The organism is Streptomyces sp. NPDC050548, from assembly GCF_044457385.1.
Lineage (GTDB): Bacteria > Actinomycetota > Actinomycetes > Streptomycetales > Streptomycetaceae > Streptomyces.
Genome location: NZ_JBITGV010000003.1, coordinates 1 through 57,671, shown reverse-complemented (window position 1 = coordinate 57,671; position 57,671 = coordinate 1). Strand labels below are relative to the sequence as shown.

Here is a 57,671-nt window from a genome sequence, read left to right as displayed (position 1 = left end):
GGCCGTCCGGCACGCCCTGCCAGGTCTGGATGGGGGCGAGCTGGGGGCGGCCGACCTCGACGATGTCGTCGTCGCGGACCCCGACGTCGGCGATGGCGTAGCGGTCGCGGCCCGCGCGGCCGGCGGTCCACACCTCGTCGTAGACCTTGCTGAACGGGTTGACGCTGGCCAGCTTGTCGCTGTCGCCGTGGCCGATGAAGACGTGCTTCATGGTGGGGACGCGCAGCAGGTGGATGTTCTTGCCGACGTTGGCCGCGTAGAGCGCGACGCGCACGCTGGAGAGGTCCATGTTCATCAGGTGCACGCCGCCGGGGACGCAGATGACGGGGACCTTGGTGGGGGCGAGGTTCTGCAGTATGACGCGCTCGCGGAGCAGGACCAGGGGCTGGGACTCCAGCTGCTCCATGGTCTCCAGCCACATGTTGACCTGGTACGCGGAGTCCTTGGAGCCGGAGAAGCAGAGCACCGTCTGCGGCTGGTACTCGTGCAGCCAGTCGTCGACGGCTTCGAGGATGACCTCGGCGGTCGGCGGGATCTTCGTGCCCCTTATGTACGGCAGGAGCGCGGCGACGTAGAGGGTGCCCAGGAACAGGGTGACGCCGATGCCGATGAAGGCGGCGACGGCAGAGTCCAGCTGTGCGGAGATCAGCAGGCCGACGACGGCGAACAGGTCGAGGTGGAGCATCTTCTCGGCGGAGCGCTCCAGCAGGCCGAACGGCGGGGCGTCCGGGATGTTGATGCGTGAGCCGAGGTCGACGTTGCGGGTGGCGACCGGCATCCGGCGGCGGTTGCGGATCAGCGTGACGACCGCGCCGTGCGGGGCCTGAAGGCCGTAGAACGCGATGAAGCAGGCGATCGCGCCGTAGAAGATCAGGTGGTCCGAGAGGTCCATGCGGGCCAGCAGCAGGATCAGCAGGAGCTGGCGGATCAGGAAGCGGATCGAGAGGCCCGCCCTGACCTTGCTGAGGCGGTTGACCAGGTAGCTGGCCTGCCGGTGCAGATAGTGGTCGGCGACGTACGTCACGACGGCCGCGGCCGCGAAGGCCGGGACACTCGGGATGAGCGCGGCCAGCATGAGCGCGGGGAATCCCAGCATCATGAGGACGGCCGCGGCGAGCTCGGCCGCGCTGCCCACCCGGGCAACACGGATGGCGGTGGAAATCACTGATAAACCTGCTCTTGGGGGTTTTGAGTAATTTACCGGGAACTCAGAGGCAGGCTTAATTAAACGCCGTCCTGGACGTCCAGCACCGAGGCGAGGGCGGCCTCGAAGCCGGAGGCCCTGGCCGCACCGGCCGTCGGGTCCTGCTGGCGGACGTCGATGACATGGCCGGTCAGCTCGGACAGCAGCACGTCGAGCGAGGCACGGGCCACGGCCTCGGAGGAGAGCAGGGTGCCCGCGGCCTCCTGGCCGAAGGCCTTGGTGCGCATCGGCGTGGCGGTGCGCTCCGGGTTGACGCAGTTGACGCGGATGCCGTCGCCGGCCCACTCGTCCGACAGTGCCTGGGTGAGGTTCACCATGGCGGCCTTGGTCGAGGAGTAGAGGCTGTACTCGGCGCGGCCGCGGGTGTAGCTGCTGGAGGTGTAGAGCAGCAGCTGGCCCTTGGTCTCGGCCAGGTACTTGTACGCGGAACGGGCGATCTGCACCGGCGCCAGGTAGTTGACCTTCAGCGCTTCCTCGATGGTCGCGTTGTCCGTCTCGGCCAGCTTGCCGATGCGCAGCACGCCCGCGGTGTTGATGACGTAGTCGATGCGCCCGGTCTCGGCGTAGGCCTTGGACAGCGCGTCGTCGACCTCCTCCGGGTTCTCGACGTGCGTGCCGGTGGTGGAGCGGCCGAGCGCGTAGACCGTGGCGCCGTAGCCCTGGGCCAGCTCGGCGATGTCCTTGCCGATGCCGTACGAGCCGCCGAAGACGACCAGCGTCCTGCCGGTGAGCAGCTCGCGGTAGGCGGCCTCGTCGACCTGCTCGGGGGCGGCCGTGGAGGCGAGCTGGAAGAGCTTGTCGGCGATGAAGACGTCGACGGGCTGGGTGACCTTCATGTTGTACTCGTCGCCCGCGACGACGTGGATCGGCACGTCCGGCAGGTACTTCAGTACGACGGAGCAGTCGTCCGTGGCCTGGAAGTTCGGGTCCCCGGCGGCGACCTCGTAGGCGCGGCGGATCGTGGACAGCTTGAACGCCTGGGGCGTCTGGCCGCGGCGCAGCCGGGAGCGGTCGGGGATCTCGGTGATGAACTCGCCGTCGTCGCCGTGCGTGCGGGTCACGATGATGGTGTCCGCGGACGGGATGGCCACGTCGACGGCCTGGAAGCGCTCCAGGGCGATCACGCAGTCGTCGATCACGCGCTGCGAGAGCAGGGGGCGCACGGCGTCGTGGAAGAGGACGTTGGCGTCCTCGCCCTCGGCCAGGCCCTCACCGAGGGCGGCGATGGCGCGCTCGGTGGTCTCGTTGCGCGTGGAGCCGCCCTCGATGATCTTGGTGACCTTCTGGAAACCGGCCTTGGCGACGATCTTCTCGACGTCCGGGACGTAACCAGGCGCCATCAGCACGATGATGTCGTCGATCGAGTCGGCCTTCTCGAAGGTGGTCAGGGTGTGCTCGATGACTGCCTTGCCGGCGATCTTCAGCAGCTGCTTGGGGATCGAGAGACCCACGCGCTGGCCGGTACCGCCGGCCAGGATCACTGCGGTGGTGCGGGGCTTGGCTATGTGCGACACAGGCGACCTTGACCTACCTCGGGACAACGGGGGAACTGGCAAATGGTCCCACTCACGGTAACCGCAGTGCAAGGCGAGTGACCTCCGCCGCATAGGTGAGCGACACCTGTCATTCATCTTGCACTGCTGGTGACCGCGCGACGACACCTCTCAGCGGCGCCGGAGCTTCTTCAGACAACGGTGACCGAGAACTCGTACGAGTTCCTTCGACGACGTCTGGTGAACCGTCCGCGACTTCGCCGCGGCGGTGTGCCGCACCGGCGCGGCGGCCACCGCCGCGAGCGCCCCGTACAGCGCCTGCGCGGCCACCTCGGGCGCGATCCGCGGCGCCGCGGGCACCTGCTCCGAAGCCTTCGGTACGGCCGACAGAAGGGCGGTGTCGCCGACGATCCGGACGCCCGTGGCGGCGATGGTGCCGGCCATCTCGGCGCCGATGGAGCCCGCCGCCTCTACAGCCCACCGGGGCGTCGTGATCTTCACGTCCTGCGGGGTCGGGCTGCACGAATTCTTCATATGCATGACCGCGCCGTTGCGCACCAGCTTGGAATACAGCTCGTCGGGGAGCCCATTGCCGCGGAATTCCACATTGAGTTTTCGCAGCATTTCGGTCTCGGCCAGGGTGAGAGAGCGGTTGGCCGCGTCCGGAACCGGCCGCAGCAGATTCGCGGGCAGTCCGAGCAGCGCCTCGAAGGTGCGCAGCAGCCCGTCGCGGTCACTGTCGTCGACCACGACGACGGTGACCCGCTCGGGGCCCACGGCCCGGGTCCAGCGCTCCACCAGCCGGTCGTGCCGGTGCCGCCGCCAGAAGCTGGGGTTGGGCTGCTCGTAGGGCGCCTTGCGGAGCATGTGCTCCAGCCAGTTGTCGTAGCCCATGCGCAGGCCGTTCTGCACGTACTGCTGCCACTGCGAGGGCATGATCTTGGCCAGCGGGCGCAGGGTGATCAGGATGTGCACGCGCTCGCCGCCGAGCTGCTCCACGATCCGGGCGATCGTCTCGTCGTCCTCGGCGTCGGCGAAGAACTCGCTGCTGATCACCGACGTGCGGTCACCGGTGGCGCGCACGGCGTCGAGGAGGCGGGTCCAGTGCTTGTCGGTGGGCACGGCGTCGCCCATCATCGCGGGCCGGGCGCAGGCGGCGAGGGCCGCTTCCATCGGGTGTCTGCTGTGCGCGGGGAAGTCGACGCCGTGCTCGGGCATCGCGTCCTTCGCGGCGAACAGCGCGCCCTGGATGGCGGTGGTCCCGGTCTTGTGCGGGCCGATGTGCAGCAGCCGGGTCCCGGAGGGCAGCGCTTCCTTAATACAGTCCGTCTCCATGGTTAATGGAAGGTAAGAGTTGTTCCTGAGTTTGACCTGAGAGGAGCCTGGGACACAGATGAGTCCCAGGCTCCGGTCACACAGGGTTCACGAAACTCAGACCACCTGGACCCCGGGATCGCCCGCCTCGACGCGCAGGGAGGCATAGGTGCTCGGCGTGGCTGTCGGCTTCAGCACGGTGTCCACGACCCGCACCTTCGCGTCGATGCCGTCCCGCCGGATGTCGAAGAGGTGGTAGCCGCGGTGGGCGTCGATCACCTTCCAGTGCGGGTTGTCCGCCATCAGCGGGTCCCACTGGGCGTGGAAGGCGGCCTGGTCCTGGTCGCCGTTGCTGGAGATGGACGTGCCGACGAACTCGGCGCCGACGACGGCGGAGCCGGGATCGGCGAAGTCCTCCTTGAGGTCGCTGATCATCGTGAGGTGCCGGTCGCCGCTGAGCACCACCGGGTTGCGGACGCTCTTGAAGTCCTCCAGCAGGGCGTTGCGTTCGGCCTGGTAGCCGTCCCAGGCGTCGTAGAACCACTGCTTGCCCGCGCCGAGCAGGATGTCCGTCTCGGCCATCATGATCTGCGAGGCGACGACGTTCCAGCGGGCGGGCGAGTGGCGCAGCCCCTTCAGCAGCCACGCCTTCTGCTCGGCGCCCATCATCGTCATCGACGGGTCCTCGGCACCGGCCTGCGTGGTGGCCTGGTCGCTGCGGAACTGCCGGGTGTCGAGGACGTTGAGCCGCATCAGCCGGCCGAACTCCAGGCGCCGGTACATCTGGATGTGCGGCCCGTCCGGCACGGCGCTCGCGCGCACCGGCATGTGCTCGTAGTACGCCTGGAAGGCCGCCGTCAGCCGCGCCACGAACGCGTCGTGCGACTGCTGGGCGGGGTCCTGCGGGATCTCCCCCGCCCAGTCGTTGTCCACCTCGTGGTCGTCGAAGGTCACCACCCATGGGGTGTTGGCATGCATCGCCAGCAGATCCGGGTCGCTGCGGTACTGCGCGTACCGGTTGCGGTACTGGACCAGGCTGTACGGCTCCCCGGTCCCCTCGTGCCGTCGCGGCCCGGCGTTCGACGGCGCCGACTCGTAGATGTAGTCGCCGACGAAGAGCACGAAGTCGGGATCCTGCGCCAGCATGTCGGCGTACGGCGTGAAGTAGCCGTTCTGCCAGTTCTGGCAGGAGGCGAGCGCGACGCGCAGCCGGCCGCGGGAGCTGTCCGGGTGCGGGGCGGTGCGGGTGCGGCCGGTGGCCGAGAGCTGACCGTCGGCACGGAAGCGGTACCAGTAGTCACGGCCCGGGCGCAGCCCCCGTACATCCACGTGAACGCTGTGCCCGTACTCGGGCAGCGCCTGCGCGACACCCCGGCGCACGCGCTTTCTGAAACGGTCGTCCTCCGCGATCTCCCACTCCACCGGGACCACCTGGTCCGGCATCCCGCCGCCGTTCAGCGGGTCCGGGGCGAGCCGCGTCCACAGCACGATGCCGTCGGGCAGCGGGTCGCCGGAGGAGATGCCGAGGCTGAACACACCGTCGGGCAGCGGGGTTTCGGCTGCCCGGGCGGAGGTCGGCAGCCACAACTGGGCGGAGGCGGCGGCCCCGAGCACCGCCGCGCCGGCCGCGAGAAAACGTCGTCGATCGGGTGATACGGCTCCGGTCATCGTGAACTCCCTTGCGACGTTGGCCTCTTGGGTCACTTGGAAGCTCACCGTGCGAGAAATCCCGCCCGTTGAACAGTAAGTATCGCGTCCATGACAAATGAGCACACAGCAAGAGACCCGTTGCTCCGAGAGCAACGGGTCTCAGCCAGTTTGGGTTACGCCGGGCAAACGATCTTCACCCGTCCACTCAGAAGGGCTTGAACTCCTCGAACTCCTGCGCCGCCTCGTCCCGTTCGGCCTGCTTGTCCCGACGGCGCTGCGTCGCGGGCCGCGGCTCGTCGAGCCGGTGGTCCTCGCCGCGCCGGCCCAGCATCTCCGCGCCGGCCATGACGGTCGGCTCCCAGTCGAAGACGACCGCGTTGTCCTCGGGACCGATCGCGACGCCGTCGCCGGAACGGGCGCCCGCCTTCATCAACGAGGCCTCCACACCGAGGCGGTTGAGCCGGTCGGCGAGATAGCCGACGGCCTCGTCGTTGTTGAAGTCGGTCTGGCGGACCCAGCGTTCGGGCTTCTCGCCACGCACGCGGAAGAGGCTGTCCTCCTCCTGTACGACGGTGAAGCCGCTGTCGTCGACCGCCTTCGGGCGGATGACGATCCGGGTCGCCTCCTCCTGAGGCTTCGCGGCCCGCGACGCGGCGACGAACTCCGCGATGGCGAAGGACAGTTCACGCAGTCCCGTGTGGGCGACGGCCGACACCTCGAACACGCGGTAGCCGCGCGCCTCCAGGTCCGGCCGCACCATCTCGGCGAGGTCCTTGCCGTCCGGTACGTCGATCTTGTTCAGGACGACCATGCGCGGCCGGTTGCCGAGGCCGCCGTACTGCTTCAGCTCCTCCTCGATCATGTCGAGGTCGGAGATCGGATCGCGCTCGGACTCCAGCGTCGCGGTGTCCAGGACGTGCACGAGGACGCTGCACCGCTCGACGTGGCGCAGGAACTCAAGGCCGAGGCCCTTGCCCTGGCTGGCGCCGGGGATGAGACCGGGCACGTCGGCGATCGTGTAGACCGTCTCGCCGGCCGTCACCACGCCCAGGTTCGGGACCAGAGTCGTGAAGGGGTAGTCGGCGATCTTCGGCTTGGCCGCGCTCAGCACGGAGATCAGCGAGGACTTGCCGGCGCTCGGGTAGCCCACGAGAGCCACGTCGGCGACCGTCTTCAGCTCCAGGACGATGTCCTGGAGGTCGCCGGGGACGCCGAGCAGCGCGAAGCCGGGGGCCTTGCGGCGGGCGCTCGCGAGAGCCGCGTTGCCGAGGCCGCCCCGGCCGCCCTGCGCGGCGATGTACGAGGTGCCGTGGCCGACCAGGTCGGCGAGCACGTTGCCCGCGCCGTCGAGCACGACCGTGCCGTCCGGCACCGGCAGGACCAGGTCCTGGCCGTCCTTGCCGGAGCGGTTGCCGCCCTCGCCGGGCTTGCCGTTGGTGGCCTTGCGGTGCGGGGAGTGGTGGTAGTCCAGCAGCGTGGTCACGGACTGGTCGACGATGAGGATGACGTCACCGCCCCTTCCGCCGTTGCCGCCGTCCGGGCCGCCGAGCGGCTTGAACTTCTCACGGTGGACGGAGGCACAGCCGTGGCCTCCGTTACCCGCGGCGACATGCAGCTCGACGCGGTCCACGAAGGTGGTCATGGGATGTGCCTCCAGTTACGTACAACAGTGTTTCCAGGTCAACACGCGAAAGGCGGACCCGCTTCCCGGAAGGGAAGTGAGGTCCGCCTCGCGAAAGCTTCCGATCGGTTACCTGATGCTTCAGGCGACCGGAACGATGTTCACGACCTTGCGGCCACGGTGCGTACCGAACTCCACCGCACCGGCGTTCAGCGCGAACAGCGTGTCGTCGCCGCCACGGCCGACGCCCGCACCGGGGTGGAAGTGGGTGCCGCGCTGGCGGACCAGGATCTCACCCGCGTTGACGACCTGACCGCCGAAGCGCTTCACGCCGAGCCGCTGGGCATTGGAGTCGCGACCGTTCCGGGTGGACGATGCGCCCTTCTTGTGTGCCATCTCTCCTCAGTCCCTTACTTCGCAGCCGCGGGGATCTCAGTGACCTTGATCGCCGTGTACTGCTGGCGGTGGCCCTGACGACGGCGGTAACCGGTCTTGTTCTTGTAGCGAAGGATGTCGATCTTGACGCCCTTGTGGTGGTCCACGACCTCGGCCTGGACCTTGATGCCGGCCAGGACCCACGGGTCGCTGGTCACAGCGTCGCCGTCGACAACGAGCAGGGTCGAGAGCTCGACCGTGTCGCCAACCTTGGCAGTGGAAATCTTGTCAACCTCAACGATGTCGCCGACAGCAACCTTGTGCTGGCGACCACCGCTGCGCACGATGGCGTACACGCTGATCTCACTCTCTAGCTCAGGGACGGCACCCCCGCAGTCCAGCCGCCCTGCAGAGCAGACGGCCTCTCCCGGTGGAACACACCCGGGAGGAAGAGGTTTACGGGGATGTGGCGTGTCACCAGTGGACACGCCGACAGTCAAGGTTACGGGGCCGCGGCCGAACGGGTCAAACCGGGCCCGTGGGGAGTGCGACCGGTCACACGGACCGGCCGCACCCGCCCGGGGTTCAGCCCTCGTCGGTGGAGGCGGTGACGGAGGACGGGCTCGCCTGCTCCGCCGCCGCGGTCTTCTTCGACGTGGTCTTGGCGGCCTTCTTGGCCGTCGTCTTCTTCGCGGCCGTCTTCTTGGCCGCGGTCTTGGTGGCCGCCGCCTTCTTGGCGACCGCCTTCTTCGCCGGGGCCTTCTTGGCGGCCTTGCGCGCGGCCGTCTTCTTGGCCGGAGCCTCGGCCTCGGCTTCCGCTTCCACGGCGGCCGGGGCCTCCTCCGCCGTCACGGCCGACGGTACGACCACGACGGCCGCCTCCTCGGACGCGGTGGGCGCGGTGGCCTTGCGCACGGCACGACGCCGCGGGCGGGCCGGAGCCGCGCTCTCGGCGGGTGCCTCGGGCTGCTCGACCGAGGCCGGAGCAGGGGCGGGCGCCTCGACGACGACCGGCGCGGGGGCCTCGGTGACCGTCACGACGGCGGCCTCCTCGGACCCGGCCGGAGACCCGGCGGGCGCGGTCGCCTTACGGGTCGCACGACGGCGCGTACGGCCCTTGGGCGCGGCGTCGTCGGCAACCTCGGCAGCCTCGGCGACGGGGGCTTCGGCAGCCACCGGAGCCTCGACCACCGGGTCCTCGACGGCGACGGGCTCGGCCTGCGCGACGGCGACCGGTTCGGCCTCCTCGCGCACTTCGCGCACCTCGCGCGGCTGCCGCGACTCACGGGACTCCGCCCTCGGCGCACCGGCCGGAGCCGAAGCCCGCCGGCTCGTCCGGCGCCGCGAACGACCGCCACGGGTGGCCGCGGCCTCCGCCTCGGCGGCGCTGCTGTACAGGTCCTCGTCGGGCCGGAAAGTGTCCATCAGCGGCTTCGCCGCGGGGGTCTCGGCGAACGGCACCGGCATCGCGACCTCGGCCGCCACCTCCGCCTCGGTCTCGACCTCGTCGGACTCGTGGTCGTGCTCGTGCGTCTCGTGACCGTCGTGCGTGTCGTGGACGTCGGCACCGCTGCCGTCGCCACCACGCCCGCGCCGCTTGCGCTTGCCGCCGCCACCGACCGAGGTCGGCTGCTCCATGTGCACGATGACACCGCGGCCGTTGCAGTGGACGCAGGTCTCGGAGAAGGACTCAAGGAGGCCCTGTCCGACGCGCTTGCGGGTCATCTGCACGAGGCCGAGCGAGGTGACCTCGGCGACCTGGTGCTTCGTACGGTCGCGGCCCAGGCACTCCAGGAGCCGCCGCAGGACGAGGTCCCGGTTGGACTCCAGCACCATGTCGATGAAGTCGATGACGACGATGCCGCCCAGGTCGCGCAGCCGCAGCTGGCGCACGATCTCCTCGGCCGCCTCCAGGTTGTTCCTGGTCACGGTCTCTTCGAGGTTGCCGCCCTGACCGGTGAACTTGCCGGTGTTGACGTCGATCACGATCATCGCTTCGGTCTTGTCGATGACCAGCGAACCGCCGCTGGGCAGCCAGACCTTGCGGTCCAGCGCCTTCATCAGCTGCTCGTCGATGCGGTACGTCGCGAAGACGTCGACCTCGGACGTCCACTTGGACAGCCGGTCGGCGAGGTCGGGGGCGACGTGCGAGACATAGCCGTGGATGGTGTCCCACGCCTCGTCACCGCTGACGATGACCTTGGTGAAGTCCTCGTTGAAGATGTCGCGCACGACGCGGACGGTCATGTCCGGCTCGCCGTACAGCAGCGTCGGGGCGTTCGAGCTGCCGCCGCTCTTCGACTTCTTCTGGATGTCCTCCCACTGCGCCTGCAGCCGCTCGACGTCGCGGCTCAGCTCGTCCTCGCTCGCGCCCTCGGCGGCGGTGCGCACGATGACGCCCGCGTCCTCGGGGACGATCTTCTTGAGGATGGTCTTCAGTCGGGCCCGCTCGGTGTCGGGCAGCTTGCGGCTGATGCCGGTCATCGAGCCCTCGGGGACGTACACGAGGTAGCGCCCGGGGAGGGAGACCTGGCTGGTCAGACGGGCACCCTTGTGTCCGATGGGGTCCTTGGTGACCTGCACGAGGACCGACTGGCCGGACTTCAGGGCGGACTCGATGCGGCGCGGCCCGTTGGCCATGCCGAGCGCCTCGAAGTTGACCTCACCGGCGTACAGGACGGCGTTGCGCCCCTTGCCGATGTCGATGAACGCGGCCTCCATGGAGGGCAGCACGTTCTGGACCTTGCCCAGGTAGACGTTGCCGACGTACGAGGTCGACTGCTCCTTGTTGACGTAGTGCTCGACGAGCACGCCGTCCTCCAGGACGCCGATCTGCGTGCGCTCACCGCTCTGCCGCACGACCATCACACGCTCGACGGCCTCACGGCGGGCGAGGAACTCCGCCTCGGTGATGATCGGGACGCGCCGGCGCCCCTGCTCGCGGCCTTCGCGGCGGCGCTGCTTCTTGGCCTCAAGACGCGTCGAGCCCTTGATGGACTGCACCTCGTCGCTCGGGTGCTCGTCCTTCTTGGCGCGCGGCTCGCGGACCTTGACGACGGTGCGCTCGGGGTCGTCCGAGGACGAGACCGACTCGCTCTCGCCACCCGAGTCACCGGCGCGACGACGCCGACGGCGCCGGCGACGGCTGCTGCTGGACCCGGAACCGCCCTGGTCCTCGTCCGCCTCCTCGGCGTCCTCCTCGACCTGCTCGGCGGTGTCCTCGGCGTCTTCGGCGGCCTGCTCGGCGGCGTACTCCTCGCCGTCCTCGGACTCGTCCTCACCGGTGGCGGACTCGCCACGGCGACGACGTCGGCCACCGCGGCGACGGCGGCGGCGCGAACCGGTCTCCTCGGTCTCGTCACCCTCGGCGGCCTCGTCGGCCTCCTCCGGCTCTTCCTCGGCGACGACGGGCTCGGCGACGGCGGCGACGACGGGCTCGGCCTCGAAGGCGGCACCCCGGCGACGGCGCCGACGACGGCCGCCGGTCTCTTCCTCGACGACTTCCACGGCCACGGGCTCGGCGACGACGACCGCTTCCTCGTCGTCCTCCACGGCCTCGGCAGCGGCGGCGGCAGCCCGCTCCGGCGTCTGGAACATCGGCTCGGTGAAGACGGGCGCGCGGAACACGGCCACGGCGGGCCGCGCGGGCCGGCGCGGCCCCTCGTCCTCTTCGGCGGCGTTGCCGTTCTTGGGCGCGGGCGCGGAGAACCCGCCGGCCGCGGTCCGTACGACCCGGCGCCGACGACGCGGCCCGGAGTCCTCGGCGGGAGCGTCGGCAGTGGTGTTCGGCTCCGCGGCGTCCGCGGCGGTCTCGTCGTTCACAGGGGCCTCCTCGCCCACGGGCGTCCCGGCAGGCGCGGACACACGGCGCGTGGCGCGACGACGGCTCCTGCGCGGCGCGGCATCCTCGTCGGACGCAGCGGGCGCGGCACCTTCGGTCACTTCAGTCACTTCGGTCACGACGGCGGCGGCAGCAGGAGCTGCGGTCGCTTCAGCCGCTTCAGCGTTCTCGTCGGCCTCGGCCGCCTGCGGCGCACCGGCGGGCGCGGAGGCGCGCCGGGTCGCACGACGGCGCGTACGCCCCGCGGGCGCCGCCTCTTCCGCCGGGGCTTCGACAGCCACGGCTTCCTCGACGACGGCCGGAGCGGCCTGCTCCTCCGCCTGCTCCACCACAACCTCGGGAGCAACGGCCTCGGGCGCGGTCACCTTGCGGGTGGCCCGACGGCGGGTGCGGCGCGGAGCCGCGTCCTCGTCGGACACGACAGGCGCAGCGTCTTCCGCCACGGTGGTCTCTTCGAGTGCGGTGGCGGCAACAGCCGGCACCACGATCTCGGCCGCCTCGGGCACCGCACTCGCCTCGGGCGCGGACACCCGGCGGGTCGCACGACGACGCGTACGCCCGGCGGGCGCGGCCTCTTCTGCGACGACGGGCGCCTCGGGGGTCACCTCGGTGACCTCGACGACGCTCTCGTCGGTGTCGTTCTTCTCGTCGCTCACCTCGGCCGGTATGGCCGGAGCGCTGCTTTCGACCGCGCCCTCGGGGGCGGTCGGCGGTCCCGCCGGGCGAGACGCGGCGCGGCGCCTGCGGCGCGGCGGCAGCGTGTCGCTGGGGGTGTTCGGTTCGGAACCCTCGATGGGTTCGGTCGGTTCGAGCATGCGGGCGTTTCTCCCGTCAGGCTCCCGGGCGCCGCGCCTGGTCCGGCTCGGATGCCGGTGACGTCCGCGGCTCGCGCGTTGCGCGGTGCCGCCGTCCGGGGCGCGGGCGCCGCACGGGAGCTTTCTGTGTCCTGTCTCGCCGGTTCCGTACGCCCAGTTGCGGACGGCCTGGCGAAAGTCTTGTGGTCGGTGCGCTGCCCGACCCAGGTGGCTCCCGAGTCCGAGGGCGGCGCTACGACGTCCGTCCTACGCGGAACCTTCCCTACGCCGGCGCCTTCGCGGCGGCAGCTTCGGCGACCGTGGGATTCCCGGTCACTGCTGCCTCGCGGTCGGGCGCGAGCGGGTCGGTCACCGTGCCGGTCTCTTCATCGAACAGCCCCTGCGCCAGCCTGGTCACCGCTGCGGCGACCGGCGGCGCCAGGTCGGCCACGGCGCGAAGACCGGACAGGACGTCGTCGGGTCGAACGGCAGGCGTCACGTGCCGAACAACCAGCCGCAGTATCGCACAGGCCTGGTCGGTAGGCCTATCAGCCTGTGGACCGATCGTCTCAGAAGAGGCTTCGAGGCTTGCCACGGCGGAGCGGGCGTCGAAGGTGCGCATGCCGTTCTTGGCCATGCGCTGGACCTCGACGGTCTCGGCCGCGTTGAACGCCGCCACCGCGCGCTCGGCGTCCTCGGGAGCCACCCCGTCGAGCCGCAGCTCCCACACGGAAGCCGTGAGCCGGTCGGCGAGCCCGGAGGTCCGGGCCTCGACCGCGTCGACGATGTCGAGCCCGACGGGCATCGACTCGTCGAGCAGCTCGCGCAGCTTGTCGGGGTCGCGCTCGGCGGTGAGCGCGATCTCCAGGTATTCCGCCTCACTGCCCGTGCCGGTGGGTGCGGCATTGGCGTACGACACCTTCGGGTGCGGTGTGAACCCGGCCGAGTACGCCATCGGCACCTCGGCGCGGCGCAGCGCACGCTCGAAGGCGCGCTGGAAGTCTCGGTGGCTGGTGAACCGGAGGCGGCCGCGCTTGGTGTAGCGCAGTCGGATGCGCTGCACCGCGGGTGCGGGCGGCGGGCCTTCGGGCTGTCGCTTGCCCAGTGTCCTAGTCCTTCGTGAGAACGGTCGTACTTCTACCAAGAGTACGTGTCTCGTCGCCCATCGGTTCCCGTCGCTCCACCGGCTGCGGCTGCCCAGGCTCGCCGAAGACCATCCGTCGGAAGTCGGCGCGCGCCTGCCGGGCGGACTCGCGCGCGGCGGTCAGCGCCTGCCGGGTGACCCGGCCCACGGCGCGCGCGGCCTCGGCGGCGGGCCGCAGCACCAGGTCCCGTACGACGTGTCCGACCGGGGTGAGAACCGTCCGGTACACCCAGCTCACCGGCGCCACGAAGATCCACCGGAAGAGGGTCCCCAGTGCCCGTCCCACGGCGAGCGAGATGTGCCCGGCGATCCGCCAGGCGTGCCCGAGCGCGTCCCAGACCTCTCGTCCCACGACGGCGAGGACCCGTCCGACCGGTGCCAGGACCCAGCGCCAGAGCGCGATCGCGGGCAGGACGAGCAGGATCCGGGCCGTCCAGTACAGGACGACACCGACACCGGTACCGACGGCCCTCGCCAGCCACATCAGCCCCCGCCCGCACCAGGCGACGGCGCGCCCGACCGGGGCGAGCACCCAGGCGTAGAGCCACCCGGCGGGTACGACGAGCAGATACCGCCCGAGCCAGGCCAGGCCGGCGGCCACCCCGTTGACGACCCACACGCACGCGTGCCCGACGGGAGTGAGCACGCGCGCGTACACCCACGCCAGGCCGTTCCCGATCCGCCGGGCGCTCCAGCCGAGGGCGTGCCCGACCGGGGTCAGCACATAGCGGTACAGCCAGACCAGGGGCACCAGGACGAGCACGTTCAGGAGCCATCCGACCGCCTTGGCGCCGGGTACGACGACGTACCGCCACAGCGCGACCGACGGCCACACGAACAACGCCCGCCCCACCGGTCGCAGCACGGTCCGCCACAGGAACCGTCCGCCGACCACCAGCGCGTCCCACACCACCCGCACCGGCACGACCAGCACGAGCACGACGATCCGCACGGGAACACGGATCGCGACGGCGAGACACCCCTCGGGCGGCTGCGGCGCGGGCTGCGCGGCCGGTTTCTCGAACTTCACAGGGACGTCCATATCAGTCAGGACGCCTCAACACCCCATACGGATGCGGTACGGCGCCCTCCTCATCGCCCCTCAACGCCTGCGCGGGTCACGGGTACGAGTCCGCCCTGGAGACATGGGTGTGCAGCAGCCGGGGCGAGGAGGCGAAGCCGCGTCGGGCGTACGCCGGGATCGCCCGGGGAGAGGAGTGGACGGTGACGCGTTCGAGGCCGAGTTCACGGGCACGGCTCAACACCGTCTCCACGAGCCGCCCACCGACACCGCTGTCCCGTTCGCCGGGGATCACGTACACGCACTGCAGATCACCGGAGGCCCGGCGCAGGACGTGCGGACTCGGTACCCGCTGGACCACGGCCAGCCAGGCCATCCCGATGACCGCACCGTCCCGTACGACCACCATGCACCGATGCGAACCGGCGTTCTCCTCAGCCCAGTCGACGAAGTGGCGCACGAACTCCTCGCGGGTGGTGACGGGTTGGCCTCCGCCCTCCAGAATCCACTGCCACCGCAGCCCTGCGACGGCGTCCAGCTCGGCGGGTTCGGCAGGGCGGATCCTGAAGTCGTCCACCCGTGCATTGTGCGGCAGTTCAGCGGCCGTCGGCAGGGGGCGTCAACAGCGCGTCGACGATCTCCCGCAGGGGCGCGGCCAGTTGACCGGCGGTCGCGTCACGCAGGGGCCGCAGACCTACGGCGGACCGTACGACGGCGACGCCGACGCCCAGCGCGACCAGGAGCTGCGCCCGCAGCAGCCGTTCGTCGTCGTCCTCCCCCGCCGGTCCCCCGCCGGACGCCGCGAGGATCTGGCGGCCGAACTCGTCGAGGGCCTTGCGGCGCAGCGCGTCCACGCGTTCGTCGCCGGAGCCGCGCAGCAGCATCAGCACGGGGTGTTCGCCGAACTCCGGCCAGGCACCGGCGGAGAGTTGGTGACTGAGTGCCTCGGCGAGAGCTTCCCGGTCCTGCGGGAAGTGCTCGTCCCGCCCCAGAAACCGCGGAGTCGACGCCAGGGCCGCCTTGAACAGCCCTTCCTTCGAGTCGAAGTACCGCTTGATGAGCGCCAGGTTGACCCCGACGTCGGCGGCCACGTCCCGCAGTGTCGTGCGGTCGTACCCGAGTCGGGTGAACCGGCTGCTCGCGGCCTCCAGGAGCGCCTGCCGGGTCGCCGCCGCGTCCCGCCGCCGGGGTCCGTCGGCCTCACTCGTCTCCACCGGCAGCCTCCTCGACAGGTCAAGTAATCACTCGTTGACATGACTACAGGGCATGGTTACGTTAAGCAAGTAATCACGTGATGACTTAGCCCGCCCTGTTCAGGCGTGCCTCCTCGTCCTGCCTTCCCGTCCGAAAGGACAACGGTGTCCAAGCAAGCCCTCCTCGTCATGGACGTCCAGCGCGTCATCGTCGACCGCTACCCCGACCCGGCCTATCTGCCGCGCCTGCGCAAGGCGATCGACACGGCCCGCGCGGACGGCGTCCCCGTGATCTACGTGACCGTCGGATTCCGCCCCGGCGCCCCGGAGGTCAGCGCCCGCAACAAGATGTTCGGCAGGCTCGCGGGCGTCCAGCTGCCGGCCGCCGCCGCCCAGGCCAACGAGATCCACCCGGACGTGGCCCCCGAACCCGGCGACATCCTCGTCACCAAGCGCCGCGTCAGCGCGTTCGCCGGCAGCGACCTCGACATGGTGCTGCGGGCGAACGACATCGACCACCTGGTCCTGACGGGCATCGCCACCAGCGGTGTCGTCCTGTCGACGCTCCGCCAGGCGTCCGATCTGGACTTCACGCTCACCGTCCTGTCCGACGGCTGCCTCGACAACGACCCCGAGGTGCACCGGGTCCTCACGGAGAAGGTGTTCCCGATGCAGGCGGACGTCACGACGGTGGCCGAGTGGGGCGCCGCGCACTGAACTCCCTATATTGATCCCCTACTTGATGCCGGTGCTCGATGCGCCGGAGTCAACGTCCGTGCGATCCGGGGGGATTGAGCGCTCGTGCGACCAGACAGAACACTCGGGGCGGCAGTGGCCGCCGCCCTTTGCGCCGTAGCCGTACTGTTGCTCGGCGGCTGCGGGACGCGGGTGGCCGGTGCCGCGGACAGCACGGGCGACCCGGCGCCGACCGGGTCGCTGCCCTGGACCCTGTCGCAGCCCTTCAAGGTCACCGCGGCCCAACTCGCCGCCGACCGGCGGACGTTGACCCTGACCGCCCAGGTGCCCGACGGCAAGAAACCGTGCGTACGAGCGCTCAAGGCCGCACTCACCGCCACCTCGCAGCAGAACATGTGGGTCCAGATCACCTTCACCTCACCGTCCGGGGACAAGCGCTCCGGCTGCACCGGGGAACGTACGGTCTCGACTCACATACGACTGCCCGAATCCCTGGGCAGCCGACAGCTGATCGTCGACAACGACACCCAGTTCACCGCCGACGGCGCCAAGTCGCCCGCACTGCGGCTGTGCGGGGAACTCGGCTGTCACCCGGCGCCCACCGGCTGCACCGTCCGCTCCTACGAGCAGGCGATGATCGCGGCCGACGCTCCCGAGCACAGCTACCGCGACGCGGAACACTGCGACGGCAAGTGGCTGGTCATCGACTTCTCCTGGCGTACGGGCCCGGTCTGCGGCGACACGACCGCGACCCCCTCCGGCTGCACGTCCCATCTGGGCGACCGCGTGTTCTTCCGCGCCGAGCCCGCAGGCTGGAAGACGATCACGGCGAGCTCGGCCGGAGGCTGCAAGGTGGTACAACGCGTGGAGCCCAAGTTCCCCACGGCGCTGTGCGCGACCCTGGCCCCGCTCTCCGCTTCACTGCACCCGAGCTACCCGCCGCAGTCACCTTCCGCGACCGCGACCACCCCGTAGAAGTAGCGGGTGCCTATTTCTTCCTCCCCTTGGCCGCCTTGCCGGCCCGGGAGACCTTCGGCCTGCGTGCGGGGATCGCGGCGAGGTGCGGGACGGAGAACTCCCGGTTGGCCAGGGTCTGTTGACGGACGGAGGCGGGCAGGTCCGGCAGGGACAGGAGTCTGTCGCACGCCTCGACGGAGGCCGCGAACTCGCCCACCCAGTAGGCGGTGATCGAGAACTCGAAGAGGAGCCCCCATCGGTACACCCAGGGCTGGGTGAAGAGCAGATCGTCCGGTTCCGGCCTGCCGACGACATCGACGAGCAGGGCGTACGCGGTGCGGTGGCGGCCCGCGAGGCGCAGGCGGGACGCCAACTCGTAGCAGGCTTCCAGCCGTTGGGGGCGTCCGTCCCACGCCCGGGAGAACGCGTCCATCGCCCCCGGCCAGTCGTCGGTCCGCTCCGCCCTGAGGAGTCCGGCCTCCAGGAGCGAGCAGTAGACCTCCTCGCCCCAGCCGCCCATCCCGGCGCGACGCTCGTAGAGGGCGATCGCCTCCTCCGCGTGCCCGAGGTCGCGTTCGGTGTTGGCCAGATAGAAGACGGTGCGCGGGTTGTCGGGGTCGCGGTCCAGCTCGCGCCGCAGCAGGCGCGCGTCCCGCTCGAACTTGTCGCTGCGGCACCCGCCGTCGGCCCGGTCCTCGATGACGAGGGCGCTCAGGTTCTCTTGGTCATCGGGCTCGTCGGTGCACGGGTACTCGTGCGTAACCCCCTCGTAGCGCCACAGCCAGTCGCCCCGCATCAGATGCTTGAACCGGTGCTGGGTGCCGGGGCCGTCGTAACGCAGCATGTACGAACCCGCGGTCAGCCGGGGCAGCGGGGCGTCCTGCCGCAGGACGTGGTCGGCGTCGAGGGTGAGCAGATAGTCGGCCCTGCCGCGGGCGAGCCGGATGTTCCGGGTGCGGTTGTGCCCGAAGTCGACCCAGGGTTCCTCGTGGAGTTCGCCCGGAACACCGTCCAGCACCTTGCGGATCAGGTCCTGCGTGCCGTCCGTGGAGCCGGTGTCGGAGATCACCCAGTAGTCGATGAGAGGGCGAACGGCCTCCAGACAGCGCTCGATCACGAGCGACTCGTTCTTGACGATCATGCACAGGCAGAGGGTCTGCTGCTCCACGGCCTCACCCGTCCCGGACGCTGACGTCCCGTCGGAAACTCGCGCGCCACAGTGACACGCGCCCACTCCACGACCGTCCATCCACGCGGAGGACCGCGCCCGAGAGCCCCCGAACAGCGGCGGCTTGGCCCGGACGGATGATCGCAGGTAAAAAATGCCCCATCAGCACGCACCGATTAGTCCGATACGACGACAAATGGGCGCGTTCCGGGCGACTACAGGGGTCACCCCGGTTCGCCCGGGTCAAGCTCGCACTCGGATTCGGGAGATCACCCGAACCGGTCGAGCAAGGAGCATGTGGATGAGTCCTGAGTTCCGAACATCGCCGCTCGGGCCGCTGGCCCGGAACAGGTTCAGGAAGGCGGGCATGGTGGCCTCGCTCGCGCTGGCCCTGGCGGCCGGGGCGGCCAGTCCGGCCACCGCGGCGGCACGGAGCATGACCGAACAGGCCAGGGTGGCGGCCGGCAACGGCGGCGGCGACTGCAAGCCGCACCACCATCACAAGTCCGAGGCCACCGAGGCCGGCGGCAAGGGCCACTGCAAGGGCCCGACCGGCCCGACCGGCCCCGCCGGCCCGAAGGGCGACAAGGGCGACCAAGGACCCGCCGGACCGGTCGGACCCCAAGGACCCGCAGGACCCGCCGGAGGTCCCGCAGGACCTGTCGGACCCCAAGGACCCGCAGGACCTGCCGGCCCGAAGGGCGACAAGGGCGACAAGGGCGACCAAGGACCCGCCGGGCCTCAGGGTGCCACCGGCCCCTGCGTCGAGATCGACGGGTTCCAGGACCAGCAGGTCTACGAGGTCCGCGGAGCGGTGAGCGGGAACAACACCTACGCGGGCATCCGCGACGTCCGCCCCAACAGGAACCACACCATGCGGTGGACCGACCTCAGCAACCTGGCGGGATATCCGAAGACCGCCGCGACCGGCACCGCCTGCGGCGTGTCCGTCAACGAGCACAGCCAGGGCACCCAGGATCTGGCAGGCATCAAGTTCGACGTCATCACGACCACCGGTCTGGTCTTCGAGACGATCTGCACAGAGAGCCACTCCACGAACACCTTGGCCAGCCTGAGCTGCCCCGGCCCGTGGAATCCGCTCAACTCACCCGAAGCGGGAAACAGCAACAACTGACCGTTCAGCACGCGCTGGGCCCGGCCGCGTCGAAGGATGCGGCCGGGCCAGCCGCGCTCACGGGCCCTCGCGGCAGCGCCTACCGCCCCTCAGCGCCCCCGCTCCTCCCCCACCGCCACCTCATAAGCCCGCAGGGTGTCCATAAAAAGCCGTCGCTCCGCCGGAGTCAGCGGACCCAGCACTCGGCGCCAGGCCGCCGCGCCCGGGGCGAGCCACGCGGCGATCGCGTCGTGCCGTTCGGCCGCGACGGCGACGATCCGGCGCCGCCGGTCGGACGGGTCCTCACGCCGGTCCAGGATGCCCTTCTCGCTCAGATCGCCGACCATCAGGCTGACCGTGGTGGGCGCCACCCCCAGTAGCGCGGCCAGCTCGTTGACGGTCATGGGCCCGTCGAACAACAGGCAGGACAGCAGGGAGAGATGGCGGGGCGCCAACGACTCCGCCTGCAGTCCCTCGGGCAGCGGAACGCGCTTCACCCGGCTCGCCATCCGCGGCATGAGCAACAACAGTTCACGCACCACGGCGTCCACGTCACCACCCGCCCCGGCCTCTTCTCGCGCGGATCCAGCCATCACGCACCCCTCAGCATTTACCTTTGACAGCAAAAATGCTTTGCTAACAAAGACACCCGTCGTCGATCCGCCCTCCACCCAGGCCCGGGCCCGAACGGAGATTCCACCATGCCCCACTTCACCGTGCACATCAGCGAGGCCGTACTGGACGGACGGGCCGAGGAGGGGTTGATCCAGGGACTCACGGAGGCGGTCGGCTCCGTCTACGGCGAACGGTTCAAGCACCTGGTCGCCGTGGACCTCATCGGCATCCCCCGACACCGGCGCGGCATCGGCGGAAAACCGACCGACCAAGCCGCCCCGAACATCACCTTGAGCCTGCGCGAGGCCGCCTACCGGCACCCCGGCGTGCCGGACGCACCGGCACGGCTCGTCTCCGCGATCACCGAAGCGGTCGTAGACGTACTCGGCGAACAGATCCGCCAGCAGGTGACGGTCGGCCTCACGGCCACGCCCGAAGGACGCTCCGGAGTCGGCGGGCGGGTCGCCTGACCCGGTCCCGCACAACCTTGCCCGTGGGGCCGATCTGGATGGACGTGTCCATCTGCGGACACAAACCGACGGAGCCACATCCATCACACATGTGCGGTGGATTCACACATGTGCGGTGGATATGGACCGAATGGCCCTGAGACTGCCGCAGTCGGCCCACTGCACAGGCCGACCGTCACCTCCTGCGACCCCCGGGATCGGCGCACGCTGGCAGCATGACCGGCAATCAGATACCCCCAGGCAACGGGTCATGGCACCCGAAAGGCTTCATGATCCTCACTCCGTCGCACATCGAAGTCACGGTCGGAGAAGAGTTCGCCTCGTCCGTGACCGTGTGGCCCGCCGGGCCGCAGCACATCGTGAGCGCCTCCGCACCCGCCGGATCGGACCTGCGGGTCGAGGTGAAAGGCCACAAGGTGACGGTCACCGGGCGTCTTGGGCGCGCGGGCGAGAAACACGCCGTCCAGGTGACCGTGCGGACCGGGCCGGACATCGCCCGCGACACCCTGACCATCGAGGCCGCCGACGTTCACCGGCCGGCGGCGGGGTCCGCCCCCTCCGCTACTTGTTGACCACGGTCAGCGGCAGCAGCTTCTTGCCGGTCGGACCCACCTGAATCTGGGTGTCCATGGCCGGACACACCCCACAGTCGAAGCAAGGCGTCCACCGGCAGTCCTCGACCTCTGTCTCGTCGAGGGCGTCCTGCCAGTCCTCCCAGAGCCAGTCCTTGTCGAGGCCCGAGTCGAGGTGGTCCCAGGGGAGGACCTCCTCGTAGGTCTTCTCGCGGGTGGTGTACCAGTCGACGTCCACGCCGAACGCCGGCAGCGTCTTCTCGGCGCAGCGCATCCAGCGCTCGTAGGAGAAGTGCTCGCGCCAGCCGTCGAAGCGGCCGCCGTCCTCGTAGACCGCGCGGATGACCGCGCCGATGCGTCGGTCGCCGCGGGAGAGGAGGCCCTCGACGATGCCGGGCTTGCCGTCGTGGTAGCGGAAGCCGATCGAGCGGCCGTACTTCTTGTCGCCGCGGATCTTGTCCCGGAGCTTCGTCAGGCGGGCGTCCGTCTCCTCCGCCGAGAGCTGCGGGGCCCACTGGAAGGGGGTGTGGGGCTTGGGGACGAAGCCGCCGATCGAGACCGTGCAGCGGATGTCGTTCTGGCCGGAGACCTTGCGGCCCTCGGCGATCACGTTCATCGCCATGTCCGCGATCTGGAGGACGTCCTCGTCGGTCTCGGTCGGGAGGCCGCACATGAAGTACAGCTTCACCTGGCGCCAGCCGTTGCCGTACGCCGTCGAGACCGTGCGGATGAGGTCCTCCTCCGAGACCATCTTGTTGATGACCTTGCGGAGGCGTTCCGAGCCGCCTTCGGGGGCGAAGGTGAGGCCCGAGCGGCGGCCGTTGCGCGTGAGTTCGTTGGCCAGGTCGACGTTGAAGGCGTCCACGCGGGTCGACGGGAGGGACAGGCCGATCTTGTCCTCCGTGTACCGGTCCGCCAGGCCCTTCGCGATGTCGCCGATCTCCGAGTGGTCCGCGGAGGACAGGGAGAGGAGGCCGACCTCCTCGAAGCCCGTCGCCTTCAGGCCCTTCTCGACCATCTCGCCGATGCCCGTGATCGAGCGTTCACGGACCGGGCGGGTGATCATGCCCGCCTGGCAGAAGCGGCAGCCGCGCGTGCAGCCACGGAAGATCTCCACCGACATCCGCTCATGGACCGTCTCCGCGAGGGGGACGAGAGGCTGCTTGGGATACGGCCATTCGTCCAGGTCCATCACCGTGTGCTTCGAAACCCGCCACGGGACACCGCTCTTGTTGGGGACCACGCGCGCGATGCGGGCGTCCGGCAGGTACTCGACGTCGTAGAACGCGGGGATGTAGACCGAGCCCGTCTTCGCCAGGCGGAAGAGGACTTCCTCGCGCCCGCCCGGGCGGCCCTCCGCCTTCCAGGTGCGGACGATCTTCGTCATGTCGAGGACGGCCTGTTCGCCGTCGCCGATGATCACCGCGTCGACGAAGTCGGCGATCGGCTCGGGGTTGAAGGCCGCGTGGCCGCCCGCCAGCACGATCGGGTCGTCCAGCGTGCGGTCCTTGGACTCCAGCGGGATGCCCGCCAGGTCCAGGGCCGTCAGCATGTTCGTGTAGCCGAGTTCGGTGGAGAAGGAGAGGCCGAACACGTCGAAAGCGCCGACCGGGCGGTGGCTGTCGACCGTGAACTGCGGGACGCGGTGCTCCCGCATCAGCGCCTCCAGGTCGGGCCACACGCTGTACGTGCGCTCGGCGAGGACGCCCTCCTGCTCGTTCAGGACCTCGTAGAGGATCATGACGCCCTGGTTGGGCAGGCCGACCTCGTACGCGTCCGGGTACATCAGCGCCCAGCGGACGTCGCACGACTCCCACGGCTTGACCGTGGAGTTGAGCTCGCCTCCGACGTACTGGATCGGCTTCTGCACATGCGGGAGCAGGGCTTCGAGCTGCGGAAACACGGACTCTGCGGCCGCAGCGACTTCGGCAGGCATCTCGCGAACCTTCGTGAGCGGTACTGAACGGACGGGTGACCATCCAGACTAACGCGAATCCGGGACGTCCCCCGTACGGCTCAGACCGGCACCCCGGTCCCGATCTCCTCCCACATCCCCGGCAACGCGGCCTCCACGGCCGCCGCCCGCTGCTCCTCCCGCCCGTACAGCACGCCGTACGTGAACGAGCTCTCCCCCGCCGCGTGCGCCACCGCGGACAGCTCGCGCAGGGTCTCGCGGACCATGACGCTGTCCTGGTGCTCGCCGAGCAGGCTGGTGAGGGACTTCATGGACTTGGCCAGCCCGCGGGCCGGGGCACCGAGCGCGGGGCTCGCCGCCTCCGCCGCGTACCGGGTGCGCTTGGCCTTCTTGCGGGCCTCGTGCAGCGCGAGGTCGCGGTCCGCGCCAGGCGGGGCCCCGATCGCCTCCTCGACGAGCGCCGAGACCTTCTCGAAGTCCTTGCGTACGGCCTTGCCGATCACCTTCTCCGGTGTGCCGGCCGCGTCCGGCAGCACGGGCGGTTCGGCCACCAGCGCGTCGAGGGTGTCGAGCAGCGCGAGATACCGCTTGGAGTCCAGGACGCCGATCAGCCGGCGGCGCGAACCGCCGCGCCGGGCGTTGGCCCAGGTCCGCATCCGGGTGCGGATCGGGCCGGAGACGAGCGCGCGGGGCAGTTCGGCGAGGACCGCCGTCAGCCGTTCGGTCATCACCTCACGGTCCCGGTCCACGCCCAACTCGCCTGCCAGCCACTTCAGTTCCTCGCCGACCGGGTCGGTGACCGTGCGGTCGAGGACCTTGCCGTACGAGCGGAGCGTGCTGCGCAGCCGGCGGGTGGCGACCCGCATGCGGTGCACGGAGTCGTAGGCGTCCTGCCGTACGGCGGGGTCGAGTTCGAGGATCGCGTCGCGCTGCTCACGGACGTAGGCGAGGACGTGGTCGCCGGCGGTCTGCGGCTCCCCGATCACCTGCGGCGCCTTGCGCTTCTTGGGCTTCTTGGGCGCGGTCTCCGCCAGCGCCCGCGCCAGCTTCGACGCGGACGACGACGGTCGTACGCCCGCCTTGCGCAACCGTTTCTCCACCTTGTCGAGGAAAGCCGGGTCGCCGTCGTCCGCCAGCTCGACCTCGATCTCGGTCCACTGCGCGGTGCCACCGCCGTCGGCGAGGCGTTCGGCGTGTACGGCGTCCACGCTGACCTCGGCGAGCAGCGTGCCGTCCGCGTCCACGAGGTGGCGTACGTCCCGGTCGGAGCGGAGCCGGACCACGGGCAGCAGCTCGGCCTCGCGGACCCGGGAGCGGACCAGGCCGGCGAGGGTGCGCGGCACGGTGTCGGAGAGCGGCTCGCGGATCTCGTCGCGGACCCCGGGCGCGACCGGCACCTTCAGGTGCCAGCCCGCGTCCGAACCGCCGGTGCGGCGGCGCAGCGTCATCGAGGCCTTGGCCAGGCGCTCGTCGGCCGTGTCGTAGTAGACGGCGTCCAGGTTCGCGACGCCCTTGTCGATGACGGCCCGGACACCGGCGACGCCGGTCAGGTCGGGCAGACCACTGTCGTCGGACTCGTACTTACGCTCGATCTCGCGCTTTGTGTCCGCCATGAACTGAATCTAGTTGCTGACGGGCCGGGATGGCAGGGGGCGTCCCAAATGAACCCCGGGGAAACCCGAGCGAACCCGCAGGTAGCGCCCACGCGAAGGCGGGGGGCTACGCGGACATGGGGCGCTGGACCCGGATCGACTGGAGCAGGCCCACCGCGATCCACACCGCGAACATCGATGTGCCGCCGTAGGACACGAAGGGCAGCGGCAGGCCGGTGACAGGCATGATGCCGAGGGTCATGCCGACGTTCTCGAAGGACTGGAAGGCGAACCAGGCGACGATTCCGGCGGCGACGATCGTGCCGTACAGCTCGGTCGAGTCGCGGGCGATGCGGCAGGCGCGCCACAGGACCACGCCCAGGAGGACGAGGATCAGGCCCGCGCCGACGAACCCCAGCTCCTCGCCCGCGACCGTGAAGACGAAGTCTGTTTGTTGTTCGGGGACGAATTGCCCGGTCGTCTGCGAGCCGTGGAAGAGGCCCGCGCCGGTGAGGCCGCCGGAGCCGATCGCGATGCGGGCCTGGTTGGTGTTGTAGCCGACGCCCGCCGGGTCGAGGCTCGGGTTGGCGAAGGCGGCGAAGCGGGCGATCTGGTACTCGTCCAGGATGTGCAGCTGCCACACCGCGATCGCGCCGATCGCGCCCGCGCCGAGCAGGCCGAAGATCCAGCGGTTGGAGGCACCGGAGGCCAGCAGCACACCGAGCACGATGATGACCATGACCATGACCGACCCGAGGTCGGGCATCAGCATGACGATCATCATCGGGACGGAGGCCAGGCCCAGGGCCTGGAGGACCGTGCGGTGGTCGGGGTAGGGCTTGTCGCCCGCGTCGACCCGTGCGGCCAGCACCATCGCCATGCCCAGGATGATCGTGATCTTCACGAACTCCGAGGGCTGGAGCGAGAAGCCGCCGCCGAGCACGATCCAGGAGTGCGCGCCGTTGACCGTGGAGCCGAGCGGGGTGAGCACCAGCAGGATGCCGAACACCGAGGCGCCGTAGAGGAACGGGACGACGACGCGCAGGGTGCGGTGGCCGACCCAGATGACGGCGATCATCAGGGCGATGCCGATGCCGGTGTTCATCAGGTGCCGGATCAGGAAGTAGTACTCGTCGCCCTGGTTGATCTCGGTGCGGTTGCGGGTCGCCGAGAAGACCAGCACCGAGCCGATCAGGGACAGGCCGATCGCGGACAGCAGTATCGGCCAGTCCAGCCGGCGGGCCAGCGAGTCACGGGCGAAGACCCGGGTCCAGCCGGCCCGCTCGGGGCCGTATCCGGAGACGGAGAAGCTGTTGCCGGTCATGTGAGCATCCTCCGGCTTCCCCTTCTGCGCGGGCGCCTGCGGGTGTTGCTGTTGGTGGAAGGTGAGGGCGAGGTGGCGGGCGGCTGGGTGTCGTCCGTGGCCGTGACCCCGCCCTGGGTCGCCTTCTCCTGCTGCTTCTCCAGCTCCTTGGCCGGGTCGGCGGTGATCTTCGGGGAGGCGATCGTGCCGTCGGCGCGGACCTTGGGGAGGCTGGTCTGCGGGGTGGGCAGCAGCGCCTTCTTCTTGTCGATGGAGCCGTCGGCCTGGACGCCGTACATCGCGTTGTAGATGTTGCGCACGGCCTCACCGGAGGCGCCCGAACCGGTACCGGCCTGGGCGATCGTCATGACGACCGTGTAGTCCTTGGAATACGTGGCGAGCCACGAGGTGGTCTGCTTGCCGTAGACCTCGGCGGTACCCGTCTTGGCGTGCAGCTCGATCTTGTCCTGCGGCCAGCCCTGGAACTTCCAGGCGGCGGTACCGCTGGTGACCACGCCCGCGAGCGCCTTGTCCATGCCCTTGAGGGTGGCCTTGCTGACCGGCAGCTTGGCCTTGACCTTGGGCTTGATCTCGGTGACGGTCTTGCCGTCGGCGCTGACGATCGCCTTGCCGATGGTCGGGACGTACTCGGTGCCGCCGTTGGCGAGGGCGCCGTAGATCATGGCCTCCTGGATCGGCGTGACGAGGGTGTCGCCCTGGCCGATGGAGTAGTTGATCGAGTCGCCCTCGCGCATCTTGTTGCCTTCGAGGCAGTTCTCGTAGGCGATCTTCTCGACGTACGTGCCGTCCTTCTTGCCGGTCTTGCACCAGTAGGCCTTGTTGGCCTCGTAGGTCTCCTGCTTCCACTTGCGGTCCGGGATGCGGCCGGTGACCTCGTTCGGGAGGTCGACGCCGGTGGTCTTGCCGAGGCCGAACTGGTGGGCCGCCTTGTAGAAGTAGTCCTTCGGCTGGCCCTTCTTCGGGTTGATGCCGCCGTCCTTCTTCCACTGGGCGTCGGCGAGACCGTAGAAGACGGTGTCGCAGGAGACCTCAAGGGCGCGGCCCAGCGAGATGGGGCCGAAGTTCTCGCCCTCGAAGTTCTTGAAGACCTGACCGCCCACCGAGTACGAACTCGTGCAGGGGTAGCCGCCGTCCCACTCGTAGCCGGCCTCGACCGCGGCGGCCGTGGAGACCACCTTGAACGTCGAACCGGGCGCCGACTGACCCTGTATGGCCCGATTCAGCAGCGGGTAGTCGGAGTTCTTGCCGGTGAGCTTCTTGTAGTCCTTGGCGGAGATGCCGCCGACCCAGACGTTCGGGTCGTACGTCGGCGCGGACGCCATGGCGACGATCCGGCCGGTCTTGGCCTCCATCACGACCACGGCGCCGGAGTCGGCCTTGTAGTTCTCGCCGGTGATCTTGTCGAACTGCTGGCGGGCACCCTTCATCGCCTTGTCGAGCTGGTACTCGGCGACCCGCTGCACGCGGGCGTCGATGCTCGTGACGAGGTTCGAACCGGGCTCCGGGGCATCGGACTTGGCCTTGCCGATCACGCGCCCGAGGTTGTCGACCTCGTAGCGGGTGACGCCCGCCTTGCCGCGCAGCTCCTTGTCGTACTGGCGCTCAAGACCCGAGCGGCCGACCTGGTCGGAGCGCAGATACGGCGAGTCGGAGTCCTTGGCCTGGGTGATCTCGTCGTCGGTGACCGGCGAGAGATAGCCGAGGACCTGGGCCGCGTTGGCGTCGCCGGGGGCCGCGTAACGGCGGACTGCCTCGGGCTCGGCGGTGATGCCGGGGAAGTCCTCGGCGCGCTCGCGGATCTGCAGGGCCTGCTTGGCGGTGGCCTCGTCGGTGATCGGGATCGGCTGGTACGGCGAGCCGTTCCAGCACGGCTGCGGGGTCTTCGCGTCGCACAGCCGGACCTTCTGGATGACGTCCTCGGGCTTCAGACCCAGCACGCCGGCCAGCTTGGTGAGGACGGCCTTGCCGTCGTCGGCCTGCTTCAGCAGGTCGGTGCGGGAGGCGGAGACCACGAGCCGGGTCTCGTTGTCCGCGAGGGGCACACCGCGCGCGTCCAGTATCGAACCGCGCACCGCGGGCTCGACGACCTGCTGCACATGGTTGCCGGACGCTTCCTTCTGGTACGCGGAGCCCTCCCGGATCTGCAGGTACCAGAGGCGCCCGCCGAGGGTGCCGAGGAGGGAGAGGACAAGGATCTGGATGACGACGAGCCTGATCTGAACCCGTGGAGTCCGTCCGGTCTCCGGGATGTTGGTCATTGGTGCTGCCTCCCCCTCTCGATGTGTGTATGAGTCATATACGACGGACCTGTGTGGCCGTACGCCAACTCCCGTGCCGCCAACTCCCGGGCCCTCAAAGCCGCTTGACCCCCTTGATACGTCCCGCCCGGGCCACCCGCGCGCGAGCCGTCTTCAGCTTCAGGCCACCGCGCTGGCCGCCGATCTTCAGGCCGGTGCCCGAGGAGAGCCAGCCCGAGGAGATGTCGGCCGACTTGGCGGCGTTCGTCTCCGCGAGCGGGTCGTTGTCGGCGCGGCGGGCCAGCGCCATGACGCCGGGGACGATGAACGGGGCGAGCAGCAGGTCGTACAGGGCGGCCGTGAACAGCAGGCTGGGCAGGCCGACATGGCGGGCGGCGGTGTCGCCGACGAGGGCGCCGACACCGGCGTAGAGGAGGGTGGAGCCGATCGCGGCGGCGACCACGACGGCCATCGGGCCGGTCGCCGACTTGAGGCGGCCGTTCTCCGGCTTCGCGAGGCCCGCGAGGTAGCCGATCACGCAGAGCACGAGCGCGTAGCGGCCGGCCGCGTGGTCGGCGGGCGGGGCGAGGTCGGCGAGGAGGCCGGCGCCGAAGCCGATGAGGGCGCCGGTGACATGGCCGTAGACCATGGCGAGGCCGAGGACCGTGAGGAGGAGCAGGTCGGGGACGGCGCCCGGGAGGTGGAGGCGGGCGAGGACGCTCACCTGGATCACCATGGCGACGACGACCAGCGGCACGGAGAGCAGGATCCGGTTGACACGCATGGGGAAGGGCTCCTACTGCTGTTGCTGGCCGTCGACCGGCGCGTTCGCGGACGGGGTGACCGTGACGGTCACCGTCGGGATCGGGGTCGGCTTGGGCTTCGCCGGCAGGACCGTGTCGCGCGGGTCCTTCTTCGGGGCCTCCACGACCACGCCGACGATGTCGAGCTTGGTGAAGTTGACGTACGGCGTGACGTAGAGCGTGCGGGTCAGGCCGCCGCCGGAGGGGTCGACGCGGGAGACGACACCGACCGGGACACCGGGCACGAACGGCTTGTCGGCCTGCGAGCCGAAGGTGACAAGCCGGTCGCCCTTCTTCACCTCCGCCTTGCCGTTGAGGAGTTCGACGCGCAGCGGGCCGTCGCCCTCGCCGGAGGCGAAGCCGAGTTCGTCGTTGCCCTCCATGCGGGTACCGACGGTGAAGTCGGGGTCGTTGGCGAGGAGCACGGTCGAGGCGTCCGGGCCGACGGTCGTGACGCGGCCGACCAGTCCGTCGCCGTTGAGGACGGTCATGTCGCGCTTGATGCCGTCGTTGGCGCCGACGTCGATGGTGATCGTCCAGGAGAAGCTCTGCGCGGCTCCTATGGCGATGACCTGGGCGCCCTTGATGCCGTACTGGCCCTCGCCGGCCACCTTCATCATCTTGTCGAGCTGGTTGAGGCGGCTGCGGTTGCGGTCGTCGCTGCCGAGCTTCGCCTTGAGGGCCGCGTTCTCCTTCTCCAGGAGCGCGAGCCGGTCGTGCCGCTCACCGGAGTCGCGGACCGCGGAGATCGCGTCGCCGACCGGGTTCACGGCGGACGACACGCCGTTCTCGATCGGGCCGAACACGGTGGCCGCGGCCCGGCGGGCACCCTCGACCGGCGAATCCTGCCCTCCCCGGATGTCCACCGTGATCAACGCGAACGCGACGGCGATCAGCAGCACCAGGAGCAGCCGGCTCTCTCGTGTGTCCCTCACGTGCGGCGGCCGTGCCTTCCTCATAGAAATGTGCAGAGGTTCAGGTATGCAGATGTGCAGGTGTGTACGAGGGCCCGTCAGATGTGAACGAAGGCCTATGACGGAGCCTATGCCTCCGTATCAACGATCCGCCGCACGAGAAGAGATCATCCCGTACGGCGGAATCGAAGCGTTACGTCATCTGCGCGGCTGGGCGTCCAGAACCTGCTGGAGCGCCTCGAACTCCTCGACGCATTTGCCGGAGCCGAGCGCCACGCTGTCCAGCGGGTCCTCGGCGATGTGGATCGGCATTCCGGTCTCCCGGCGCAGCCGCTCGTCGAGACCCTTCAGCAGGGCCCCACCGCCCGTCAGAACGATTCCGCGGTCCATGATGTCCCCGGACAGCTCCGGCGGGCACTTGTCGAGGGTCGTCTTCACCGCGTCGACGATCGCGTTGACGGGCTCTTCGATCGCCTTGCGGACTTCGCCGGCGGAGATGACCACGGTCTTGGGCAGACCGGAAACGAGGTCCCGGCCGCGGATTTCGGTGTGCTGGTCGTCGTCGAGGTCGTACGCGGAACCGATCGTGATCTTGATCTGCTCAGCCGTCCGCTCACCCAGAAGGAGCGAGTACTCCTTCTTGATGTGCTGGATGATCGCGTTGTCCAACTCGTCGCCCGCGACGCGGATGGACTGGGCGGTGACGATGCCACCGAGCGAGATGACCGCGACCTCCGTGGTGCCGCCGCCGATGTCCACCACCATGTTGCCCGTCGCCTCGTGGACCGGCAGGCCGGAACCGATGGCCGCGGCCATGGGCTCCTCGATGATGTGCACCTGACGCGCCCCGGCCTGGGACGACGCCTCGATGACGGCACGGCGCTCGACGCCCGTGATGCCCGAGGGCACACAGACGACGACACGGGGGCGGGCCAGATAGCGCCGCTTGTGGATCTTCAGGATGAAGTAGCGGAGCATGCGCTCGGTGATCTCGAAGTCGGCGATGACACCGTCCTTCAGCGGACGTACGGCAACGATGTTGCCGGGCGTGCGCCCGATCATCTTCTTGGCTTCGGAGCCGACCGCGAGAATGCCACCGGTGTTGGTGTTGATGGCGACGACGGACGGCTCGTTGAGTACGATCCCGCGACCCCTGACGTACACCAGCGTGTTGGCGGTCCCGAGGTCGACAGCCATGTCACGGCCGATGAACGACATTGAGTTCCCCATCAGGATTCGTCTGGCCTTCCCGGGAGCTTTTGAGGGCTTTTCAGGTCGGCGAAGTGGGTGCTGTGACGTGAAGGCTTCCATCGTAGACGCGCCATCACGAACACTGCGCGAGGGTCTTCGCCATTGTCAGCATGTGAGGCGCCGCCTCGCTTCTGGAGACGGCCCAACGGGGGCACTCGTTCCCCCGATCGGCACGCATATGCCAAGAGACGGCCGGAAAATCGCGGCCGTCCCTGGTCAGGCATGTGGGTTACTGATGGAGATTCAGGAACGCCCCGGGAAGAAGATCTTCACCTCGCGCTCGGCGGACTCCGCCGAGTCCGAGGCGTGGATCAGGTTCTCCCGCACGATCACACCGAAGTCCCCGCGGATCGAGCCCGGCGCGGCGGCGATCGGGTCGGTCGGACCGGCCAGCGCGCGCACGCCCTCGATCACCCGCTCGCCCTCGACGATCAGGGCCACGACCGGACCGGAGGCCATGAACTCCACCAGCGGCGCGTAGAAGGGCTTGCCCTTGTGCTCGCCGTAGTGCTGCTCCAGGGTGTCCTGGTCCAGGGTGCGCAGCTCCAGCGCGGTGATCTGCCAGCCGTCCTTGCGCTCGATGCGGCTGATGATCTCGCCGGTCAGGCCACGACGAACGGCGTCGGGCTTGAGCAGGACGAGGGTGCGCTGGGTCACGACGGGACTCCTTCTGATCATGATGGTGCGGGTCGGCTCATGGTCGTGTCACGGTCGTCTCACGACAAGGCCGAGGCTACAGGGCGTGTCCATGCGGCCATTACGCAGCGTCAGGTGTAGGGGAGTCATGCCGCGCCGGGAGCGGAGTCGGCCTGCGCGGCCTGCGCCGCGAACCGCGCCTTCGCCTCGTCGATCTTCCGGCCGTAGTGCACCGACGCCCACCACAGGGCCGCGAAGATCACCCCGAGGAAGAACATCGACGGCACCACGAAGCCCGCCGCGATCAGCGCGATCTGCAGCGCCCAGCCGAGCGCGATGCCGGCCGGCCGGGTCACCACGCCGCACAGCGCGACCGACAGGAACATCGCGATCCCGCACACCGTCCACACCGTGGACGTGGTCAGATCCGGGTCCTTCATGGCGACCAGACCGGCGAACCCGATCACGAAGAACTCGCCGAGCAACGTCGAGGAACAGAGCGTACGCACGAAAGTCAGCCCCTCCCGAGGAGCAGTCGGGCCTCACCTACGGTGATGACGGAACCGGTGACCAGCACACCGCCGCCCGCGAACTCGCCGTCCTCCTCGGCCAGCGTGATCGCCGCCTCCAGCGCGTCCGGCAGCCGCGGCTCGACCTGCACGCGCTCGTCGCCGAACACCTCGACGGCGATCGCGGCCAGCTCGTCCGCGTCCATCGCGCGATGACTGGAGTTCTGTGTGACGACGACCTCGGCGAACATCGGCTCGAAGGCTTCGAGCAGCCCGCGCACGTTCTTGTCGCCGCTGGCCCCCACCACCCCGATCAGCCGACTGAAGTCGAAGGCCTCGGCCACCGCCTCGGCGGTTGCGCGGGCGCCCGCCGGGTTGTGCGCCGCGTCCAGCACAACGGTCGGCGACCGTCTCACGACCTCCAGCCGCCCCGGCGAGGTGACGGACGCGAAGGCCTTGCGGACCGTGTCGATCGAGAGCGGATCGGGCCGCTGGGCGCCGACACCGAAGAACGCCTCTACGGCGGCGAGGGCGACGGCCGCGTTGTGCGCCTGGTACGGGCCGTGGAGGGGGAGGTAGATCTCCTCGTACTCTCCGCCGAGCCCGCGCAGGTTGATCAGCTGTCCGCCGACGGCGACGTTCCGGGACACGACCCCGAATTCGAGCCCTTCCCGGGCCACGGTCGCATCGACCTCGACGGCCTTCTTCAGCAGCACCTGCGCCGCGTCCACCGGCTGCTGCGCAAGGATCACGGTCGCGTCCTGCTTGACGATGCCGGCCTTCTCGGTGGCGATCTCACCGGTCGTCTCCCCGAGGCGGTCGGTGTGGTCGAGATCGATCGGGGTGACTACGGCGACATCCGCGTCGATGACGTTGGTGGCGTCCCAGGTGCCGCCCATCCCCACCTCCACGACGGCCACATCGACGGGCGCGTCCGCGAACGCGGCGTACGCCATCCCCGTCAGCACCTCGAAGAACGACAGCCTGAACTCCTGCTGCGCGTCCACCATTTCGACGTACGGCTTGATGTCGTCGTACGTCTCGATGAACCGCTCGGCGGAGATCGGGGCGCCGTCGAGGCTGATGCGCTCGGTGATCGACTGGACGTGGGGGGAGGTGTAGCGGCCGGTGCGGAGTTCGAAGGCGCCGAGGAGCGCCTCGATCATGCGGGCCGTGGAGGTCTTGCCGTTGGTCCCCGTGATGTGGATCGAGGGGTACGAGCGCTGGGGGTCCCCGAGGACGTCCATCAGCGCGGCGATACGGCTGACCGACGGCTCCAGCTTCGTCTCGCCCCAGCGGGTGGCGAGCTCTGCCTCCACCTCGCGGAGGGCGGCGTCCAGCTTGGGGTCTTCGGGGCGACCGGGTACGTCGGCCTGCGGCGCGCCGGTGCCCTGGGTGCGGAGGGTTCGGCTGCCGGCCTCGATGACCGCGAGGTCGGGGTCGCGGTCTGTCTCGGCCTCGATGATCTCGTCGAACGGGTCGCTGTCAGTCACAGGGCCAGTCTACGGAGGTCGGGGTGTTCTTTCGTCTGCGGGCCGGTGGGGGCTGGTCGCGCAGTTCCCCGCGCCCCTGGGTAAGCGAAGGCACCCGGAGCTACAAAGCTTCGGGTGCCTTCGCTGACGAACAGGCTCTTACGCCTCCGGCAAGCCGTCCAGCTGGGCCTTGATGCGCTCGATGTCCTCGTCGGCCTTGGTCAGGCGGCCTCGGATCTTGTCGATCACGTTGTCCGGGGCCTTGGCCAGGAACGCCTCGTTGCCGAGCTTGGCCGTTGCCTGGGCCTTCTCCTTCTCCGCGGCGGCCAAGTCCTTGGCCAGTCGCTTGCGCTCCGCCGCCACGTCGATCGTGCCGGAGAGGTCGAGGGCGACCGTGGCGCCGGCGACCGGGAGGGTGGCCGTCGCCGCGAAGGTGTCGCCCTCCGGCTGGAGGCGGAGGAGCTGGCGGATGGCGGCCTCGTGCGGGGCGAGGGCCGTGCCGGTCAGGGTGAGGCGGGCCGGGACGCGCTGGCCGGGCTGGAGGCCCTGGTCGGCGCGGAAGCGGCGGACCTCGGTGATGACCTGCTGGAGCGTCTCGATCTCGCGCTCGGCCGCCTCGTCACGGAAGCCCGAGTCCTTGGGCCAGTCCGCGACGACGATCGACTCGCCGCCCGTGAGGGTCGTCCAGAGCGTCTCCGTGACGAACGGGACGATCGGGTGCAGCAACTTCAGGGTGACGTCGAGGACTTCACCGAGAACGCGGCCGGAGACCTTCGCGGGCTCGCCGCCCGCCATGAACGTGGTCTTCGACAACTCGACGTACCAGTCGAAGACTTCGTCCCACGCGAAGTGGTAGAGCGCGTCGGAGAGCTTGGCGAACTGGAAGTCGTCGTAGAGCGCGTCGACTTGGGAGACCGTCTTGTTGAGACGGGAGAGGATCCAGCGGTCCGTCGCCGACAGCCGCTCGGCGGGCGGGAGTTCGCCCTCGATCGTCGCGCCGTTCATCAGCGCGAAGCGCGTCGCGTTCCAGATCTTGTTGGCGAAGTTCCGGGACGCCTGGACCCAGTCCTCGCCGATCGGGACGTCCGTACCGGGGTTGGCGCCGCGGGCCAGGGTGAAGCGGACGGCGTCGGAGCCGTACGCGTTCATCCAGTCCAGCGGATCGACCGCCGTGCCCGAGGACTTGGACATCTTCTTGCCGAACTGGTCGCGGACCAGACCCGTCAACGCGATGGTCTTGAAGGGGACTTCGCCGTCCATCGCGTACAGGCCGAACATCATCATCCGGGCGACCCAGAAGAAGATGATGTCGTGGCCGGTGAGCAGGACGTCCGTCGGATAGAACTTCTTGAGATCCGGGGTCTGTTCGGGCCAGCCGAGGGTCGAGAAGGGCCACAGGCCGGAGGAGAACCAGGTGTCCAGGACGTCGGAGTCCTGGGTCCAGCCCTCGCCGGTGGGCGGCTCGTCGTCGGGGCCGACGCAGACGACCTCGCCCTCCGGGCCGTACCAGACGGGAATGCGGTGGCCCCACCACAACTGCCGTGAGATGCACCAGTCGTGGAGGTTGTCGACCCAGTCGAAGTAGCGCTTCTCCATCTCCTGGGGGTGGATCTTGACGCGGCCGTCACGGACCGCGTCGCCGGCCGCCTTGGCGAGCGGGGCGACCTTGACCCACCACTGCATGGACAGTCGCGGCTCGATGGTCGTCTTGCAGCGCGAGCAGTGGCCGACGGAGTGGACGTAGGGCCGCTTCTCGGCGACGATCCGGCCGTCGGCGCGGAGCGCGGCGACGATCGCGGAACGGGCCTCGAAACGGTCCAGGCCCTCGAAGGGGCCGTGGACGGTGATGACACCGCGCTCGTCCATGACGGTCAGCGACTCCAGGTCGTGCCGCTGGCCGATGGCGAAGTCGTTCGGGTCGTGGGCCGGCGTCACCTTGACGGCGCCGGTGCCGAACTCGGGGTCGACGTGGGTGTCGGCGACGACCGGGATGGTGCGGTCGGTGAGCGGCAGCTTGATGCGCCGGCCGACGAGGTGCTTGTAGCGCTCGTCGTCGGGGTGGACGGCGACGGCGGTGTCGCCGAGCATCGTCTCGGCACGGGTCGTGGCGACGACGATGGTGTCGTCCCCCTCCCCGTACTTCATGGAGACCAACTCGCCGTCGTCGTCCTGGTACTCGACCTCGATGTCCGAGATCGCGGTGAGACAGCGCGGGCACCAGTTGATGATGCGCTCGGCGCGGTAGATCAACTCGTCGTCGTAGAGCCGCTTGAAGATGGTCTGGACGGCCTGGGAGAGGCCCTCGTCCATGGTGAAGCGCTCGCGGGTCCAGTCGACGCCGTCGCCGAGGCGGCGCATCTGGCCGAGGATCTTGCCGCCGTACTCGTCCTTCCACTGCCAGACGCGCTCGACGAACGCCTCACGGCCGAGGTCGTGGCGGGACTTGCCCTCCTTGCCCAGCTCGCGCTCGACGACGTTCTGGGTGGCGATCCCCGCGTGGTCCATGCCCGGCAGCCACAGGGACTCGAAGCCCTGCATGCGCTTACGACGGGTCAGCGCGTCCATCAGCGTGTGCTGGAAGGCGTGCCCGAGGTGCAGGCTGCCCGTGACGTTCGGCGGCGGGATGACGATCGTGTACGGCGGCTTCTCGCTCTTCGCGTCCGCCTCGAAGTAACCCCGCTCCACCCAGCGCTCGTACAGCGGCCCCTCTACGTCGGCCGGCGCGTACTGGGTCGGCAGTTCGGAGTCGGGCGCTGATGGCTGCTGCTGAGCGTTCTCGGTCACGGAGCCAGTTTAGGGGTGTCGCGGGGGTGTCCCGAAACGCGTTTGTTCTGTAACGGTGCGGCCCCCGATGCCGTGTGGTTCCTGTGACTGAGCCAGGATGTCGGGAACACATAAGTATCTGGAGGGGAACCCAGAATGAGCTACAACCAGCCGGGCCCGTACGACGGGCAGCCGCAGCAGCCCGGGCCGTACGGTCAGCCGGGTCCCTACGGTCCGCCTCCGCAGCAGGCGCCGCAGGGCGCCCCTCAGCCCGGCTACGGCTACCCCCAGCAACCGCCCGCCCAGCCCGGTTACGGCTACCCGCAGCAGCCCCCGCAGGGCGTCCCGCCGCAGCCGAACCCCTACGGGCAGCAGCCCTACGGTCAGCAACCGCCTTACGGGCAGCCGCCGTACGGCGTTCCGCAGCCCCCGGCGCCCGGTGGCGGGAAGAAGAAGACGGGGCTGATCATCGGCGCGGTGGCGGTCGTGGCCGCCGTCGCGGTCGGGGTGTACTTCGTGATCGGTGGCGGCGGCGGAAACAGCGGTGTCGCCGACGACGGGGCGCACAAGCTGACGGCTCCGGCGACGGTCCTCGACGGGACGTACAAGAAGTCCGGCAGCGCCGACTCCGAGGACTCGCTGACCAAGGACGACAAGGCCGACTTCGAGAAGTGGGGCGTGAAGAACCCGGTGGAGGTCGGCTCCGGCTACGAGAACGGCACGGGCCTGTCCCAGAAGTCCCTTTCCTTCGACGGTGTGTACGGCACGATCGACGACCCGGAGGCCGTCGTGGACGCCATGTTCGCCAAGGTCAAGACGGAGTCCGAGAAGGACAAGACCACCGAGGGCAAGATGATCGGCAGCCCGGAGAAGGTCACTCCCGCGGGCTTCTCCAACGGCATCATGAAGTGCCAGATCGCCGAGATCCAGAACACCGACACGTCGAGCACCGGTGCGGGCGCCGCGAAGACCATCAAGATGCCGATGTGCATCTGGGGCGACCACAGCACCGTCGCCGTCGTCAGCGCGTTCGGGATCGCCGAACTCGCCGCGGGCAACGGCGGCACCGTCGAGAGCACGGCGGCCCTCGCCGCGAAGCTCCGCAACGACGTCCGCGTCAAGGCCTGACACACCGCCCAACCACGAAGGGGCCCCGGTCAGTTGGACTGACCGGGGCCCCTTCACCGTAGAACGAGTTGTCGCTACGCCGTCTTCTGCTCGCCCGGGCCCCGGCCGCGCGCGTCGCGCGGGATGAGGGTCGGGTTGACGTTCGACAGGACGACGTCCGCGGTGATGACCACGCGGGCCACGTCCTTGCGGGACGGCACCTCGTACATGACGCCCTGGAGGACTTCCTCCATGATGGCGCGCAGGCCGCGCGCGCCGGTCTGGCGGAGGATGGCCTGGTCGGCGATGGCTTCGAGGGCCTCGCGCTCGAAGTCCAGCTCCACACCGTCGAGTTCGAAGAGGCGCTGGTACTGCTTCACCAGGGCGTTGCGCGGCTCGATGAGGATCTGGAGCAGGGCCTCGCGGTCCAGGTTGTGGACCGAGGTGATGACGGGGAGGCGCCCGATGAACTCGGGGATCATGCCGAACTTGACCAGGTCCTCGGGCATGACGTCCTCGAACTGGTCCTTGGACTGCAGCTCCCGCTTGGAGCGGATCGTCGCCCCGAAGCCGATGCCCTTGGCGCCGGCCCTGGACTCGATGAGCTTCTCCAGGCCCGCGAAGGCGCCGCCCACGATGAACAGGACGTTCGTCGTGTCGATCTGGATGAACTCCTGGTGGGGGTGTTTACGGCCACCCTGCGGCGGGACCGAGGCCGTCGTGCCCTCCAGGATCTTCAACAGGGCCTGCTGGACGCCCTCGCCGGAGACGTCACGGGTGATCGAGGGGTTCTCGCTCTTCCGCGCGACCTTGTCGATCTCATCGATGTAGATGATCCCGGTCTCGGCCTTCTTGACGTCGTAGTCCGCCGCCTGGATCAGCTTCAGCAGGATGTTCTCGACGTCCTCGCCGACGTAGCCCGCCTCCGTGAGCGCGGTCGCGTCGGCGATCGCGAACGGGACGTTCAGCATGCGGGCCAGGGTCTGTGCGAGGAGGGTCTTGCCCGAGCCCGTGGGGCCGAGCAGGAGGATGTTGGACTTCGCCAACTCGATGGCGTCCTCGCGGCTCTGGCCGCCGCCGTTCTCACCGGCCTGGACGCGCTTGTAGTGGTTGTACACCGCGACCGAGAGTGCCTTCTTCGCCGACTCCTGGCCGACGACGTACCCCTCAAGGAACTCGTAGATCTCGCGGGGCTTGGGGAGTTCCTCCCAGCGCACCTCGCTCGTCTCCGCGAGTTCTTCCTCGATGATCTCGTTGCAGAGGTCGATGCACTCGTCGCAGATGTACACACCGGGCCCTGCGATGAGCTTCTTGACCTGCTTCTGGCTCTTGCCGCAGAACGAGCACTTGAGCAGATCGCCGCCGTCACCGATGCGTGCCACGGTGTGCTTCCCCTTCGCCTGGGAGACGCCTAGGTCCAGCGGCTCCTGGTGCTGCCTTATGTCCGACGGTACCTTGCCGGGCCCCCCGTTCGGGCCCCCCTTGGCACGGTTCACTTCCACGTGGACCGTGCCGAGGGGTGGTGGACGATACAGGGTCCGCGTCAGCGGACGTCGGCGTTGTTCATCTTCCGGGTGGAGATGATCTGGTCGATCAGGCCGTACGCCAGGGCGTCCTCGGCCGTGAGGATCTTGTCGCGCTCGATGTCCTCGCGGATCTTTTCGAGCGGCGTGGTCGAGTGCTTGGCCAGCATGTCCTCCAGCTGGGCACGCATGCGGAGGATCTCGTTGGCCGCGATCTCCAGGTCGGAGACCTGGCCCCGGCCCGTCTCGCTGTAGGGCTGGTGGATCAGCACGCGCGCGTTCGGCAGCGCCATGCGCTTGCCCGGCGTACCGGCGGCCAGCAGGACGGCGGCGGCGGACGCGGCCTGGCCCATGCAGACGGTCTGGACGTCCGGCTTCACGAACTGCATCGTGTCGTAGATCGCGGTCAGCGCCGTGAAGGAGCCGCCGGGGCTGTTGATGTAGATCGAGATGTCGCGGTCGGGGTCCATCGACTCCAGGCACAGCAGCTGCGCCATGACGTCGTTGGCGGACGCGTCGTCGATCTGGACACCGAGGAAGATCACGCGCTCCTCGAAGAGCTTCGCGTACGGGTCGTACTCACGGACGCCCTGCGAGGTGCGCTCCACGAAGCGCGGGATCACGTAACGGGACTCGGCGGCGGGCGCCGTGTATTCGGCGCGTGCGTGGTCGTACAGGCCGTTGCCGGGGAAGTTGTTCACTGTCTCTCTCCTGGGGGCTGTGGCGGTCGGCTGGGGGCTGTCCTGGGGCCTCAGGCCCCGGTGCCGCCGCCGCCCGGCATACCTGCGGCCGTGGGCATGATGTCGTCGATGAGGCCGTACTCCTTGGCCTCGATCGGGTCGAACCAGCGGTCGCGGTCCGAGTCCTTGGTGACCTGCTCCACCGTCTGGCCGGTGTGGAAGGAGGTCAGCTCCGCCATCCGCTTCTTGGTGTGCAGCAGCCGCTCGGCGTGGATCTTGATGTCCGACGCGGAACCGGCGAGGCCGGCGGAGGGCTGGTGGATCAGGATCTCGGCGTTCGGCAGCGCGAAGCGCTTGCCGGGGGTGCCGGCGCTGAGCAGGAACTGGCCCATCGAGGCCGCCATGCCCATGGCGATGGTCACCACGTCGTTCTTGATGTACTGCATGGTGTCGTAGATCGCCATGCCCGCCGTGATCGAACCACCGGGGCTGTTGATGTACAGAAAGATGTCCTTCTCCGGGTCGGAGGCAAGGAGGAGGAGCTGTGCGGTGATCTTGTTCGCGATGTCGTCGTCGACCGCCTGGCCGAGGAAGATGATCCGCTCACCGAGCAGTCGGTTGTAGACCTGGTCGCCGAGGCCACCGAAAGAGGGCTCGCCGGCGGCTGTAGGCATCAGATTCGTCACGTATCCACCTGCTCGTCTTTACGACGGCGCCGGGCCGTCTCACGTGTACTGCCGGGGGCAACGGGGACTCCCCTGCCCTCGTATTCATGGACCCTAACGCGCGGGTCCCTTCGGAGAATCCCGCAAAGGGAACTGTTCGCTGTCAGCGCATGTACCGCGCTGGTGAGACCCCGGGTAAGGGCAGGGGCCCCGGGGTGCGATGTCCCCGGGGCCCCTGTGTGCCTTTGCGTGCCGTGCTTACGCCTCGGCGGACTCCTCGGCGGCGGCCTCGACGGTCTCGATGGCCGTCTCCGTCTCGTCCTCGTCGTCCAGGTCGACGATCTCGCCGTTGGTGTCCTTCACGGTGGCGGCCTCGACCACGACGGCCAGGGCCTTGCCGCGGGCCACCTCGCCGACCAGGAGCGGAACCTGGCCGCCCTCGACGACCGCCTGGGCGAACTGGTCGGGGGACATGCCGGAGGAGGCCGCGCGCCGCATGAGGTGCTCGGTGAGCTCCTCCTGGTTGACGTTCAGCTTCTCCTTGTTGACGAGCTCGTCGAGGACGAACTGCGTCTTGATGCCCTTGACCGCGGCTTCCTTGGTCTCGGCGTCGAACTCCTCGGCCGTCTTGCCCTGGATCTCCAGGTACTTCTCCAGGTCGAGGCCCATCTGACCGAGCTGGTGGTGCTCCAGGTTGTGCTTGCGGGTGTTGATCTCGTCCTCAAGAAGCTTCTCGGGGACGGGCACCTCGACGAGCTCCAGCAGCTTGTCCAGGACGCGCTCCTGGGCCTGCGTGGCCTGGTCGTACTGCTTCATGTTCTCAAGGCGCTTGCGGCTGTCGGCGCGCAGCTCCTCCAGAGTGTCGAACTCGGAGGCGAGCTGGGCGAACTCGTCGTCCAGCGCGGGCAGTTCGCGGGCGGCGACCTGGCTGACCTTGACGGTGACCTGGGCCTCCTGGCCGGCCGCGGAGCCGCCCTTGAGCTCGGAGGCGAAGGTGGCCTCGCCACCGGCCTCCAGGCCGGTCACGGCCTCGTCGATGCCTTCGAGGAGTTCGCCGGAGCCGATGGTGTACGAGACGCCCTCGGCGACACCGTCCTCCAGGACCTCGCCGTCGACCTTGGCCTCCAGGTCGAGGGTGACGACGTCACCGTCGACGGCGGCGCGCTCGACCGGGGAGGTCGAGGCGAAGCGCTCACGGAGCTGCTCGACGGACTTGTCGATGTCCTCTTCGCTGACCTCTACGGCGTCGACCTCGACCTCGATGCCCGAGTAGTCCGGGATCTCGATGGTCGGGCGGATGTCGACCTCGGCGGTGAAGTTCAGCGTCTCGCCGTCCTTCAGCTCCGTGATGTCGACCTCGGGCTGGCCGAGCGGGTTGAGCTCCGCCTCGTTGACCGCCTCGGTGTAGAACTTCGGGAGCGCGTCGTTGACCGCCTCCTCCAGCACCGCACCGCGGCCGAACCGCTGGTCGATGACGCGCGCCGGGATCTTGCCCTTCCGGAAGCCCTTCACCGTGACCTGCTGGTTGATCTTCTTGTACGCCGCGTCGAGGCTGTCCTTGAGCTCCTCGAAGGGCACCTCGATGCTGAGCCGAACCCGGGTCGGGTTCAGGGTCTCCACGGCGCTCTTCACGGTTCGGTCTCCTTGGGGGCTGACTTCTTGGGTTGCGGACCCAGACAGGTCCGGCGGTTTCTGGTCGCCCGGAGGACTTCAGAGTGTGAGAGACACACGGGCGCGCAGCTTGCATAGTAGCCGCAGCGGCTGGACGCCCCAAAAGGCGATCGCGCGAGGTACTGGTGTGGTACCGGTCCCGGAGGTCCGGCACGTGGTCGGGGTGGCGGGATTTGAACCCACGGCCTTCCGCTCCCAAAGCGGACGCGCTACCAAGCTGCGCCACACCCCGTCTGGTGCGACACGTAGGGTACATGGCCGCAGGCAGTGGAGCCGCCGCATTTCACGAGCGCGGGGTGCGGGGCGAGCCGAAGGGCGGGGCACGGAAAAGGCGGTGTGCGCCGAGGGCACCCGACCCGCTACGATGCTTTCTGTGCCGCGGTCGTCTGACCTGCGGCGCGTCATGTGCGGGCGTAGCTCAATGGTAGAGCACTAGTCTTCCAAACTAGCTACGCGGGTTCGATTCCCGTCGCCCGCTCCATGCATCTCAGGGCCAGGTCGGAGGGTTGTTCCTCTCACCTGGCCCTGAGTCGTTCCCGGGGTTCGGTCCCCGGGGAACGGCTCAGAAGTTGATCTGGTTGATCGTCTCGGCTATCGAGTTCAGGAACCGGTTGATGGACGGTGCCATGCCGGTCGAGGCGAGGAAGAAGCCGAAGAGGATGGCGACTATGGCTGGGCCCGCCTTGATCGATCCCCCTCGGATCAACACCACCAGGATGATCGCCAACAGCAGCACCACAGACAGTGAAATGGCCACAACTGATCACACCCTCGGTCGGTCCGCTCTCCCGGCCCGGGGACGCGACCCCGCGCACCCCGCCAGAACCATCGTGCCACCAACCCGGCCCACCTATGCGGCGGGTGACGCATCGTTGGTCGCAAAGGTTCGGAAGAGAAGCGTTCGCCGCCAGTTCGAATTATTGGCAGCAGCACACGAACAGGCGTTCCCGACATGGCTTTTTGCGGTTTTTGTTCGGGATGAATCATGACATCTGAGAAACTTTTCGGACGCGCGTCCGATGGTTTCACTGATTCCCACGGGCAACGCTAGGGTGCCTCAGATGTTCCACGCTCCCACGCCCTCCGGCCAGAACGAACAGAGCAAAAAGAACGAACAGACCGAACAGACCGAACGGCGCGAACAGGCCAGACCCCGCGACCCGTTCTTCGACAACGCGAAGTACCTGGCGATCCTGCTGGTCGCCATCGGGCACTCCTGGGAGCCCCTCAAGGGCGACAACAGGGTGCTTCAGGGCCTGTACATGGTCGTGTACAGCTTCCACATGCCGGCCTTCATCATCATCTCCGGCTACTTCTCCCGGAGTTTCGACCTCCGCCCCGACCGCCTGAAGCGGCTCATCACCGGCGTCGCGGTGCCGTACGTCGTCTTCGAGATCGCCTACTCGCTCTTCAGCCGGTACGCGAACGACGACCCGCACCAGAAGATCACCCTCCTCGACCCGCTGTATCTCACCTGGTTCCTCTGCGCGTTGTTCATCTGGCGGCTGACCACCCCGATCTGGAAACTGGTCCGCCACCCGCTGCCGTTCGCGCTCGGCATCGCCATGCTCGCCTCCTGCACCCCGGACATGACCGACGACTTCGATCTGCAGCGGCTGGCGCAGTTCCTGCCGTACTTCGTGCTCGGTCTGGTGCTCAGGCCCGAGCACTTCCAGTGGGTGCGCCGGCGTGCGGTGCGCGTGCTGTCGGTGCCGGTGTTCGCCGGTGCCGTGCTGTTCGGCTGGTGGGCGGTGCCGCGGATGAACGCCGGCTGGTTCTACCACCACGACTCCGCGCAGGAGTTCGGCGCGCCCTGGTGGGCGGGGCCGGTGATGATGCTCCTGATGTTCGGCTGCTCGCTGCTGCTGACGGCCGGCTTCTACTCCTGGGTGCCGAGCCGGACGACATGGTTCACGACGCTCGGCGCGGGCACGCTCTACGGCTACCTGCTGCACGGCTTCCTGATCAAGGGCGCCGGTTACGCGGGCCTGTTCCACCACACCTGGCTGCACCGGCCGTACGGTGTGCTCCTCGTGAGCGCCCTCGCGGCCACCGCCGTCACCCTGCTGTGCACCCCGCCCGTACGACGGGTGTTCCGCTTCGCGGTCGAGCCGCGCATGGAGTGGGCGTTCCGGCGCGACGCGGCCGAACTGGCCCGGGATCGCACGCAGTTCGCGCAGCCTGTCGTGCGCGAGAAGGTCAACGCCTAGTCGGAGACGCCCAGTCCGAGAAGTGCGCGCATCCGTGCGTACTTCTCGGTCAGTCGTGCGCGGGTCGGCTCGTCGAGGACGGCGAGGCGGGCCGGGTCCGCGTTGTGGGCCAGGTCCGCTTTCTTGACGAGGAGCGCGCCGGGGGTCGCCAGCACGCGCCCGGCGTACGCCTCCGGGGTCTCCCCCGCCCGCTTGGTGACCGCGAGCACGATGTCCTTCGTACGACGGCTCAACTCGGCCTCGCGCAGCCACCGTTCGGTGAGCGCGTCGTCCTCCACGGAGTCGTGCAGCCAGGCCGCCGCGATCTGTTCCGCGTCCCCGCCCCGCACCCGCACGCCCTCGGCCACGGCCCTGAGGTGCTCGGCGTAGGGGCGGCCCGCCTTGTCGGTCTGGCCCTCGTGCGCGGCGCGGGCGAGGGCCTCCACCTCGGCGAGGGTCAGCGGCTCGCTCACCGGGACAGCCCCTGTGCGGACGCCGAGGCCGACGCCGTAGGACCCTCGCGGCAGACCAGCAGCAGGGCACGGTCGTCGTTGACGTCCTTGGCGACCGCCTCGATGAGGTGCCAGGCGGCGCCGTGGAAGCCGCCGGCGACATAGCGGTCGGCCTCGCCGGTGAGGCGGTCGATGCCCTCGACGATGTCCCGGTCGGAGGTCTCGACCAGGCCGTCCGTGAACAGCATCAGCACGTCCCCGGGGCGCAGCGAGCCCTTCACCGGGTCGAACTGGGCGCCGTCGTAGACCCCCAGCAGTGGTCCTTCCGCCGCCTTCTCCTCCCAGCGGCCGCTGCCCGCGCTGAGCTGGAGGCCCGGCGGGTGACCCGCGGAGAAGAGTTCGTAGTCGCCGGAGTCGAGGTCCAGGACGAGGTGGATCGAGGTCGCGAAGCCCTCGTCCCAGTCCTGGCGGAGGAGATAGCCGTTGGCGGCGGGCAGGAAGGCGTGCGGGGGCAGCGAGCCGAGCAGGCCGCCGAAGGCGCCGGAGAGGAGCAGGGCGCGGGAGCCGGCGTCCATGCCCTTGCCGGAGACGTCCGTGAGGACGACCTCCATGGTCCGACCACCGTTCGTACGGGCCGCGACGACGAAGTCCCCCGAGAAGGACTGACCGCCCGCCGGGCGCAGCGCCATCTCCCGGTGCCAGCCCTGCGGCAGTTGCGGCAGCTTGCTCTGCACCCGGATGCGTTCGCGCAGGTCGAAGAGCATGGTGCCGCCGCGCCGCCAGGGCACGCCGACGCGGCTGCGGAACTGGGCGATCAGCAGCCCGAAGAAGCCGCACGCGGCCACCACGAGCACCACGCCGGGGGTCACGCTCGCCGGGCCCTCGGTGTACGGGCCGAGCTTCACCGACTCCACGATCAGACCGGTGGCCGCCGCCGCGTACAGGCCGAGCAGGCTCGCGGGGCGCAGCAGCAGGCCGCCCGCGACGATCGGCAGGACCAGCGCGGCCGGTGAGAACCACACCGCGTTGGCGAGGGTCATGGCCGCGATCACCGGGATCGTGATCAGCAGTCCGGCCAGCGCGACCCAGTCCGAGCCGTCCCCGCGGAAGTAGTCGACAGCACTTCTGCGCAGGCCGGTGCGGACCCGGTGAACCAGCTTCCTCAACCGGGCCATGAACGTGTCGGCCTCCGCGCGCCGCTCTCGTCCTGCTGCCATTAGTTCGGGACCCTATCCATCCGACCAGCCGCTTGGCACGGGAGGTCCCACTTGTCCCCCCTGCGAGGTTCAACTTCACAGTGAACTTCACCAGAAGCCTCTGTGCGGCCACCCGGCGGAAATTCCCTGGCTCGCCCCGCGATGCGCTGATAGGCATGGTCCATGGGGACAGATGCGAGAGACACGCGGGCCGACCGGACCGAGCTGCGGGTGCTGCGGCGGGACGAGTGGAACACCTGGTACGACACCCTGATCACCGCGTTCGGTGGGACTCCGGAGGCGCCCGAGGAGCGTGAGCTGTGGGACGGGCTCACCGAGGTCGACCGCTCCCTCGGCATCTGGGACGGCGACGCGTGCGTGGGGACCGCGGGCGCCTTCAGCTTCCGGATCACGGTTCCCGGCGGCGCCTCCGTGCCGGTCGCGGGCGTCACGATGGTCAGCGTGGCCGCCACCCACCGGCGCCGCGGCCTCCTGACGTCCATGATGCGGCGGCAGTTGGACGACGTACGGTCCTGGGGCGAGCCGCTGGCCGTGCTGACGGCCTCCGAGCCCGAGATCTACGGCCGGTTCGGGTACGGCATCGCCACGCTGCGCGGGAGTGCCGAGATCGACACCGCCCGGGTACGGCTGACGGTGCCGCCGGGCACGGACGACGTACGGCTGCGCTACGCCGAACCCGGCGCCGTACGCGAACAGTGCGAGGCGGTGTACGCGCGGCAGGTGGCCGGGCGGCCCGGGATGCTCGCGCGGCGGCCCGGGTGGGAGAACCTGCCGCTGCTGGACCCGGAGAGCGAGCGGCAGGGCGCGTCACCGCTGCAGTGCGTGGTCGCCGAGCGCGAGGGTGAAGTCGTGGGCTACACGCGGTACTTCGTCAAGTCCGATTGGGACGCCGCCGGGCCGAAGGGCGAGATCCGGCTGCGCGATCTGGAGGCGCTGGACCCGGCGGCGTACGCGGCCCTGTGGCGGTTCCTCTTCGGCGTCGACCTGACGTCGAAGCTGTCGCTGCGCAGTCGTCCCGTCGACGACTCCTGGCAGCATCTCGTCTCCGACCTGCACCGGTGCGGCCTGCGGCAGGCGGACTCGCTGCACGTACGGCTGGTGGAGCTGGGGGCCGCACTGGAGGCGCGCACGTATCAGACGCCCGTGGACGTCGTGTTCGAGGTCGAGGACGTCTTCTGCCCCTGGAACGAGGGGCGTTGGCGGCTCACCGGCGACGCGAAGGGCGCGTCCTGCAAGCGGACCGAGGAACCGGCCGATCTCGCCCTGTCCGTACGGGAGTTGGGGTCCGCGTATCTCGGCGGGTTCTCCCTCGCGTCGCTCGCGGGGGCCGGCCGGGTGCGGGAGCTGCGGGCGGGTGCGCTCGCGGAGGCGTCACTGGCGTTCGGGTCGGCGGTCGCGCCCTGGCTGCCGCACGGGTTCTAGAACCGCCTTACCGCTTCTGGCAGTTGGGGCACCAGAAGAGGTTGCGGGCGGCGAGGTCGGCGGTGCGGATCTCGCCGCCGCAGATGTGGCAGGGCAGGTTGGCGCGGCGGTAGACGTAGACCTCGCCGCCGTGGTCGTCGACGCGCGGCGGGCGGCCCATCGCCTCGGGGGTGTGTTCGGGGCGGACGGTGTCGATGCGGTTGTTGCGGACGCCCTCGCGCATCAGATCGACGAGGTCGGCCCAGATCGCGTCCCACTCGGCGGGGGTGATGTCCTTGCCCGCGCGGTACGGGTCGATGCCGTGCCGGAAGAGGACCTCGGCGCGGTAGACGTTGCCGACGCCGGCGATGACCTTCTGGTCCATGAGCAGGGCCGCGACGGTCGTACGGCTGCGGGCGACACGTCGGTACGCCGCGCTCGGGTCGGTGTCCGCCGGCGGGCGCAGGGGGTCGGGGCCGAGGCGGTCGTGTATCGCCCGCTTCTCGGTGTCCGTGATCAGGGCGCAGGTGGTGGGGCCGCGGAGATCGACGTACGACGTGTCGTTGGCGAGGCGCAGGCGGACGGTGTCCGTGGGCGGGGGCGCGGGGGCGTCGCCGAAGTTCACCTTGCCGAACAGCCCCAGGTGGATGTGGATCCAGTCGGCGTCCCGGAAACCGAGGAACAGGTGCTTGCCGTGGGCTTCGGTGCGGGTGAGTTCCGTACGGTCGAGCAGCGCGGCGGAGTCTGCGAACTTGCCCTGGGGACTCGTCACTTGTGCGGGTCGGCCACCGAACCGACTGCCGTAGTCCAGCGCAAGCCGATGAATCGTGTGCCCCTCTGGCACTACCGCAATTCCTTTCCCACCCGCCCACCCGCCTCGGTCACTCGACGGGTGGGCCTCGAAAAACCTGCTACTGCTGCGGGTGGTGCGCCGGGATCTCCGGCAGCTCACCCGTCGTCTCGTACGTCGTCAGCATGTCGATGCGACGAATGTGCCGCGGGTCCTCGGAGAACGGCGTCGACACGAACGTCTCCACGAACTTCGTCGCCTCGTCCCGCGAGTGCATCCGCGCACCGACCGCGACGACGTTCGCGTTGTTGTGCTGCCGGCCGAGCGACGCGGTCTCCTCGCTCCAGGCGAGGGCCGCCCGCACGCCCTTGACCTTGTTCGCCGCGATCTGCTCGCCGTTGCCGGAGCCGCCGATCACGATGCCGAGGGCCTCGGGGTCGGCGGCCGTGCGCTCGGCGGCGCGGAGGCAGAAGGGCGGGTAGTCGTCCTGTGCGTCGAAGATGTGCGGTCCGCAGTCGACGGGCTCATGACCCGCCTCCTTCAGCCACTCGACGAGGTGGTTCTTGAGTTCGAAGCCCGCATGGTCGGAGCCGAGATACACGCGCATGGGTCGAGTGTGACATGCCTGTTTCCGGGAAGCAGCTCCGGGGCCCGGCCCGGTTAAAACCGGGAAACACCTCGGAACCTCAAGGAAACCTCAAGTAACGATCAGGAATCAAAGGTTCACTAATTACTTTGCCTCCGATTCACTGGACCATCTTGCAAACGGCGCAAAGGAATTCCCCCCATGACTGCCCCCAAGACTGATGGTTCCGGCCTCCAGGCGGGCCTCAAGAACCGGCATCTGTCGATGATCGCGATCGGTGGCGTCATCGGCGCCGGTCTGTTCGTCGGGTCCAGCTCCGGCATCGCGACCGCGGGCCCCGGCATCCTGCTCTCCTACGCTCTCGTCGGCACGCTCGTGGTGCTGGTGATGCGCATGCTCGGTGAGATGTCGGCCGCGAACCCCACGTCCGGCTCGTTCTCCGCGCACGCCGACCGCGCGCTCGGCCGCTGGGCCGGCTTCTCGATCGGCTGGCTGTACTGGTTCTTCTGGGTCGTCGTACTCGCCGTCGAGGCGACCGCCGGCGCCAAGATCCTCGAAGGGTGGATCCCCGCCGTACCGCAGTGGGGCTGGGCCCTGATCGTGATGGTGGTGCTGACCGCGACGAACCTCGTATCGGTGGGCTCCTACGGCGAGTTCGAGTTCTGGTTCGCCGGGATCAAGGTCGTGGCGATCGGCGCGTTCATCGTCGTCGGCGCGCTCGCGGTCTTCGGCGTACTGCCCGGCGCCCACACCGACAAGGCGGGCCTCGGCAACCTCACCGACCACGGCGGCTTCCTGCCGAACGGCCCCGGCGCGATCCTCACCGGCGTCCTGCTCGTCGTCTTCTCCTTCATGGGCAGCGAGATCGCCACCCTGGCCGCCGGCGAGTCCGAGGACCCGCAGCGCGCGGTCACCAAGTCGACCAACAGCATCATCTGGCGCATCGGCGTCTTCTATCTCGGCTCGATCCTCGTCGTCGTCTGTCTGCTCCCCTGGAACGACCCGTCGATCAAGGAGCAGGGCTCCTACGTCGCCGCCCTCGACTCCCTCGGTATCGCGCACGCGGGCCAGATCATGAACTTCATCGTGCTGACCTCGGTGCTGTCCTGCCTCAACTCCGGCCTCTACACGGCCTCCCGCATGGCGTTCTCGCTCGGCGGCCGTGGCGACGCGCCGGCCGCGTTCGCCCGGACGACCTCCCGCGGCGTACCGATGGCGGCGATCGTCGCGTCGGTCGTCTTCGGGTTCGTCGCCGTCTTCTTCAACTACGCCTTCCCGGACACCGTGTTCCTCTTCCTGGTCAACTCCTCCGGCGCGGTCGCCCTGTTCGTGTGGCTGGTGATCTGCGCGTCCCAGCTCCGTATGCGCCGGATCATCGAGCGCGAGTCGCCGGAGAAGCTCGTCGTACGGATGTGGCTGTACCCGTATCTGACCTGGGCGACGATCGCCCTGATCGTGTTCGTCCTCGGCTACATGCTCACCGACACCAAGGGCGAGAGCAGCGGCCGTACGACCGTCCTGCTGTCGCTGCTGGTCGCGCTGGCCGTGGTGGCGGTCTCGGTGATCAAGGAGCGGGTGCGGGGCGAGCGGGCAGTCTCGGTCGCCGACACGGACACGGACAAGGTGTCCGTGGGATAAGGGAGTTCACAGCACGACGAAGCTGTTCTTGACCCTGTCGTAGGTCTTCAGGGCCTGCGTTTCCACGTCCGGCCGGTACCAGGTGTTGATCTGGTACGACTTCCCGTCCGCGTCGAAGCCGAGCAGCCGGGCGTGCCAGGGGACGCCCTTGAGGGTGAACGTGTACTCCCAGACCACCGCCGGGTACCCGCGGAACGTCGTACTGACGAGGCGGATCTTCCGGTAGTCCTGCCCCTGGTGGGCGTTCCGCTCCGAGGCCTCCCAGGTCTGCATGAGGTCACCTCGGGCGAGGGAGGACTTGCCCACCAGCTCCTGGCCGCCGTCCGGGGACGTGTAGTGGACCTCGGCCCCCGTCTTCAGATCCCGCCGCCAGCCGGCGGGCGTCGCCCACGCGAACCCGCCGGCCTCCTGGTGCGTACCCGGGGGCAGGCTCGGGGGGCGGGAGGTGCCTTCGACGGTGGGAGAGGGAGAGGCGGAGGGGGAGGGGGAGGGGGAGGTGGAGGCGGACGAGGAAGCGGACGGTGTCGACGACGCGGTGGTCGACCCCGCCGATGCCTTCGACGCCGGACCCGCTGCCGTGTCGTCGGAGGAGCCGTTCCCGTTCACGAGGATCGCCGCGACCACCGCGCCCACCACGGCCACGGCCACGGCGGCGATCAGTCCGATACGGCGGTGGGTGCGGGAGTGGGGGCGGGTGGTGACCGGCTGCGCGGGGCCGGGCAGCCGGGCGGGGTGGGGGCCCAGATCCGGGCGGGGGCTGCGGGCGGGTCGCGGTGGTGCCGGGCGTTCCAGGCGTTCGGGGCGTGCAAGGGAGACGCCGGCCGCCGCCGGACGCTGGGTCGGTATCGGGTCCTCGACGGGCGTGACGGGATCGGGGTGGGGTTCGGGGTGGGGGTGGGGTTCGGGATCCGGATCCGGATCCGGATCCGGATCCGGATCCGGATCCGGATCCGGATCCGGATCCGGATCGTGCACTCGGGGATCGCGTGCCGCCCTGACCACCAACGGCTCCAGGAAGACCGGAGTGGGTGACTCCTCGTAGGCCTCGGGCGGCCTCTCCACCAACTCCGTTTCCACCGAACCCAGTTCCTCGGCCTCCGTCGGGAACGCGACCGACCTCAACGCCTCCCCCACCTCCTCCAACCCCGGCCGGACCGACGGCTCCTTCTCCAGCAGTGCGGCCAGCACCTCCCGCAACGGGCCCGCCGTGGGCGGGAGTTCGGGCTCCTCGTAGAGCACCGCGTGCAGGGTCGCGAGGGTGGTGTCGCGGGAGAACGGGGAGCGGCCGCCGAGGGCCGCGCAGAGAGTCGCGCCCAGTGACCAGACGTCCGAGGGCGGTCCCTGCGGGCGGCCCGAGATCCGCTCGGGTGCCATGTAGTCGGGCGAGCCGACGAGCATGCCGACCATGGTGAGCGCCTTGGCGTCCTGGATCGCGGCGATACCGAAGTCGGTGAGCACGACGCGTTGCGCACGGCTCTCGACCAGTACGTTGCCGGGTTTGATGTCCCGGTGCAGGACGCCTCCCGCGTGTACCTGCCGTAGCGCCGCCACCAGTCCCAGCCCGATGCGGGCGGCCTCGCGCGGGCCGATCGGGCCGTCCTCCGCCATGATCCGCTCCAGCGAGCGGCCGGCCACCAACTCCATGACGATCCACAGGCGTTCGCCCTCGTCCACGACGTCGTAGACCCGTACGACGTTGGGATGGTCGATCCGGGCGGTGGCCCTGGCCTCGCGCAGGGTGCGTTCGCGGCGGGTGCGGGTGTCCTCCGGGTCGAGGCCGTCGATGCGCATCTCCTTGACCGCGACCTGCCGGTCGAGCATTTCGTCGGCGGCCCGCCACACCCGCCCCATTCCCCCCTGCCCGATGCTTTCGACCAGTCGATAACGTCCGGTCACCAATAGCCCCGGAGTTCCGCCGTTCCTCAAATTTCCCGTATTCCCCGTATTCCCCGGCAATCCGCTGCACCCCCACAATGGTCACACTTCATGCCGTACCAGCATAGTGCGGAGAAATCTTGTGGTACCTCTTCAAGTACTGCGAATTCAGGCGCAGTCCCAGGGGGACACAGGGGAACGCAAGGGGGACGAACATGAGTTCTCGTCGCGCGACGACCATCGCGACGGCCATCACAGGATCGCTGCTCACGGCATCTTTCTCGGCGGTGATGATCCTTTCCTTCGCCGCCACGGCGGACGACCAGGGACCGGGAAGCAGCAAAGGCGGAAAGGCGATGGACGCGGCACCGGCGGGTGTGAAACTGACCACGCTCCTGCCGGAGAGGATTTCTGTCGACAACAGTTCGAAAAAGACGGCGATCACCGCCACGGTGAAGAACGAGGGGACCAAGGGGAGCGGCGAGCTCAATCTCCTGGTCGTCGGTTTCGACGGCCTCAAGGTCAATGGCGTGCAGGGGTGTTCGGCGGTCGCCGAGAAGGATCTGCCGCCCGGTTCGAACAGCGGATTCACCTGCCCCGTCGGCACGCTCGCCGCGGGGAAGTCGAAGTCGTACGCCGTCGACGCGACGTACGACCTGGGCAAGGCCGGGAAGATCTGTCTGCCGGTGATGTCCGCCGACGGCAAGAAGACGTTCTGGCAGCAGGGCCCGGTCCCGTTCGGTACGACGAACCCGTCGCCGAACGCTCCGGCCACCCCGTTGCTGCTCGGCACCGACAACAAGCCGGTGGCGCCGGGCGGCGACACCCTGCCCAAGACCGGCGTCGGCAGTGACGTGCTGCCGCTGGGCGCGGCCGGTGCGGCACTGATCGCGGCGGGGGCGGCGGGCCTGTACTGGTCGCAGCGACCGCCGAGGCGGCAGATCCAGCGGGGCTGAGCAGAGCCCGGACAAGGGAGGGCCGGGTCGCGGGAGCACCCAGCCCTTCCTGTTGGTCCCGCTCGCGCCGGAAAGCCTGACGGCACATGTCGGGTCATGGAGCCAGCATGACCGCATGAGCCAGCCCACACAGCCCCTCACCCTCCACCCCACCGACCCCGGCTACGACGACGAACTCGCCGGTTTCCAGACCGGGTTCGCCCAGCGCCCCGCCGTGGTCTTCGGCGCGGCCTCGGCCGACGACGTGATCGCCGCCGTGCGGTACGCGGCCGGCGCGGGGCTGCCGGTCGGGGTGCAGGTCACCGGGCACGGGCTGCCGGGTGGTTCCGAGGGCGGGGTGCTGATCACCACGCGACGGATGGACGGGGTGCGGGTCGATGCGGAAACGCGGACCGTGCGTGTCCAGGCGGGCGTGCGGTGGGGACAGGTCGTCGCGGCCGGCGAGCCGTACGGGCTGGCGCCGTTGAACGGGTCGTCGCCGGGCGTGGGTGCCGTGTCGTACACGCTGAGCGGTGGACTCGGCATCCTGGCAAGGGAGTTCGGGTACGCGGCCGACCATGTGCGCTCGCTCGACGTCGTCACCGCCGACGGCCGACTCCGGCGGGTGACCCGAGAGTCGGAGCCCGAGCTGTACTGGGCGCTGCTCGGTGCCGGGCATTCCTTCGGTGTCGTCACGGAGTTGGAGATCGGTCTCGTCCCCGTCCGGACGCTCTACGGCGGTTCGCTCGCGTTCGACGGGCGGGAGGTGGATCCCACGGCCCTGTTGCGGGCGTACGAGGAGTGGACGCGGACCGTGCCGGACGGGCTGACCTCGTCCTTCGCCGCCGTACCGTATCCGGACATCCCGGCGCTGCCGCCACACCTGCGCGGACGGTACGTCCTCTCCGTGCGGGTCGCGTACACGGGCACCGACGGCGATCAACTCGTCGCCCCGTTGCGGGAGTCGGGGCCGCTGCTCGCGGACTCGTTGCGGGAGATGCCGTACGCCGAGAGTCACACGATCCACAGTGATCCGCCGGACCCGCACGCGTACTTCGGCGACAGCGCGGTGCTGAGTGAGCTGGAGGTCGCGCGGGTGGGTGAGGTGCTGGCCCTCGTCGGGCCGGACGCGCCCGGCATGTGTGTCGTCCAGGTCAATCATCTCGGCGGGGCCCTCGCGAAGTCCGCGCCGAACTCGGTGCCGTACCGCGAAGGGCGTTTCCTGGTACGGCTGTTGGCGGTCGGTGACCGGGCGACCGCCCGTGCCCGGCTCGATCCGGCCTTCGCGCTGCTCGCGCCCGTGACGCTCGGCCGGGCGCTCACCTTCGCGTTCGGGGCCGGGGATCGGACCGAGGGGCTGTACGACACGGAGACGCGGAAGAGGCTCGCCGCGTTGAAGTCGGAGTACGACCCGGCGAACCTCTTCCGGAGGAACTACGGCCCTACCGCTGCTTGTTGACGAAGTTCCACGCGGTCGGGATGGCGCCCAGCGGCAAGGGCGCACTGAGGGCGTCGGCGTCCTCCGCTGCCTTGCAGTCGGACGCACACCGGACCCCGCTCTCCGGCGCTGATCAGACGCCGATGCTTTCCTGCGACCTGCTCCGCCGGACAGGCCCTACCGCTGCTTGTTGACGAACTTCCACGCGGTCGGAGTCGCGCCCATCGCCAGGGCCGCCTTCAGGGCGTCGCCGAGGAGGAAGGGGGTGAGGCCGGCGGCGATCGCGGCGCTCGTCGACAGGTCGAGGCTGACCGCGAGGTACGGGACGCCGACGGCGTAGATGATCGCCTCGCCCAGGATCATCGTGCCCGCCATGCGCAGGACCGAGCGGTCGGCGCCGCGGCGGGCCAGGGCGCCGACGGCGGCGGAGGCGAGGAACATGCCGACGATGTAGCCGAAGGAGGCGCCGCTGCCGTGGGTGCCGCCGGCGAACCACGGCACGCCGGCCAGGCCGAGCAGCGCGTACAGCGCGAGCGCGAGGAAGCCGCGGCCGGCACCCAGGGAGGTGCCGACGAGGAGCGCGGCGAAGGTCTGGCCGGTGACCGGGACCGGGGAGCCCGGCACGGGCACGGAGAGCTGGGCGGCGAGGCCGGTGAGCGCGGCGCCGCCGAGCACGAGGGCGATGTCCCGGACGCGGGAGGCGGGCAGCAGGTCGGCGAGGACCTGTCCGGGGCGGGCGGTGGCGACGGCGGTACTCAAGGGGAACTCCGCAGGTTGACGGGGGTACGGCGGGGACTCCGTGACGCTATCCCAGGGTCCTTCGGCCGATCACCGTCAGCGCTCGACAAAGGCTTCGGCGCGGACTTGGTGGGCTCCGCACAAAGGATGCCCATTACACGCGCTCGGGGGTGATGCCTGTCACGCGCACCCCGTGCCGTCTCGCACACCGGTCACCGTCTGGGCAGCGGTGCACCGTTTTGCTAGCTTCGACCGCATGGTTGCCCAGGCCCGGAACTTCGCGTCGCGTCGCTATGTCGACCTGCGACGCCAGGCCGCGGCGACCTGTTACCGCCCCTGAGGCGGGCGGAGCGGATCCGGTGCGCCTCGACATCCACACGGCGCACTGTCGGACCCGTTCCCGAGGAAGATCCCCATGCCCCATAACGCGGCACCTCTTCTCCGCTCCCCCGTACCCCGCGCCGCCGACAGCGACCGGCGGCGCACCAACGCGAGTGTCATCCTGCGGTCCGTGCTGGAGCACGGGCCGGTGGCCCGCTCGACCATCGCCCGGCTGACCGGGCTGTCCCCCGCGTCGGTGACCGACTACTGCGCCCACTTCGCCGGACTCGGCCTGATCCACGAGTCGGCCACACCCGAACGGTCGGGAGGTGTGGGCCGGCCCCATGTGCCGGTCGACCTGGACGACTCACGGTTCATCGTGGGCGGGGTCCATGTGGCCGTGCCCTATACGACCGTCGCGCTGCTCGATCTGCGCGGGCGGGTGGTGGCCGAGCGGCGCATCGGACACGACACCACCGACCCCGCACGTGTGCTGGCGCGGGCCGCCGAAGGGCTGGACGCCCTGCTCACGGACGCGTCCGGTGCCATCGCGCTCGGTGTCGGTGTGGCCGCCGGCGGCTGGGTCGACCGGGACTCCGGGGCCATCGTCGACCACCCCCTGCTCGGCTGGCGGGACGTGCCGGTGCGTGAGATCCTCGGCGCCCGCACCGGGCTCCCGGTCCATGTGGACGGCCACGCAAGGGCGTTGGTGAACGGGGAGCGCCTCTTCGGGCGGGCCCGCGGCAGCCGTAGCGTGCTGCATCTCTTCGTCGGCAATGTGGTCGACGCGGCCTTCGCCACCAACGACGAGGTGCACCATGGGCCGCGCTCGCAGGCGGGTGCGATCGCCCATCTGCCGTTGCGCGGCGGCACCGAGCCGTGCGACTGCGGCCGGGTCGGCTGCCTCCAAGTGGAGCTGAGCGAACGGACGTTGTGCCGGAAAGCCCGGGAAGCGGGGATCGTCGACGGGGTGAACCCGACCCATGTCGTGGTCGCGGCCGAACGCGGAAACCCTGTCGCCGTACGGCTGTTGACGCAGCGGGCGCGGATGACCGGGCGGGCTGCCGGGCTGCTGCTCGACATCCTCAACCCGGAGACGGTGGTCGTCACCGAACTCGGCGTCATCCACCGGGAGGACTGCCTGCGCGCGCTGCGCGAGGAGGTCGGTGACGCGCGGGCGTCGGCCGTCGTGCCCACGAGTTTCCCGGATTCCGTACTGGCCGTGGCGGGCGGTTCGGTGATGCTGGACGTGCTGTTCCGGGATCCTTTGAGTGTTTCACAGGCGACTATTTAATTCAGAAACTCGGAATGTTGACAGGAGGCGCTCATGACCGAGAACATCCTGTTCATGAGCCTGCAGATGAGTTGTCGCACTTCTTGTTGCTGACCCGTTGACGCGCCCCTGGCGCCGGTCTCATCCTGCCCGCATTTCATTCTCCGGCTTTCCCCTGCCGTGAATCCCGCACGCATTCCCGCGTTCCCGCGACTTTTGATCAGGGAGTACTCCCATGCCCAATTCCCGTGCGCCCGGCCTCGACCGGCGGCTCTTCCTCACCTCCGTGCTCGGTGCCGCCGCGGGCATCGCCGGTCTCAGCGGCTGCGCCACGAGCAGTGAGCCTTTTCCAACCTCAGCTCGTTGCGTGGTGAAGGACGAGGACGGCCTTCACCATGTCGGTGATGCGGTTGGTGCTTCAGCGGAGCTTTCGGAGCAGTCGCCAGCCTTTTAGGGTGGCCATGGCCTGCTCGCCGAGGCACCGGATCTTGGCGTGGCTGCTGTTGTGCCGACG

Annotated in this window: 48 protein-coding genes, 2 tRNA genes and 1 pseudogene (1 of these 51 running past the window's edge); 13 read left to right on the top strand and 38 right to left on the bottom strand. The window is 69.4% G+C overall.

All coding sequences use genetic code 11. The annotated features are described in order from the left end of the window. The 12 genes from ACIBJH_RS10330 to ACIBJH_RS10275 all read right to left on the bottom strand — a co-directional run. Positions 1-1,165: the 5' portion of a hypothetical protein gene (locus ACIBJH_RS10330; RefSeq protein ID WP_399116436.1), read on the bottom strand. 878 nt of this gene lie to the left of the window's left edge; only the first 1,165 of its 2,043 coding nucleotides appear in the window; its start codon is at positions 1,163-1,165; its stop codon lies off the left edge, out of view. Positions 1,166-1,224: 59 nt separating this feature from the next. Continuing rightward, entirely contained in the window at positions 1,225-2,718 is a 1,494-nt protein-coding gene (locus tag ACIBJH_RS10325) for a D-ribitol-5-phosphate cytidylyltransferase (RefSeq protein WP_399116435.1), read from the bottom strand. Between the two features lie 150 nt (positions 2,719-2,868). Further along, positions 2,869-4,032 (bottom strand): hypothetical protein, encoded by a 1,164-nt coding sequence (locus tag ACIBJH_RS10320; protein WP_399116434.1) that lies wholly within the window; start codon positions 4,030-4,032, stop codon positions 2,869-2,871. 96 nt (positions 4,033-4,128) lie between these two features. Then, positions 4,129-5,679, bottom strand: a complete 1,551-nt coding sequence (locus ACIBJH_RS10315) for an alkaline phosphatase D family protein (protein ID WP_399116433.1) — start codon at positions 5,677-5,679, stop codon at positions 4,129-4,131. A gap of 187 nt (positions 5,680-5,866) precedes the next feature. Next, a complete protein-coding gene (obgE, locus tag ACIBJH_RS10310) occupies positions 5,867-7,303 on the bottom strand; it encodes a GTPase ObgE (protein ID WP_399116432.1) in 1,437 nt (478 codons plus the stop codon). Between the two features lie 120 nt (positions 7,304-7,423). Beyond that, a complete protein-coding gene (gene rpmA, locus ACIBJH_RS10305) occupies positions 7,424-7,678 on the bottom strand; it encodes a 50S ribosomal protein L27 (RefSeq protein ID WP_007381992.1) in 255 nt (84 codons plus the stop codon). Positions 7,679-7,692: 14 nt separating this feature from the next. Continuing rightward, positions 7,693-8,013 (bottom strand): 50S ribosomal protein L21, encoded by a 321-nt coding sequence (gene rplU, locus ACIBJH_RS10300; protein ID WP_007381993.1) that lies wholly within the window; start codon positions 8,011-8,013, stop codon positions 7,693-7,695. Positions 8,014-8,242: 229 nt separating this feature from the next. Then, positions 8,243-12,313, bottom strand: a complete 4,071-nt coding sequence (locus ACIBJH_RS10295; RefSeq protein WP_399116431.1) for an Rne/Rng family ribonuclease — start codon at positions 12,311-12,313, stop codon at positions 8,243-8,245. A 262-nt stretch (positions 12,314-12,575) separates the two neighbouring features. Then, positions 12,576-13,355 carry a TIGR03936 family radical SAM-associated protein gene (locus ACIBJH_RS10290; protein WP_399116430.1) on the bottom strand — a complete coding sequence of 260 codons (780 nt, stop codon included), beginning with the start codon at positions 13,353-13,355 and terminating at the stop codon, positions 12,576-12,578. A 46-nt stretch (positions 13,356-13,401) separates the two neighbouring features. Continuing rightward, positions 13,402-14,478 (bottom strand): hypothetical protein, encoded by a 1,077-nt coding sequence (locus ACIBJH_RS10285; RefSeq protein WP_399116429.1) that lies wholly within the window; start codon positions 14,476-14,478, stop codon positions 13,402-13,404. Between the two features lie 76 nt (positions 14,479-14,554). Then, a complete protein-coding gene (locus tag ACIBJH_RS10280; protein WP_399116428.1) occupies positions 14,555-15,034 on the bottom strand; it encodes a GNAT family N-acetyltransferase in 480 nt (159 codons plus the stop codon). 19 nt (positions 15,035-15,053) lie between these two features. Next, positions 15,054-15,671, bottom strand: coding sequence for a TetR/AcrR family transcriptional regulator (locus ACIBJH_RS10275; RefSeq protein WP_399116427.1), 618 nt, complete (start codon positions 15,669-15,671; stop codon positions 15,054-15,056). Positions 15,672-15,815: 144 nt separating this feature from the next. Here ACIBJH_RS10275 and ACIBJH_RS10270 point away from each other — a divergent pair, with 144 nt between their 5' ends. Next, positions 15,816-16,367: a cysteine hydrolase family protein gene (locus ACIBJH_RS10270; protein WP_399116426.1), complete on the top strand. Its 552-nt coding sequence runs from the start codon at positions 15,816-15,818 to the stop codon at positions 16,365-16,367. A gap of 114 nt (positions 16,368-16,481) precedes the next feature. Next, on the top strand, positions 16,482-17,321 hold the full coding sequence (locus ACIBJH_RS10265) for a hypothetical protein (protein ID WP_399116425.1): 840 nt from the start codon (positions 16,482-16,484) through the stop codon (positions 17,319-17,321). Positions 17,322-17,334: 13 nt separating this feature from the next. Here ACIBJH_RS10265 and ACIBJH_RS10260 read toward each other — a convergent pair whose 3' ends face one another. Further along, the gene (locus ACIBJH_RS10260) at positions 17,335-18,471 is read right to left on the bottom strand and encodes a glycosyltransferase (protein ID WP_399116424.1); all 1,137 of its coding nucleotides are present in this window, start codon (positions 18,469-18,471) and stop codon (positions 17,335-17,337) included. A 301-nt stretch (positions 18,472-18,772) separates the two neighbouring features. On the opposite strand from ACIBJH_RS10260, the gene ACIBJH_RS10255 reads away from it, so the two are divergent. Next, a complete protein-coding gene (locus tag ACIBJH_RS10255) occupies positions 18,773-19,606 on the top strand; it encodes a hypothetical protein (protein ID WP_399116423.1) in 834 nt (277 codons plus the stop codon). Between the two features lie 89 nt (positions 19,607-19,695). Here ACIBJH_RS10255 and ACIBJH_RS10250 read toward each other — a convergent pair whose 3' ends face one another. Then, positions 19,696-20,178: a MarR family winged helix-turn-helix transcriptional regulator gene (locus ACIBJH_RS10250; protein ID WP_399116422.1), complete on the bottom strand. Its 483-nt coding sequence runs from the start codon at positions 20,176-20,178 to the stop codon at positions 19,696-19,698. A gap of 108 nt (positions 20,179-20,286) precedes the next feature. Between ACIBJH_RS10250 and ACIBJH_RS10245 the strand changes: the two genes are divergently transcribed. Continuing rightward, positions 20,287-20,670, top strand: a complete 384-nt coding sequence (locus ACIBJH_RS10245; RefSeq protein WP_399116421.1) for a hypothetical protein — start codon at positions 20,287-20,289, stop codon at positions 20,668-20,670. A 215-nt stretch (positions 20,671-20,885) separates the two neighbouring features. Next, positions 20,886-21,242: a hypothetical protein gene (locus ACIBJH_RS10240; RefSeq protein ID WP_399116420.1), complete on the top strand. Its 357-nt coding sequence runs from the start codon at positions 20,886-20,888 to the stop codon at positions 21,240-21,242. Here the strand turns inward: ACIBJH_RS10240 and ACIBJH_RS10235 are convergent. The 11 genes from ACIBJH_RS10235 to ACIBJH_RS10185 form a co-directional block, all read right to left on the bottom strand. Continuing rightward, positions 21,232-23,178, bottom strand: coding sequence for a TIGR03960 family B12-binding radical SAM protein (locus ACIBJH_RS10235; protein WP_399116419.1), 1,947 nt, complete (start codon positions 23,176-23,178; stop codon positions 21,232-21,234). The genes ACIBJH_RS10240 and ACIBJH_RS10235 overlap by 11 nt on opposite strands. 80 nt (positions 23,179-23,258) lie before the next feature. Beyond that, positions 23,259-24,770, bottom strand: coding sequence for a CHAD domain-containing protein (locus ACIBJH_RS10230; RefSeq protein WP_399116418.1), 1,512 nt, complete (start codon positions 24,768-24,770; stop codon positions 23,259-23,261). A gap of 106 nt (positions 24,771-24,876) precedes the next feature. Further along, positions 24,877-26,073, bottom strand: coding sequence for a rod shape-determining protein RodA (gene rodA, locus ACIBJH_RS10225; protein WP_399116417.1), 1,197 nt, complete (start codon positions 26,071-26,073; stop codon positions 24,877-24,879). Further along, positions 26,070-28,331 carry a penicillin-binding protein 2 gene (mrdA, locus tag ACIBJH_RS10220; protein ID WP_399116416.1) on the bottom strand — a complete coding sequence of 754 codons (2,262 nt, stop codon included), beginning with the start codon at positions 28,329-28,331 and terminating at the stop codon, positions 26,070-26,072. Before mrdA ends, rodA begins: the two co-directional genes overlap by 4 nt. 94 nt (positions 28,332-28,425) lie before the next feature. Further along, complete coding sequence (gene mreD, locus ACIBJH_RS10215; protein WP_399116415.1) at positions 28,426-29,094, bottom strand: rod shape-determining protein MreD; 669 nt, start codon at positions 29,092-29,094, stop codon at positions 28,426-28,428. 12 nt (positions 29,095-29,106) lie between these two features. Beyond that, entirely contained in the window at positions 29,107-30,048 is a 942-nt protein-coding gene (gene mreC / locus ACIBJH_RS10210) for a rod shape-determining protein MreC (RefSeq protein WP_399116414.1), read from the bottom strand. A gap of 177 nt (positions 30,049-30,225) precedes the next feature. Next, the gene (locus ACIBJH_RS10205) at positions 30,226-31,245 is read right to left on the bottom strand and encodes a rod shape-determining protein (RefSeq protein WP_019065566.1); all 1,020 of its coding nucleotides are present in this window, start codon (positions 31,243-31,245) and stop codon (positions 30,226-30,228) included. A 276-nt stretch (positions 31,246-31,521) separates the two neighbouring features. Beyond that, positions 31,522-31,935 carry a nucleoside-diphosphate kinase gene (gene ndk / locus ACIBJH_RS10200; RefSeq protein ID WP_399116413.1) on the bottom strand — a complete coding sequence of 138 codons (414 nt, stop codon included), beginning with the start codon at positions 31,933-31,935 and terminating at the stop codon, positions 31,522-31,524. Positions 31,936-32,060: 125 nt separating this feature from the next. Beyond that, positions 32,061-32,423, bottom strand: coding sequence for a DUF4233 domain-containing protein (locus tag ACIBJH_RS10195; protein WP_399116412.1), 363 nt, complete (start codon positions 32,421-32,423; stop codon positions 32,061-32,063). Positions 32,424-32,428: 5 nt separating this feature from the next. Continuing rightward, on the bottom strand, positions 32,429-33,916 hold the full coding sequence (locus tag ACIBJH_RS10190; protein WP_399116411.1) for a bifunctional folylpolyglutamate synthase/dihydrofolate synthase: 1,488 nt from the start codon (positions 33,914-33,916) through the stop codon (positions 32,429-32,431). A 138-nt stretch (positions 33,917-34,054) separates the two neighbouring features. Beyond that, positions 34,055-36,679 carry a valine--tRNA ligase gene (locus ACIBJH_RS10185; RefSeq protein WP_399116410.1) on the bottom strand — a complete coding sequence of 875 codons (2,625 nt, stop codon included), beginning with the start codon at positions 36,677-36,679 and terminating at the stop codon, positions 34,055-34,057. 135 nt (positions 36,680-36,814) lie between these two features. On the opposite strand from ACIBJH_RS10185, the gene ACIBJH_RS10180 reads away from it, so the two are divergent. After that, positions 36,815-37,786, top strand: a complete 972-nt coding sequence (locus ACIBJH_RS10180) for a hypothetical protein (protein WP_399116409.1) — start codon at positions 36,815-36,817, stop codon at positions 37,784-37,786. 74 nt (positions 37,787-37,860) lie between these two features. Here ACIBJH_RS10180 and clpX read toward each other — a convergent pair whose 3' ends face one another. The 5 genes from clpX to ACIBJH_RS10155 form a co-directional block, all read right to left on the bottom strand. Next, complete coding sequence (clpX, locus tag ACIBJH_RS10175) at positions 37,861-39,147, bottom strand: ATP-dependent Clp protease ATP-binding subunit ClpX (RefSeq protein ID WP_019065572.1); 1,287 nt, start codon at positions 39,145-39,147, stop codon at positions 37,861-37,863. 161 nt (positions 39,148-39,308) lie between these two features. Continuing rightward, the gene (locus ACIBJH_RS10170; RefSeq protein ID WP_315986674.1) at positions 39,309-39,989 is read right to left on the bottom strand and encodes an ATP-dependent Clp protease proteolytic subunit; all 681 of its coding nucleotides are present in this window, start codon (positions 39,987-39,989) and stop codon (positions 39,309-39,311) included. A gap of 50 nt (positions 39,990-40,039) precedes the next feature. Then, positions 40,040-40,642, bottom strand: a complete 603-nt coding sequence (locus ACIBJH_RS10165) for an ATP-dependent Clp protease proteolytic subunit (RefSeq protein ID WP_399116915.1) — start codon at positions 40,640-40,642, stop codon at positions 40,040-40,042. 249 nt (positions 40,643-40,891) lie between these two features. Further along, positions 40,892-42,265 carry a trigger factor gene (tig, locus tag ACIBJH_RS10160; RefSeq protein ID WP_399116408.1) on the bottom strand — a complete coding sequence of 458 codons (1,374 nt, stop codon included), beginning with the start codon at positions 42,263-42,265 and terminating at the stop codon, positions 40,892-40,894. Positions 42,266-42,459: 194 nt separating this feature from the next. Next, a tRNA-Pro gene (locus ACIBJH_RS10155) sits at positions 42,460-42,536 on the bottom strand. Positions 42,537-42,711: 175 nt separating this feature from the next. On the opposite strand from ACIBJH_RS10155, the gene ACIBJH_RS10150 reads away from it, so the two are divergent. After that, positions 42,712-42,785, top strand: a tRNA-Gly gene (locus ACIBJH_RS10150). Positions 42,786-42,866: 81 nt separating this feature from the next. Here the strand turns inward: ACIBJH_RS10150 and ACIBJH_RS10145 are convergent. Continuing rightward, positions 42,867-43,061 (bottom strand): hypothetical protein, encoded by a 195-nt coding sequence (locus tag ACIBJH_RS10145; RefSeq protein ID WP_399116407.1) that lies wholly within the window; start codon positions 43,059-43,061, stop codon positions 42,867-42,869. Between the two features lie 304 nt (positions 43,062-43,365). Between ACIBJH_RS10145 and ACIBJH_RS10140 the strand changes: the two genes are divergently transcribed. Then, the gene (locus ACIBJH_RS10140; RefSeq protein WP_399116406.1) at positions 43,366-44,514 is read left to right on the top strand and encodes an acyltransferase family protein; all 1,149 of its coding nucleotides are present in this window, start codon (positions 43,366-43,368) and stop codon (positions 44,512-44,514) included. Here ACIBJH_RS10140 and ACIBJH_RS10135 read toward each other — a convergent pair. Continuing rightward, positions 44,511-44,966: an HD domain-containing protein gene (locus ACIBJH_RS10135; RefSeq protein ID WP_399116405.1), complete on the bottom strand. Its 456-nt coding sequence runs from the start codon at positions 44,964-44,966 to the stop codon at positions 44,511-44,513. The genes ACIBJH_RS10140 and ACIBJH_RS10135 overlap by 4 nt on opposite strands. Beyond that, positions 44,963-46,162: a PP2C family protein-serine/threonine phosphatase gene (locus tag ACIBJH_RS10130; protein ID WP_399116404.1), complete on the bottom strand. Its 1,200-nt coding sequence runs from the start codon at positions 46,160-46,162 to the stop codon at positions 44,963-44,965. The genes ACIBJH_RS10135 and ACIBJH_RS10130 overlap by 4 nt, the downstream gene beginning before the upstream one ends. A 162-nt stretch (positions 46,163-46,324) precedes the next feature. Between ACIBJH_RS10130 and ACIBJH_RS10125 the strand changes: the two genes are divergently transcribed. Continuing rightward, positions 46,325-47,584: a GNAT family N-acetyltransferase gene (locus ACIBJH_RS10125; RefSeq protein WP_399116403.1), complete on the top strand. Its 1,260-nt coding sequence runs from the start codon at positions 46,325-46,327 to the stop codon at positions 47,582-47,584. Between the two features lie 7 nt (positions 47,585-47,591). Here the strand turns inward: ACIBJH_RS10125 and ACIBJH_RS10120 are convergent, their stop codons facing one another. Both ACIBJH_RS10120 and ACIBJH_RS10115 read right to left on the bottom strand, forming a co-directional pair. Then, positions 47,592-48,407: an Fpg/Nei family DNA glycosylase gene (locus ACIBJH_RS10120; protein ID WP_399116402.1), complete on the bottom strand. Its 816-nt coding sequence runs from the start codon at positions 48,405-48,407 to the stop codon at positions 47,592-47,594. Between the two features lie 67 nt (positions 48,408-48,474). Then, a complete protein-coding gene (locus ACIBJH_RS10115) occupies positions 48,475-48,960 on the bottom strand; it encodes a ribose-5-phosphate isomerase (protein WP_399116401.1) in 486 nt (161 codons plus the stop codon). A 180-nt stretch (positions 48,961-49,140) separates the two neighbouring features. On the opposite strand from ACIBJH_RS10115, the gene ACIBJH_RS10110 reads away from it, so the two are divergent. Further along, complete coding sequence (locus tag ACIBJH_RS10110; protein WP_399116400.1) at positions 49,141-50,577, top strand: amino acid permease; 1,437 nt, start codon at positions 49,141-49,143, stop codon at positions 50,575-50,577. Between the two features lie 6 nt (positions 50,578-50,583). On the opposite strand, the gene ACIBJH_RS10105 is transcribed toward ACIBJH_RS10110, so the two are convergent. Beyond that, positions 50,584-52,428, bottom strand: coding sequence for a serine/threonine-protein kinase (locus ACIBJH_RS10105; protein ID WP_399116914.1), 1,845 nt, complete (start codon positions 52,426-52,428; stop codon positions 50,584-50,586). A gap of 239 nt (positions 52,429-52,667) precedes the next feature. Here ACIBJH_RS10105 and ACIBJH_RS10100 point away from each other — a divergent pair, with 239 nt between their 5' ends. Further along, entirely contained in the window at positions 52,668-53,408 is a 741-nt protein-coding gene (locus ACIBJH_RS10100; protein ID WP_399116399.1) for an LPXTG cell wall anchor domain-containing protein, read from the top strand. Positions 53,409-53,523: 115 nt separating this feature from the next. Continuing rightward, positions 53,524-54,846, top strand: a complete 1,323-nt coding sequence (locus ACIBJH_RS10095; RefSeq protein ID WP_399116398.1) for an FAD-binding oxidoreductase — start codon at positions 53,524-53,526, stop codon at positions 54,844-54,846. A gap of 156 nt (positions 54,847-55,002) precedes the next feature. Here ACIBJH_RS10095 and ACIBJH_RS10090 read toward each other — a convergent pair whose 3' ends face one another. Beyond that, positions 55,003-55,584: a biotin transporter BioY gene (locus tag ACIBJH_RS10090; protein ID WP_399116397.1), complete on the bottom strand. Its 582-nt coding sequence runs from the start codon at positions 55,582-55,584 to the stop codon at positions 55,003-55,005. A 394-nt stretch (positions 55,585-55,978) separates the two neighbouring features. Between ACIBJH_RS10090 and ACIBJH_RS10085 the strand changes: the two genes are divergently transcribed. Further along, positions 55,979-57,178: an ROK family protein gene (locus ACIBJH_RS10085; protein WP_399116396.1), complete on the top strand. Its 1,200-nt coding sequence runs from the start codon at positions 55,979-55,981 to the stop codon at positions 57,176-57,178. Positions 57,179-57,512: 334 nt separating this feature from the next. Here the strand turns inward: ACIBJH_RS10085 and ACIBJH_RS10080 are convergent. Next, positions 57,513-57,671: pseudogene (locus ACIBJH_RS10080) on the bottom strand (transposase family protein); the annotation flags it as partial.

Coding starts and splice junctions, on each gene's coding strand:
- ACIBJH_RS10255 (WP_399116423.1), top strand. CDS start 18,773: ATGAGTCCTGAGTTCCGAACATCGCCGCTCGGGCCGCTGGCCCGGAAC.
- ACIBJH_RS10245 (WP_399116421.1), top strand. CDS start 20,287: ATGCCCCACTTCACCGTGCACATCAGCGAGGCCGTACTGGACGGACGG.
- ACIBJH_RS10100 (WP_399116399.1), top strand. CDS start 52,668: ATGAGTTCTCGTCGCGCGACGACCATCGCGACGGCCATCACAGGATCG.
- mrdA (WP_399116416.1), bottom strand. CDS start 28,331: ATGACCAACATCCCGGAGACCGGACGGACTCCACGGGTTCAGATCAGG.
- ACIBJH_RS10110 (WP_399116400.1), top strand. CDS start 49,141: ATGACTGCCCCCAAGACTGATGGTTCCGGCCTCCAGGCGGGCCTCAAG.
- ACIBJH_RS10085 (WP_399116396.1), top strand. CDS start 55,979: ATGCCCCATAACGCGGCACCTCTTCTCCGCTCCCCCGTACCCCGCGCC.
- ACIBJH_RS10140 (WP_399116406.1), top strand. CDS start 43,366: ATGTTCCACGCTCCCACGCCCTCCGGCCAGAACGAACAGAGCAAAAAG.
- ACIBJH_RS10125 (WP_399116403.1), top strand. CDS start 46,325: ATGGGGACAGATGCGAGAGACACGCGGGCCGACCGGACCGAGCTGCGG.
- ACIBJH_RS10180 (WP_399116409.1), top strand. CDS start 36,815: ATGAGCTACAACCAGCCGGGCCCGTACGACGGGCAGCCGCAGCAGCCC.
- ACIBJH_RS10095 (WP_399116398.1), top strand. CDS start 53,524: ATGAGCCAGCCCACACAGCCCCTCACCCTCCACCCCACCGACCCCGGC.
- ACIBJH_RS10250 (WP_399116422.1), bottom strand. CDS start 20,178: ATGGCTGGATCCGCGCGAGAAGAGGCCGGGGCGGGTGGTGACGTGGAC.
- ACIBJH_RS10115 (WP_399116401.1), bottom strand. CDS start 48,960: ATGCGCGTGTATCTCGGCTCCGACCATGCGGGCTTCGAACTCAAGAAC.
- ACIBJH_RS10320 (WP_399116434.1), bottom strand. CDS start 4,032: ATGGAGACGGACTGTATTAAGGAAGCGCTGCCCTCCGGGACCCGGCTG.
- ACIBJH_RS10315 (WP_399116433.1), bottom strand. CDS start 5,679: ATGACCGGAGCCGTATCACCCGATCGACGACGTTTTCTCGCGGCCGGC.
- rodA (WP_399116417.1), bottom strand. CDS start 26,073: ATGACCGGCAACAGCTTCTCCGTCTCCGGATACGGCCCCGAGCGGGCC.
- ACIBJH_RS10240 (WP_399116420.1), top strand. CDS start 20,886: ATGACCGGCAATCAGATACCCCCAGGCAACGGGTCATGGCACCCGAAA.
- ACIBJH_RS10295 (WP_399116431.1), bottom strand. CDS start 12,313: ATGCTCGAACCGACCGAACCCATCGAGGGTTCCGAACCGAACACCCCC.
- obgE (WP_399116432.1), bottom strand. CDS start 7,303: ATGACCACCTTCGTGGACCGCGTCGAGCTGCATGTCGCCGCGGGTAAC.
- ACIBJH_RS10165 (WP_399116915.1), bottom strand. CDS start 40,642: ATGCCTACAGCCGCCGGCGAGCCCTCTTTCGGTGGCCTCGGCGACCAG.
- ACIBJH_RS10230 (WP_399116418.1), bottom strand. CDS start 24,770: ATGGCGGACACAAAGCGCGAGATCGAGCGTAAGTACGAGTCCGACGAC.
- mreD (WP_399116415.1), bottom strand. CDS start 29,094: ATGCGTGTCAACCGGATCCTGCTCTCCGTGCCGCTGGTCGTCGTCGCC.
- ACIBJH_RS10235 (WP_399116419.1), bottom strand. CDS start 23,178: ATGCCTGCCGAAGTCGCTGCGGCCGCAGAGTCCGTGTTTCCGCAGCTC.
- rpmA (WP_007381992.1), bottom strand. CDS start 7,678: ATGGCACACAAGAAGGGCGCATCGTCCACCCGGAACGGTCGCGACTCC.
- ACIBJH_RS10205 (WP_019065566.1), bottom strand. CDS start 31,245: ATGTCGTTCATCGGCCGTGACATGGCTGTCGACCTCGGGACCGCCAAC.
- ACIBJH_RS10130 (WP_399116404.1), bottom strand. CDS start 46,162: ATGGCAGCAGGACGAGAGCGGCGCGCGGAGGCCGACACGTTCATGGCC.
- ACIBJH_RS10285 (WP_399116429.1), bottom strand. CDS start 14,478: ATGGACGTCCCTGTGAAGTTCGAGAAACCGGCCGCGCAGCCCGCGCCG.
- ACIBJH_RS10105 (WP_399116914.1), bottom strand. CDS start 52,428: ATGGGGCGGGTGTGGCGGGCCGCCGACGAAATGCTCGACCGGCAGGTC.